Source organism: Roseovarius sp. (assembly GCF_048262375.1).
Classification (GTDB): Bacteria; Pseudomonadota; Alphaproteobacteria; order Rhodobacterales; family Rhodobacteraceae; genus Roseovarius.
Genome location: NZ_JBLXFE010000003.1, coordinates 229,120 through 286,790 on the forward strand (window position 1 = coordinate 229,120; position 57,671 = coordinate 286,790).

Below are 57,671 nucleotides of genomic sequence, written 5' to 3' on the forward strand. Positions count from 1 at the left end.
ATCCCGGCTTCATCATGCCGAACTGATCGCGCCGCACCAGTTTGGGGGCCGCCGCACCGGGAATGAGCACGGCACCAATCACCATATCCGCCAACGGCAACAGCTCTTCCAGCAACCCCGCCGAGGAATAGCCGGTTTTGAAGCTACCGCCAAACACATCATCCAGATAGCGCAGGCGCGGCAAAGAGCGATCCAGCACGGTCACATCCGCCCCCATGCCCGCAGCGATCTTGGCCGCATGCGTGCCCACGACGCCACCACCGATCACGATGACCCGCGCCGGGCCCACACCGGGCACGCCGCCCATCAGCACACCGCGCCCGCCATTGGCCTTTTGCAGCGTCCACGCACCCACCTGCGGCGCCAACCGCCCGGCAACCTCGGACATCGGCGCAAGCAGCGGAAGACCACCGGCGCGATCCGTCACCGTCTCATAGGCGATGCAGGTCGCACCCGACGCCAGCAAATCCTTGGTCTGCTCGGGATCGGGGGCCAGATGCAGATAGGTAAACAGCAATTGCCCCTCGCGCAGCATCTTGCGCTCACCGGGCTGCGGCTCTTTGACCTTCACCACCATATCCGCCTGCGCGAAGATCTCGGCAGCTGTGCCAACAATCTTGGCTCCTGCCGCCTCATAGGCCGCATCGTCAAACCCGGCCCCGAGTCCTGCGCCAGCCTGAATCAAGACCTCATGGCCATGACCCACAGCCTCTTGCGCGGCGATAGGCGTGATGCCCACCCGGAATTCCTGTGGCTTGATTTCTGTTGGGCAACCAATTCTCATGTTAAGATTCTCCCTGATTTATTTTGCGCGGATTCTGCACCGGATCACACGCAATGGGATTGAAAAATCGCTCGCCTTTTACGGTATTTTGTGAATATTCTTCGGTATAACTGTGTTTGGTTAGAAAGGTCTTGCGCCAATGTCCCTTGATCCAACAGATCGTCGCCTGCTACATGTGCTTCAACGGCGCGGACGCATTTCCAACGCCGACCTTGCAGAAGAGGTCAATCTTTCGGCCTCCGCCTGCCATCGTCGCGTCCAACGACTCGAATCCGATGGCTATATCAAAGGATATGTCGCCCTCTTGGATGCCCGCAAGATGGGCGTGCCTGCCACAATCTTTGTTGAAATCACCCTGACCACACAGGCCGATGAGGTGCTTGATGCCTTTGAAAAAGCGGTCTCGCGGGTTCCTGACGTGCTCGAATGCCACCTGACAGCCGGCACCGCCGATTACATTCTCAAGGTCGTAGCCGAGGACACCGAGGATTTCGCGCGCATCCATCGCCAATACCTGACCCGCCTGCCCGGCGTCGCCAAAATGCAATCGAGCTTCGCCCTGCGCACCGTGTTCAAAACCACGGCCCTGCCGATCTGATCGCTGGTGTCACAGTAGCGCCACCCGCGCCACCGGCAACCGTGCGCCCACCACGCATCGCGCTTCGCGATAGGTCAGCATCGGTCGCACCGCTTGATAGGGCGGCAATCCCTTTGGCAGGTCGGCACGCAAAAGCTCCGTGGCAACATCCCCGGGAAACAGGCTCTCGCAGGGCGCGCCCCCAGCCACCTCCAACAGCGTATGCCGTTCCAGCAACAGATGCACATAGCTGACCTCCGCACAGGGGTCTGACCGGATCGCACACCCGTCGATCATCGCCTTGGCAGGCACCAGAACCTCATGCGTCCCAAAGAGCAACTCTGCCATCGGCGAGCGGATCATGACCCGATGTTGCGGCGACAAAAACAGCACATAGCGATTGCCGATGCACCCCGGCTCAAATCGCACCGGCGCGTTGATCCCGAACTCCGTGACCCTGCGCCGCCCTATCCAAAGGATCGGCTGCGCGCCATCATCATGGGTCTTGACCATGTCACCGGGGCAGAGCGCATCAACCCTCCGCAGACCCCGTGGCGTTGCAATCAATGTGCCCGCAGCGAAGCAGACAAAGTGATGCGTATAGCCTGAATTCTGATCCGACGTATAAAACCCCGGCGACGTGCCCAGATTGAAATTGCTCCAATACCAAGACTCCAAATCGAAATCCGGCGACCACAGGACCTGCGAAAGATCACCGTTTTCATCAAGCCCCTCGAACAACACGATGCCGCCGCCATTTGGCGCCAGATCGCTGCGCAGGACCACGGCATCCTCCAGAACGCCGCCACCGCCATTGCTGGCCCAACTTACCGTATAGCTCTCACCGATCTCGAACAGGTTGGGATTGGCATCCCCCTCATGCGAGGTGATGCGCAGATCGAACGTGCCATCGGGCGGATAATCAAAGGTCGATGTCCCCGCCCCACTGTTGACATTGCTGCCCGTGGCCACCCCGAACTCGTTATTCAAACCCTCGAAAGTCTTGACCATGCCATACCGCCCCTTTGCGGCACCATCGGTCAAAACTCCGAAACGCGATTTAACGCGCCGTCGCTAAATACAAGCGATTTATCTCAAAATCAGTTCGATCAGCCCTTCACCAATCCATCACCACCTTACCCGAATTGCCCGAAATCATCGCGGCAAATCCCTGTTCGAAATCGTCGATCCCGATCCGGTGGGTGATCAATCCGCTCACATCCAGCCCCGATTGCACAAGTGCGATCATCTTGTACCAGGTCTCATACATTTCGCGGCCATAGATGCCCTTGATATGCAGCATCTTGAAAATCACCGCGTTCCAATCCACCGCGAATTCCGTCGGCGCGATCCCAAGCAGCGCCAGCTTGCCACCATTGTTCATCCGCGCGATCATCTGCTGCATCGCGGGGGCAGCGCCCGACATTTCCAGCCCCACGTCAAAGCCTTCGGTCATGCCAAGCTCTGCCATCACATCGCGCAATTGCTCCTTGCCCACATCCACCACATGCTGCACCCCCATCCGCCGCGCCAGATCCAGACGGTAGGGGTTGATATCGGTGATCACCACCTTGCGCGCGCCGACCTTTTGCGCAACCAGCGCCCCCATGATGCCAATCGGTCCCGCGCCTGTGACCAGCACATCCTCGCCCACCAAATCGAAACTCAGCGCGGTATGCACCGCATTGCCGAAAGGGTCGAAAATCGCCGCAACCTCATCGGGAATATCCTCGGGGATCGGCACCACATTGCTCTCGGGAATACACAGATACTCGGCAAAGGAACCGGGCCGATGCACCCCCACCCCCTTGGTATTGCGGCACAAATGCCCCCGGCCCGCGCGACAATTCCGACAGGTTCCACAGACAATATGTCCCTCGCCACTCACCCGCTGCCCGATCCGGTATTTCACCGCCGCAGACCCGGTATCGACGATCTCGCCGACAAATTCATGCCCCACCACCATCGGTACCGGCACGGTTTTGGCGCTGAACTCGTCCCATTTCCAGATATGCACATCGGTGCCGCAAATCGCCGATTTCCTGACCTTGATCAGCACATCCGATGGCCCCACCTCGGGCACGGGAACGTATTCCATCCAGAGCCCCGGCTCGGGCCTCGCCTTGACCAGCGCCTTCATGCGATTGTCCATCAGATCACTCCTAACTCGCGGCCCACGACCTCAAAGGCCCCGATGGCCCGATCCAGCATCTCAGCGCTCAGCCCCGCACTCATCTGCGTGCGAATCCGGTCCTGCCCTTTGGGCACTACCGGGAAACTGAACGCCGTCACATAAACACCCCGCGCATTCAACCGCGCCGCCATCTCCTGCGCCAGCTTCGGATCGCGCAGCATCACCGGAATGATCGCATGCTCACCGGGCAACAGCTCGAATCCCAGCTCGCCCATCTTCTCGCGGAAATAGGCCGCATTCTCCCACAGCCGCGCGCGCCGCTCCGCGCCGTCCTCCAGCATGTCAAAAACCTTGAGCGACGCCCCCGCAATCACCGGTGCCAGCGTGTTGGAGAAAAGATAGGGGCGCGAGCGTTGCCGCAGCCAATCCACCACCTTGGCACTTGCCGCCGTATACCCGCCCGAGGCACCGCCCAGCGCCTTGCCAAGCGTGCCGGTCAGAATATCGACCCGGTCCATCACTCCGAACAATTCCGGCGTGCCGCGCCCCGTCGCACCGACAAACCCGGTGGCATGACAATCATCTACCATCACCATGGCATCATAGCGTGCCGCCAGATCGCAGATTTCATCCAAGGGCGCGTAAGTCCCATCCATGGAAAACACGCCATCCGTGGCAATCAACCGATGCCGCGCACCCTTCGCTTCTCGCAAACACCGCTCCAGATCGGCCATGTCGCGGTTCGCATAACGATAGCGCTCCGCCTTGCAGAGGCGGATACCGTCAATGATACTCGCATGATTGAGCGCATCACTGATGATCGCGTCCTCTGGTCCCAGAATAGTCTCGAACAACCCCGTATTGGCATCGAACGCCGCCGCATAGAGGATCGCATCCTCCTTTCCGAGAAACTGCGCGATCCGCGCCTCCAGCGCCTTGTGCTCCTCCTGCGTGCCGCAAATGAAACGCACGCTCGCCATGCCAAACCCATAACGATCCAGTGCACCATGCGCCGCCGCGATCACCTCTGGATTATCCGCAAGCCCGAGATAGTTGTTGGCGCAGAGATTGACCACCTCCCGCCCATCCGAGAGCCGAACCGATCCCGCTTGCATCGACGAAATCACCCGCTCGCTCTTATACAAACCTTCGGCGCGCAGGCCCTCCAGCCGCCCCGCCATATCCGCGTCAAACCGATCTGCCGCCGCCATATCACCCTCCCATCATCTGGCCTCAAATACCTCGGGGGAGTCGCCGCTTGCGGCGACGGGGGCAGGGCCCCCACCCCTCAGGCGGCAATCCTTGGCCGCCCGCTCGCCTCTACCACAATTTCCGCCTCCAGAAACACCCGTCGCGCCTCGGCCTGTGCCTCTTTCACCTCGCGCCGCGCGGTCACATGAATGTCAACCGCCCCCGCCGCTTCGGCTTCGGCCTGCGCATCGGCCTTCAGCACCGCCTCCAGCGCTGCCATCGCGTCCTCTGATGCGGCATAATCCTGCGGACCGCTCTCCAGATGCACGCGGTATTTGCCCTCTGCCGGTGATGTGACCGTGCCGCCGCGCCGGATCGTCACCCGTCCCACCACCGCACCGATCGCATTGGCCACCCCGCCATGCGCGGGCAGGATCATCTTGCATCCCAGCCGCGCGCCCACCGCAGGATAGTAGCTTGCGGCAGAGGCGCCCAAACCGATGACCGGCACCGCCAAACCGCTCTCGATGCGCACCAGCCCGCGATGCCCGTCCAGGCCCCGCTGCATCAACACATGCTCTGCCAGTGCCGCAGGTGACAAACCAAACGTTACCTCCTCTTCGGCAAATGCAGTCTCTAACAAGGCCAAGCTCGTCTGATGCGTCAACCGATCCACAATCATTTGCGCCAGTTGCGTGGGGCCCTCAGCCAACCGATTGCCCGACCCTGTCCGCTTGCGCGCCACCAGTTCCAGCGCCATGCGTGCGGCCTCTTGATCCCAGCTGTCCAACCCCCCCAGCACATGGCTCGCATCCGACGGCGTGATACCAGCCACCTGTACCAACCCCCGCCGCACCAAACGCGTCAGCGCCGCAGCATCCATCCGGTTTTTCAAAACCTTGCCAACGGGCCGCACTTCGACCCCAATCCGGCCCAACAATGCCTCTTCGCGCTCTCCCAGCCCCCCGGCTTCGATCCCCGGCACCGCACGCACGAACCGCGCGTCATGCTCGCCGGGCGCGCTTGCCCGCAGCTGTTCTTCCAGCACGTCGCGCACCGCGGCGCCAGACTCCGTGGCCATCAGGCTCACCGGCACCACCCGGCGCGGCCCAAGGGTTACACCGCCCGCCAGCCCCTCGTCGCACACATGCAATTCGCTGTCACCGCCCAGACCATAGGTGCGCATCGCCACCGCCTCGACCATGGTCCGCCATGGCCCCACCCGCGCGCCCTCCGGGTCAATCGCGGGCCGCCCATCGCGCAGCACCGCCACATCGGTCGTCGTCCCGCCGATATCCGACACCAGCGCATAATCCGCCCCGGTCAGCCAGCGCGCGCCCACGATACTGGCCGCCGGTCCGCTCAGGATCGTTTCGATGGGGCGTTCCCGCGCCTGATCGGCGCTGATCAGCGCCCCATCTCCGCGCACCACCATCAAGGGCGCGTTGATCCTCAACTCTCGCAGCTTGCCCTCGGCCCGGTCAATCAGCCGCGCAATCATTCCGATCAGGCGCGCATTCAACAGCGCCGTCAGCGCCCGCTTCGGCCCGTTCAACTTGGCCGACAGATGATGGGAACAACTGACAGGGCGCCCTGTAACAGTGCGGATCATCTCTGCCGCCGCCAATTCGTGCGCCGGATTTCGGGTGGCAAAGAGGGACGCCACGGCATAGGCTTCTGCCCCGGTTCCAGACTCTAACCATGCTAAAAGCGTGTCATGATCCAACGCCAAGGCCTCACCCCCGGCATGATTGTGCCCGCCGCTAAGCATGATCGCCGGATCGCCGCCCAATGCCTCTGCCAGCCCATGCGCCTGCAGGTCCGCCTCACGAAACCCGATATACACCAGCCCCGCACGCCCGCCTTGCCCCTCGACCAACGCATTGGTCGCCAGCGTCGTCGATAACGAGGCGAGCCCGATATCGCCCACATCCGCCCCGCTCTCCCGCAGCACGGCCTCAACCGCCGCCCCGATTCCGACAGCCAGATCATGCCGCGTCGTCAGCGCCTTGGCGCTTGCGATAACGTCCCGTTCATCCCGGATCAGCACAGCATCCGTATAGGTGCCCCCGGTATCCACGCCCAACAACAACGCCATGCGCCTGCCCTCTTGTTATGTCAGGCTAGGGGTGTAACGGGTTTTACAGCCTATTCCAGCCCGTTTGCGTCACGCCGCAGTCGCAGTACCGCCCAGCGTGCCGCATCTGCAACCGCCGCATCCGCATCCTCGCAATGCGCTTGCGCCACATGACAGAGCGCGCCCTCCCCCGAATTGCCAATCGCATAGAGGACGTTGCGCAAAAACCGGTCCCGCCCGATCCGCTTGATCGGGCTACCTGAAAATCGCTCTCGAAACGCCGCATCATCAAGACCTGCCAAATCCGCCAGCTTTGGCACAACCAAATCGGCGCGCGCGTGATACTTCACCTCTCGCGCCGCCACGGCAAACTTGTTCCATGGGCACACCGCCAGACAATCATCACAACCATAAATCCGATTGCCCAGACCGGGGCGCAATTCCTCTGCCACCGGTCCTTTATGCTCGATCGTCAGATAGGATATGCAGCGCCGCGCATCCAGCTGATAGGGTGCCGGAAACGCCTTGGTCGGACAGATATCCAGACAGGCGCGACACGACCCACAATGATCCACTTCCGCCGGATCGGTCTCGATGTCCAGCGTCGTGAACACCGACCCGAGGAAAAACCAGCTGCCCAGTTCCCGGCTCACCAGATTGGTGTGCTTGCCCTGCCACCCCAGCCCCGCCGCCTGTCCCAGCGGCTTTTCGGGCACAGGGGCAGTATCGACGAACACTTTCACCTCGCCGCCCGCCGCATCAATCAACCAACGCGCCAGACGCTTGAGCCGCTTCTTGACCGTATCATGATAGTCTCTGTTGCGCGCATAAACCGAAATATTGCCAGAGGTCTTTTGCTCCAGACCGGCCAAAGGATCGCACTCGGGCGTATAGCTTTCACCCAGCATGATCACGGTGCGCGCCTGCGGCCAGAGCACCTCCGGCGCGCCCCGCCATTGGCTGCGCTCTTCGAGCCAACCCATCTGCCCATGATACCCGCGCGCGAGAAATGCCGCGAGCCGCTCTGGCACGTGCCTCACGTCCCACGGCCTGCACAGCCGACAAGCATCAAACCCCTCGGCGCGCGCCTGCGCAACCAGTCTCTGTTTCAGCCCATCTTTCATTGTTTCCCCGGATTTTGGGGTTCACCACCTGTCTTAGAAATCCAGATCGGCATAATGCGCGGGCGGCGGAAATCCCGGCACCTGATCCGCCAAGATTCCCCGAAACGCCGGGCGTGACTTGATCTTGGCATACCAATCCTTGACCGCCTCGCTGCGCGTCCAGTCCACATCGCTGATGTAATCCAGCGCGCTCAGATGTGCGGCGGCGGCGAAATCCGCCAGCGTCATCACATCCCCCGCCAGCCAGCGTCGATGATCCAGCAACCAAGCCATGTAATCCAGATGATACTTGACCGCCCGCGCCCCGTCCTTGACGTTCCGGCTGTCGGGAAACCCCAGCTTCATCACCTTCTTGTTCACCCGCTCATAGACCAGCTTGCTGGTCACTTCGCGGTGAAACTTGTCGTCAAACCAGCCCACCAGCCGTCGCACCTCATAGCGCGCATCGACGCCCTTGGGCATCAGCGAGGGTTCGGGATATTTCTCTTCCAGATATTCGCAAATCGCGGCGCTTTCCGACATGGTCTTGCCATCAATCTTGAGCACAGGCACCTTACCTGCCGGATTGCGCCGGAGGAAATCCGGGTCCTGCTCCCAATATCGCTCTTCCACCAACTCACACTCGATCCGCTTCTCAGCCAGACTCAACCGCACCTTGCGGCAATAGGGCGACAGAGGAACATGATAGAGCTTAGCCATGAAAAATTACACCTTGGGTCTTGGGGGTTGTCTCTCAATGCCCCCTTTGGCCATGATTTTCAATCCTCGAAACAGGCGGCTCGCCCGTCTCGGTCAATCGTCGCCGCCCCGTCCAGAATACTGGCCGCTCGCTTGCGCAAGGCGTTGGATGGTTTTGCTGCCGAACGCCCTTTGGGATCGGGCAATACCGCTGCCAGCCGCGCCGCTTGCACCGCGTTCAGATCAGCAGCACGCACACCGAAATAATGTCGCGCCGCCGCCTCGACCCCGAAAACGCCTTCGTCGAACTCCGCCATATTGAGATAAACTTCAAGGATTCGGCGCTTGGACCAAAATGTCTCCACCACCGGCGTCAGGCTCGCCTCCAGCGCCTTACGCAACCAATTGCGCCCATGCCAGAGATAGACATTCTTGACCACTTGCTGACTGAGCGTTGAGGCACCCCGCCCCGACCCTTCGGCAATTGCGGTACGAATGGCAGCCATATCAAAGCCCCAATGCTGGCAGAAATTGGCATCCTCCGCCGCCACGAGGGACCGGGCCATCACAGGCGCGATCCGCGCCATTGGCACCCAGTCGCGGTCGATCTTGCCCAATCGCCGCTCTTCCTGCCCCATGTAATAGGTGCGCGGCGGCTCAATGCTACGATGCGCTAGGATCACGCCCAAAACAATCAGCACGGCAATCATAATCAGCCGCCAAACCCACCGCGACAGCCATGCTGCCGGGTTCCATCGGGGTTCCCCTCTCGAAGACTTGGATTTGCGCGCTCGTGTCATGGCCCAGCTATACCGTCAAGATTGGGCGCACAAAACACCTTTGGCGCACCGAGCCTTCTTCTTGGCGGAAATACTCCGGGGGTCCGGGGGCACAGCCCCCGGATTCTGTCTCTATTCCGCCGGAATAGCCTCTGGTGTCATACCCAGAGGATGGCTCAGCCTGTTGAGCATCTCCTTGGGGCAAAGCTGGATGAAATGCGCCCGCTCCCGGTCCCAGTATTGCAGGATTTCCTGCCCTTTCTGGCTTCCGGTCTCGGCCACATGCCGCTTGATCAAGCTCTCCAACTCGGCTTCCCAATGCGGCTCTGTTACGGCGCAACTGACCAGAGTTTCGCCATTGACCAAGGCAGGCGCGCGACCGTCAGGATCATAGATATAGGCCATGCCACCGGTCATGCCCGCACCGAAATTGGCACCGATATCCCCGAGGATCACCGCAATCCCGCCGGTCATATACTCACACCCGTTGCTGCCGCAGCCCTCGATCACCACCTTGGCCCCGGAATTGCGGACGGCAAACCGCTCGCCTGCGCGTCCAGCGGCAAAGAGATAGCCGTCAGTTGCACCATAGAGCACGGTATTGCCGATGATCGTGTTTTGCGATGCCACCAGCGGGCTTGCCATCGGCGGGCGCACCACAATCGTTCCCCCCGACAGGCCCTTGCCGACGTAATCATTGGCATCGCCCGAAACTTCGATCTTAAGGCCCGGTGCCGCGAAGGCACCCAGAGATTGCCCGGCGCTGCCGGTCAACTTTACCGTCAGGTGATCGGGTTGCAGGCTGTTGCGCATGCCGAACTTGCGCACGATATGAGAGGAAACCCGCGTGCCCACCGTCCGATGCGTGTTCTGCACGGCATAATGCAATTGCATCTTCTCGCCATCGTTCAGGAACCGTTGCGCATCGCGCACGATCTCAGCATCCAGCGTATCGGGCACCTCGTTGCGGGGACGGTTGCGGTCATAGCGGATGTTCTTGGCCCCATCGACGGTGATCAGCATCGGGTTCAGATCGAGATCATCAAGATGAGCCGAGCCGCGGCTGACCTGCGTCAACAAATCCGCCCGCCCGATCACCTCATCCAGACTGCGTGCGCCAATGCTGGCCAGCAGTTCGCGCACTTCCTGCGCATAGAAGGTGATGAGGTTCACAACCTTCTCGGCATTGCCTGTGAACTTGTCGCGCAGCACTTCATCCTGCGTGCAAACCCCGACCGGACAGGTATTGCTCTGGCACTGACGCACCATGATACAGCCCATGGCAATCAACGCGGCAGTGCCGATGCCGTATTCCTCGGCCCCCATCATCGCCGCCATGACGATGTCACGACCCGTGCGCAGGCCACCATCGGTGCGCAGCGTGATCCGCTCACGCAGATTGTTCATGCTCAGCACCTGATGCGCCTCAGTCAGGCCCATTTCCCACGGCAGACCAGCGTATTTGATACTGGTCGCGGGGCTTGCCCCGGTGCCGCCATTATGGCCCGAAATCAGGATCACATCCGCCTTGGCCTTGGCCACCCCGGCGGCAATCGTGCCCACGCCCGATTGCGCCACCAGCTTGACACAGACCTTGACCGTCGGATTGATCTGCTTGAGGTCATAAATCAGCTGCGCCAGATCCTCGATACTATAAATATCGTGATGCGGCGGCGGGCTGATCAGCGTGACACCTTCGGTCGAATGCCGCAGCCGTGCAATCAGCTTGGTCACCTTCATGCCCGGCAATTGCCCACCCTCACCGGGCTTGGCGCCTTGCGCAACCTTGATCTCAAGCTCTTCACAATGGTTCAGATATTCCGCCGTCACGCCAAACCGGCCAGACGCCACCTGCTTGATTTTCGCAGAGGGGTTGTCGCCATTGGCCTCTGGTGTGAAATGTGCCGGATCTTCACCCCCCTCACCACTGTCCGAGCGCGCACCGATCCGGTTCATCGCCACATTCAGGGTCTTGTGCGCCTCAGGGCTGAGCGCGCCAAGGCTCATGCCCGGCGTCACAAACCGCTTGCGGATCGCGGTCACACTCTCGACCTCTTCGATCGGGATCGCTTTGCCCAATGGCTTGATCGCCATCAGATCGCGCAGATGAATCGGCGGATTGGCCTGCATCGCGGCGCTATACCGCTTCCATAGCTCATAGCTCGCCTTGTTGCAGGCGGTTTGCAGGATATGCATCGTCTGCGCACCCCAAGCGTGGGTCTCGCCGGATTTCCGCGCCTTGTAGAACCCGCCAATCGGCAGAATATCCTGCGCGCCAGCATAGGCGCGACCATGCACCTGTTCCAGCTTGGCCTGAATCCCCGACACACCGATGCCGCTGATCCGGCTGGTCAGTCCCGGGAAATATTCCGCGCACATCGCGCGGCTCAGACCCACCGCCTCGAAATTCAGACCGCCGCGATAAGAGGAGATCACCGAGATCCCCATCTTCGACATGATCTTGAGCAGGCCCTGATCAATCGCCGCGCGATACCGCGCCACCGCCTCGGTCAGGCTGCCCTCGATCAGACCGCGCGCAATCCGGTCGGCAATGCTGTCCTCGGCCAGATAGGCATTGACCACGGTCGCCCCGGCGCCGATCAGAACCGCGAAATAATGCGGGTCTATACATTCGGCAGAGCGCACATTCAGGCTCGAGAAGGTCCGCAATCCCTTGCGCGTCAGATGGCTGTGCACCGCACTAGTCGCCAGAATCATCGGCATGCCAACCCGGGTCTCGCCTTGGTTCTGATCCGTCAGGATCAGATGCCCGGTGCCTGAACGGATCGCATCTTCGGCCTCGGCCCGAATTCGCTCCAGCCCATCTTGCAGCGCGGTCTTGCCCGGCGCAAAGGTGCAGTCGATCTCGGTCACATCGGCGTTGAACTGCTTGATCATCTCTGCCCATTGGGCATTGCCCACGAACGGGCTTTCCAGCACCAGAATCTCGGTCTGCGCACTCGATTCATCGAGCACGTTCTTGAGATTGCCGAACCGCGTCTTGAGGCTCATCACCCGGTATTCGCGCAAGCTGTCGATCGGCGGGTTCGTCACCTGGCTGAAATTCTGCCGAAAGAAATGGCTCAACGGGCGATACTGCTTGGACAGAACGGCGCTCGGCGTGTCGTCGCCCATGCTGGCAATCGCCTCTTTGCCATCCTCGGCCATCGGCGCAAGGATCTGCTCCAGCTCTTCGATGCTGTACCCGGCAGCAATCTGCCGCTTGCGCAGCTCCGCCCCGGTATAGAGCGGTGCCTCACTCACCACCGCCAGCGCATCGTCCAGTTCGTTGATCTTGCCGACCCATTCGCCAAAGGGCTGTGCATCCGCCAGCCGGTTCTTGATCTCTGAATCGTGATAGAGCTTGCCTTCGGTCATATCCACGGCCAGCATCTGCCCCGGCCCCAGCGCGCCCTTTTCCTTGACCGTGCGCTCGTCGATCGGCACCATTCCCGCCTCGGACCCGGCAATCACCAGCCCGTCACCCGTCACCACATAGCGCATCGGACGCAAACCATTACGGTCAAGCCCGGCACAAACCCAGCGGCCATCGGTCATCGCCAGCGCGGCGGGACCATCCCAAGGCTCCATCACCGAGTTGCAATAGGAATACATATCGCGCCACGACTGCGGCAGTTCCTCGGCCTGCTTGGACCACGATTCAGGCACCAGCATGGTCTTGGCCATCGGCGCGGACCGCCCGGCGCGCACCAAGACCTCGAACACCGCATCAAGGGCAGCACTGTCCGACGATCCCTGCGGGATGATCGGCTTGATATCTTCAGCCAGATCGCCAAAGGCACCGCTCGCCATGCGAATCTCATGGCTCTTCATCCAGTTGGTATTGCCCTTGAGCGTATTGATCTCGCCATTATGCGCCAGCATGCGGAACGGCTGCGCCAACCACCATTGCGGGAATGTATTGGTCGAATAGCGCTGATGATAAATGGCAAAGGCGCTCTTGAACCGCTCGTCCAGCAGATCAGGGTAAAACACCGCCACCTGCTCGGCCAGCATCATACCCTTATAGATGATGCTGCGGCAGCTCAGGCTTGCCATGTAGAATCCCATGATCCCGGCCGCCTGCACCGCCTTTTCGATCCGGCGACGGATAACATACAGTTCGCGCTCGAATGATTCCTCATCCAGCCCCTTTGCGTCGGAAATCAGGATCTGTTCGATCTCGGGCCGGGTTGCGTTGGCCTTTTCCCCCAGACAGGAAATATCCACCGGCACATGCCGCCACCCATAGATCGTGTGGCCCATCCGCAGCACTTCGGTTTCCACGATGGTCCGGCACTGTTCCTGCGCGCCAAAATTGGTCCGCGGCAGAAACACCTGTCCAACCGCGACAAGGTTGCCCTCGCGCGGTTCATGCCCGGTGCGGCGGATCTGATCATAAAAGAACGGCACCGGGATCTGCACATGAATGCCCGCACCGTCGCCGGTCTTGCCATCGGCATCGACCGCGCCCCGATGCCAGATCGCCTTGAGGGCGTTGATCCCGGCCTCTACCACCGTGCGGCTTGGTTTGCCGTCAATCGACACCACAAGACCGACGCCGCAAGAAGAATGTTCCTCTTCCTCGGCATACATCCCGTTCTCGGCCAGCCACTCGCGCTTGGCCTGTTGTTCTTCTGCCCAGTTAAGATCAAATGTCGTCATCGGTCTTTACCCTTCCTTTACCCGGTGGGTCAGGTCTGTTGCCCTGTCGCGCGGAAATCTGCGCTGTTATGTTGTCTCGCCTCATCACAGAGGTGAACCGTACGTTCCAACCGCACAAACGTACGGTTGGCGCCCTTACTCACTCGGCAGCAACGGCCTGCGCTGCATTGAGATAGTCAAGAATGGCCTTGGCCGAATCCCGCCCATCCCGGATTGCCCAAACCACGAGAGATGCACCGCGCACGATATCGCCCACGGCAAAAACACCCTCCATCGCGGTTTGCCCGGTGGTGAACTCAGCCTTGACCGTTCCCCAGCGGGTGACTTCCAGTTCCTTTTGATTCCAAAGGCTTGGCAGGTCCTCAGGTTCAAACCCAAGCGCCTTGATCACCAGATCGGCAGGGGCATCCTCAATCGCACCCTCGATCGGTTCCGGGCTCTGACGCCCCGTGGCATCCGGTGCCCCAAGCCGCATTTTCTGCACCTTGACGGCTGTTACCGGGTCACCCACGAACCCGACCGGCGCACTAAGCCATTCAAACTTAACGCCTTCTTCCTCGGCATTGGCCACTTCGCGCTGACTGCCGGGCATGTTGTCACGATCCCGACGATAGAGACAGGCAACAGAGGTCGCGCCCTGCCGAATCGCTGTGCGGACACAATCCATAGCGGTATCACCACCACCAACCACAACAATTCGCTTGCCCGCCGCGTTCAACTCGCCGCTTTCATACTCCGGTACCACATCGCCAAAGCAGACACGATTGCTCGCCGTCAGATAATCAATCGCCCGCACGATGCCTTTGGCCCCCGCGCCGGGCCCCTCCAGATCGCGGCTCTTGTAGACCCCGGTCGCAATCAGCAACGCATTGTGTTTGCTGCGAATTTCGTCAAAGCTAAGGTCGCTTCCCACATTACAGTTAAGCACGAACTTGACGCCGCCCTGTTCCAGCTGCGCGACGCGGCGCATCACCACGTCTTTCTCCAGCTTGAAACCGGGAATGCCATAGGTCATCAACCCGCCGCCCCGGTCATAGCGGTCATAAACCGTGACCTGCACCCCCGCCCGACGCAGTACGTCAGCAGCCGCAAGACCACCCGGCCCCGCGCCGATAATACCAACGGATTCAATGCGTTCCGCCGCAGGCTTGATCACCTCAACCCAGCCTTCTTCCCAGGCTGTGTCGGTAATATACTTTTCCACCGCGCCAATCGTGACCGTCCCGTGACCCGACTGCTCGATCACGCAATTGCCCTCGCACAGCCGATCCTGCGGGCAGATACGACCGCAGATCTCGGGAAACGTATTGGTCAACTGGCTGATTTCATAGGCTTCTTTCAGCCGCCCCTCAGCTGTCAGACGCAGCCAGTCGGGGATATTGTTGTGCAACGGACAATGGCTCTGGCAATAGGGCACGCCACATTGGCTGCATCGCCCCGCCTGCTCTTTGGCCTTGGCATCGGCAAACTCGGCATAGATTTCATGGAAATCCTGCCGCCGATCCTCGGCGCCGCGTTTCTCGGGCATGTCCCGACCCACGGTCACGAATTTCAGCATGGGTTGCTTCGCCACGGCTTATCCTCTCGAGTCATCTGCTGTCGCGCAGGTTTACAGCACTCCCTTTGAAATTAAAAGTCATAAACTATGACCTATTATGAATTAATTACAAACCGCCCGTACGCTCCTGTCGAAAATCCTTCACAAATTAACACCGATTCGGACCTACAATCAACTTTGCCTTTGAAACACAATGCTTTATAGGAGTTTAAAAACAGGCTCAGGACAGGCTCAATGGCGCTTTTTCACATTTTACTCGTCGCCATCGTGCAGGGAATAACCGAGTTTCTGCCGATTTCCTCGTCAGGTCACCTGATCCTCTTGCCGAATCTCCTGCATATTCAGGATCAGGGTCAGGTCATCGACGTGGCGGTGCATGTGGGCACGCTCTTTGCCGTCATCCTCTATTTTTGGTCTGATCTGAGCAGCGCGATCCTTGGCCTGCCACGCCTGCTCACAGGGCGCGCCGACACGCCCGGCGCGCGGCTTGCCCTGCTCTTGATCATCTCGGCCGTCCCGGTCATGGCAGCGGGCCTGCTGCTCAAACTGACAGGGCTCAATGACGCACTGCGCTCGGTTGCCGTAATCGGGTGGGCCACGCTCATCTTCGGCGCGCTGCTCTATTGGGCGGATCAGGCTGGCACGACAGAACGCTCTGGCGAAGATTGGACGATGCGCGACGCCATTCTGCTGGGTCTGTGGCAGGTCATCGCGCTTATCCCCGGCACGTCCCGATCGGGTATCACCATCACCGGGGCACGGCTCATGGGCTATGCGCGCGCCGATGCCGCGCGATTGTCGATGCTGATGTCGGTGCCCACGATCATCGCCAGTGGCGTTTTGCTCGGTGCGGATGCGGCAATGCAAGCCAATGTTGCCCTGCTGCGTGACGGGGCCATCGCGGCGGCCTTCGCCTTTGTCGCAGCGCTCTTGGCGCTTAGCCTGATGATGCGGTTGCTGCGCAGCGTCAGCTTTACGCCCTATGTCGTCTACCGCCTGATTCTGGGTGTGGCCCTGCTGGCCATCGCCTATAGCTGAGGGTCAGCGCGCGCGCAGGTTCTTGGCCGATTCCTTGATCGCCGCATATTGCCCCGCCGGACGGAACCGCCAGAGGTAATCTGGCAGCACGGCGCCCACAGCAACCGGCACAATACCAAGCGCGTCAAAGCCTTTGGCCCCCTCGGCCACAACATTATCACGCCGCAGGCTACGCACCTGATCCCGCGTGATCTGCGCCGGAACGACACCCAGCGTCACGGTCTGGACCAATTCCATCACGCTCGCCATCAACCCGGCCACGCCAAAGGGAATGTTCACGATCAAACGCCGCCGTCGGATCACCTGCAACATCTGCTGCATCAAGGCACGAAAGCTCGCCACTTCTGGACCGCCAAGCTCGTATACACCCGGCGCGGCACGGCCCATGGCCCCCAACACGGCGGCTTGCGCCACGTCATCCACATAGACCGGTTGAAACCGTGTATCAGCCCCCACAACGGGCAAAACAGGGCCAAACCGCGTCATTCCCGCGAACCGGTTAAAGAACTGATCCTCGGGCCCAAAGATCACTGAGGGGCGCAGGATCACGGCCTCCGGAAAATACTTGAGAATGCCCGCCTCACCCGCAGCCTTAGACCGGGCGTATTCGCTATCAGAGGCCGCATCCGCACCAATCGCGGACACATGCACCAAATGCGCCACGCCTTCCTCTGCCGCAATCCGCGCGATCCGAGTGGCGCCCTTGGCCTGAACCGCCTCAAAGCTGTTCTTGCCCTTGCGCTCAAACGTGCCCACGCAGTTCACCACCGCATCGGCTCCCTGCATGACCGCCCGCACGCTGGCATCGTCGCGGATATTGCAGAAAACCGGTTCCACCTGACCGACAACACCATAAGGTTTGACATGCATCGCCTCATTCGGACGGCGTACCGCCACGCGGACCCGCCAGCCGGCCTGCGCCATGCGCCGTGCGATATAGCGGCCCACGAATCCTGATCCGCCGTAGATGGTGACAAGCTTTGACATTTAGGACTCCGGGGCTATGAGCTTTCGCTCTCTTTCCTACCGTCCTCGCGCGGTTTGGACAAGATGATATGGCAATTGTAAGGAACCAGTAAAATCGCCGTTGACACTATGATAGCCGAGCGATAAACGCCTGCTTCACGACACCTGCCCAGGTGGCGGAATGGTAGACGCGCTGGCTTCAGGTGCCAGTGGCCGCAAGGCCGTGGAGGTTCGAGTCCTCTCCTGGGCACCAATAAAAATCATTTTATATATAGAATTCAAAATCTCAATGAATTGGCTTGTCGTTCAGCCCACCTTCAAGACCACTTTTCGCGCGGTGATACCCGGTGTATCTCACAGCAAAATTAGAATCTTAAAAGCTGTTTCTTTACTATGTTGCCAAGCGTCTTTGATTTCATCGCCATGCTGTCAGGATAACCCCGTGAGCGCGACAGACGCGCATCGCATGCGAACTACCGGCTGCCTGCTCTAAACTACGTCCAAAATTGCTCACGCAACTGCAATTGCAGCAAATCACTCCAATCCGTCGACGACGGTCGTGCGCCTCACTGCCGAGACCCAAAACCAACCGACGAATCTTCCATCTGCCTTGTGCGTAAGTCATGCCGATAGTTGGGATGGGCTGAACAGCGCCCTATCCACCCTCACGCTGCCTACACCTCAAACGCATTTTCCAGCAGTCGTCTGAGCGTGCCATCCGCGATGGCTGGAAGTGCCACATGATGTGTATCGACACCTTGCATGACGTGGACTTGCGCGTTGTCGAGACCATCCAGAGCCTGCGCGCGTGCGACGTCCGGCGCGTAGGCACCGCCAATAACCTGGATCAGGCGGGTTTTAGGTTGGGCAGCCAATGCCGCGCACAGGTCAAAGGTGTCAAGATCAGTCTCAAATAGTTCCTCCATCCCCCGCTGACTGTGGATCGGTTCACCCTGACCCACTGGGCCGGGCGTTACAAAGCCAGCGAGCGAGATAACTTTGTCCGCGCCAATCGCCAATCCCGACCGCAAGGCAGCATAACCTGCAGCAGAACCACCCATCGTGATGAGTCTGCCGCCGCCAAGCTCTGCAACAAGACGCAACAGCGCCGACTGCATCTGGTGCTCGTCTGAACCAAGGTCTGGGATTCCGTTCAGATAGACCCTTGCGTAAGGATCGCGAAGGTAAACAATATTCGCGGGGAGTTTAGCCAAAAGTGCGTCGAGGTACCGATCGTTTACATGGCTTAGCCCGCCAAGGAACCCGCCGAACACTATAAGCGTACCACGAGCGTCAGCTTTCTCCACAACGCGGACATGAGCGTCGGCGATCACCGGCGCGCGAGGAGCAGCGGCGCCAAGAGCATCGAGCGCGGCCAGAAGGCTGCGCGCCGTGGGCCCCGTTGCATCATCGCCTGCAAGGCCTTCGAGCGCAGCTCTGCCAAAGTCTTCCTGCCCTGCGCGCAAGGCGAAAAGAGCAAACTGCAAGCGCCAGTTCGCGCCGGGTTTTTGCGTTGCATCCAGCACTGCAAGCTGCTGAAAAATCGCAGCATCCTCTGCATGGCTGAGAAACACTCGGTTCAACCGGTAAATTGAACGCCATTCCAGAGGATACAGTTCGAGTGTCCGGCGCAGCGCATTTTCAGTTACGTCGAAACGTCCGGCTGCAGCCGCGAACCGGCAGAGGCGGCATAGAATTTCAACATTCTCCACCCCCGCTTTCCAATTCGAAAGCAAGTGGTCGGTCGCCGCGTCCATTGTACCCGCGAACGGCAAGAGCTGGCTTTTTACACGGGCGGCGTATGCGGGCAGCGGTCCCGCCTGTTCCGCCCGATCGAGCATATCAATCGCGAGGCCGCGATCCCCACTGGCATACGCACGCATCGCAAGCCGAAGCTGGACCACTGTGCTCTCAGGTCGTTGCGCATGAACAGACTTCAGAAACGATACCTGCTGCTTTGGCGGCACGGAGGTGAGTAGATCGTTGAGAGCCGTGATCATCAACGATTCGTCAAATTCCAGCCGGTTCAGACCATCAAGAAACAAAGTGATTGCCTCTTGATGCCGAGCACCCGCCAACAGGCTTTGCAGGTTGGCAAGCCAGACCCAAGAGTTCTCTGGCCTCTTGCTGGACAGGTCTGCAGCAAGCTCTATCGCACGGGCCGCGTCGCCTTGTGCAAGCGTTGCGCGCACCTCTGCCAGACGTGCAGGCAAAAAATCGGGAACCTGGCCGAGCATGATGGCGATCTGCTCTGCGGCGGCGTCTAGGTTGCCCTCCGAGATCATTCGGTCGATGACTGCACTATCCCATTTCATCTGAGTGTTTTCAGTCACGAGATTTCCTTTCCGAATGTGACGGGCGTGCAGCGGGTCTGGCATCGACGCCGTGCCCCGTGGTCGCGCTGCTCTTGCATGGCGTATAGCAATTTCAAGCGAAGCGTCCAGATCAGAACCCGGAAAGACATCCGCACGGCGTGGATGTTTGCGCCCTGCGGTCAAAAGCCTCGTTACGTCATTCCAATGGGCATCAAGTTTCTCCGAGACATCTTGGGGCAAGGGCTGTGACGACTGCGTCAGTACCTTGGTCAATGCCTCTAGCGCTTCAGCCCAGCTGCAGACAACATCACCCATGCGGTTCATCTGCGTCGCCTGTCCCATGAACTTGTAGAGCGCGGGGACGGCTACGAGCCGAGATGCCACCCCATAGGCCGCAGCAGTTATATGCCCATGCAGTGATGCACCAAGATAGGCATTTGCGCCTGCAATCGCGGCAGCGATGTCAGCTAAGGCGGTCGATTCATCTAATGAAAAAGTACAGTCGGGCGCGAGGTGATGGATCGATTGCGCAACCCTGTGATCTCCGTGGCATCGCCCGATCGCAAGGAGTATCGCAACCGCCCCGTTGTCTCGGAGCGCTGCCGAAAGTGACTTTGTAAAAGCAGTGAGGTCGAGTCCATTCAGGCTGCGCTCTTTGACGTGCAGAGCAACGACTCGCACGTCGTCAGGTATATTGAGGTTCGCTCGGATCCGGCGAAACCTGTCCTTCATCATCCCGGACGGCCAGAGTCGCGCGAGATCCAATGCTGTATCGGGCATTAATGCGGGTCGCCGACCTGACCACTTCGCCAAAGCCTCTGCACTGTCGCTGTCGCGGACGACGAACCGATCTGCTGCAGCTACCGTTCGCCGCAACCAGTCGGGCGAGGTCTCGTCCTCGCCTGATAGCAAGACACCCGGACTGTTCCAAATGACGGGCAACCCGTGTCGCACGGCGTGGGCAGTCGCCCCGACCCAAAGAGCAGGATAGGCAGTTGCCGTATAATTCGGCAACGCGAATTCGTTGGTATGGATGATATTACCACCGCCAATCAAGACACCGTCAAACCTGTCTGCATTCCGGGCAAACTCGGTCTGAGAGATAGGTGAAAGCGCGTCATTGTATCGTGTCGCGTTGGCAGTGGGTGATACTGCAACCACCTCGATTCCCGCGGCAGAAAGACGTTGCTGCGCTATCAGAGGGAATAACAGGTCGCCATAGTTTTCCACATCAAAAGTGCCAAATATGGCAAGACGGCGAGGGAGCGCTCTTGGCATCTTCTCACTCCAGATGGCTCAACCGGCCTGTGCTTTGGGCCGGACTTTTCGACCGCAGCGGGATAATCGACTTGCCATTCTTTTGGCGGATCACCAGTGTAATGGCAATAGGAGGACCAGGCCACGCGCGCATCAGGGTCTCCGGCAAAGCCCGCCCATTCGATAGGAGTCCAGGTTGCGATGACGAGACCCGTGCCATGTGTGGGAGGCGATCCTCAATCCCCCCCACGGCTTGAGACGCTGGTCCTAGAGGCGGATGAACTTTACCAAGCACAACGCTATGCAGAGGCGGTTGAACTGTACGAAGCTGCAATGCAGCACCATCCGCCACACCGCACCGTTCTGATCCGCCTTGCGGGCATAGCGCTCCGGATGGGACATTTGGATCAAGCGCAGGACTATCTGCAGCATCTTCGGCGTACCTTTCCTGAATTTCAGTGGACCCCGATGGTCGAGGGCGACTTGGCCATGGCGCGGCTTGAGTTTGGCCGTGCTATCGAACTCTTCCGTGAGGCTCAGACCCGGATGCCGGATCAGAAATCGGTGAAAATCCGTCTGGACCAAGCGAAGGCCGAATACGCGCTCGAACGCGATTGGACTGCTCCGGTCGAGCTCGAGGTATGGCCAGCGACAGAGCCTTCGCGATTCATGGATGCTGCACCCAAAGACAGGGTTCTCGTTGTATCTTGGGACATTGCTCACAACGTTGCCGGGCGCGGCATCACACTCGCCGAAACAATATGCGACGCAGTACCAACCGCCATGGCTGGACCAATGTTTCCCGTCCACGGCGACACTCTTTGGCCGCCACTGGCCGAGGGCGATCGCCGCGTGCCCATCCTCGGTTGGCGTGCTCCTTACTTTCGTCACCTGATAGAAGGCGCGCTCCGGTTGGTGCGGGATTGGCCTGCAGGAACAGTATGGGTATCGAAACCGCGTTTCCCAGGGCTGCTGATTGGCCTCCTCTATCGGGAAATTCTGGGCGCTCGAATTATATGCGATCTGGATGACGATGAACTGGCGTTCGTCAAAGGCGAGGCGCCGCGGGATTTGGACAGCTTTCTCGAAGCATTCACTCCACACGACTGGGATCGCCCGCAAGGCCGGTTCTGGACGGAACTTGGATTGGGGATTCTGCCATTCGTCGACGGGGTTACGGCCTGCAACCCAGTTTTGGCATCTCATCACGACGCCACACTGATTCGCCACGGTCGCTGCCAGAGTGACGCCGAAAGGGCGATAAACCGGCGCGATGCCACGCGCAATGAACTGGGCTTTGCGTCTTCGGACCAAGTGGTCTTGTTCTTGGGCACACCCCGACGGCACAAAGGGCTAATTGAGCTTGCACATGCTGTGGCCGCCCTGAAGCGTCCCGAAGTGGTGCTATGTATTGTCGGGTCTGTGGCGGACCCGGAGATGGAACGCGAACTTGCCACGCTTCCGGGTCTGCGTCTGCGACGGATCGGTGTTCAACCATTTTCGCGTGTTCTGGATCTGAATGCGGTGGCGGATGTCGTGGTATTGCTGCAGGATTGCGACAGCCCGATTTCGCAAACCCAGACCCCTGCCAAGCTGACCGATGCGGTGGCGGTGGGAACCCCGGTTCTCATCACCGATACAGGGCCGGTGGCGGATGTGATAGCCGCCGGCGCCGCGATGTCGATAAGTAAGACCGACAATCTGACTGCCCGTCTCTCTGCGGCTATCGCCGCCGACCGCCAGCCAGGGGGCGCACACCCATTCTTCGCCTCCGAAATGTCCTATGAGGCAAATCGGCCACGCGCGCTTCAGGCCATCACGACGGCTCGAGCAGCTTCACCACGAAATTACCCTGACATGTCGAGGTTATTGTCTTTTCTGCGCCGTGAAATGCCCGGGGTTCTGCCACCCGAGGTGGCGGAGATTTGCACTCCGTTTTTGGCGCGATCCAGTACAGTTGCCCAGCATATTGACCCGGACCGTCCGATCAACGTGGCTTTCTTTTGGAAACAAAACGATTCCGGGCTCTACGGCCGTCGGCAGGACATGTTACTGCGCGAGTTGTCACTACGGCCAGAGATCGGGCGCATTCTACATATCGACGCACCGTTTAAGGTGACTGATCTCAGGTTCAACACAAACCCCATGCGTTCCCCAAGTGAATCCGAGCGGCAAATGGTATCGGCGGCCGCGCTGGCACGGATGAGCGGCCTTGCAGACGAAGGCAATATTCACCGCCGAAGCTTTCTCGTTGGAGAAAATAATCACACCCTACTGGGGCGGCCGGTCCACGGTCCTGAAAGTTTCCCCAACGCGGTTGAGGCATGGCTGGATGATCTGGACATGCGTGACAATTGCATGGCTTGGGTCTGTCCGGTGGTCCACGGGTTCGAACATGTTCAGCGGCGTCTTCGCTTTCCCTTCATCATCGGGGATTATATCGACGATCAGCGCTGCTGGCCCCTGTCCGAAAAAAAGCGCCGGTACGTAGAGACGAACTATCGTTACATGGCTGAAACGGTGGACGTGGCGATCGCCAACTGCGCCCCCATGGCCAAAAGCCTGGAGCAAGACTTGCTCTCACCCCTGCTGGTGCCCAACGGCATAGACACCCGTACCGGACTGCCTATGGCAGCAAGAGAAATCACCCGTCTGGGTGGCCCGGTCATTGGCTACTGCGGCAATATGGACGACCGCTTCGACTTTGACTTGGTAGAAGCGCTGGCGCGGGCGAGGCCGCTGTGGCAAATCGTTCTGATTGGTAAACTGTCCCGTCCCTTGCAACTCAAACGGATGCAGGCGCTGTCAAACGTGCACCTGCTGGGCATCCGACCCTACGAACAGGCGCGGGCCTGTATCGCAGCCTTCGATGTGGCGATTGTTCCGCACGAGCGCACGGACCTGTCGGACCGGATGAACCCGCTCAAGGTCTATGTCTACCGCACATTTGGCGTGCCAGTCGTATCGACTGACATTGCCAACTTGGACGATCTGCGTGGCGACTTGGCCATTGCAAAGGATGCGGAGGAATTCGTGGCAGCAATCGAGGCCGCTCTTGACAGGCTGGAACATCACGGGCGCCAATTCTTGCCTGCGGCCCTGTGCGCGTCGCTGTCATGGCAAAGCCGCTTGGATACAATCTGGGCGGAAGTGGACCGGCGTCTTCGGGCAAAGTTCCCTGCATAGCGCATTTGCGCATCACAACTCGGATATGTGCAACCGACACATGGCATAGCCCCGTGCGATCGACCATTTGGTAGGTCGCCGGTCAGGCAGCGAGCCGAGCGCCGGCAATGACACACGTGCGGTGTCCAACACCGCATCCAGAAGCTTGCCCAAGAACTGCCGACTAAGCTGACCTCCGACACAGGCCAGCGGACCGAAGGAAAATGTTGCAGTCGGTTGGCGTGGTCGGTCTAGCAGGCATAGATCAGGATCATCCCATAGCGCAGGATCACGGTTCGCAGCAGCAAAATCCAGCACAACGAGGCTGCGAGGCGGTAGCCATGCGTCACCAAGATCCAACCCCGCCGGGCCGATTTGCCGCGTCCCATATCGGAATGCGTTCATCAGACGCTCTACCTCTCGTAGATAACCCGGGCGCAGCTCGGGACGAACCCGCAGCTTTTCTTGCAGATCCGGGATCTCTGCCAAATGGGCGAGCATCGATACGCCAGTATAGGCAACAGGCAAAATCGCCAAGAAAGCAGGCGACACCCAATGCGTAATCGGCATGTCGCGGGCTTTGCACCTTTTCGCGTCCAACTCGGCAAGATCGCGTGTCACAGCATTCGCCAGCGGCTCTACAAGAGCAAGGTTCGCAAGCCCATGCTGTTCGATTGCGACGATCACCTGCAGAAGCCCATCCTCGACCCTCTGACCGAGATCCGCATCAATCCCTAACGCCGCCGCGCGCCATGTAGACAGAATCGGCCGCAGCACCGCGTCCATAGTATCAGCCGTTGTCCCCTTAGAAGAGGCCAGCCCGGCAAGTGTGGCGTTCAGATCTAGCCCCGGCAGTGCGCAATGCAAAAGCTTTGTCACAGTGATGGCATCAAGCCTTTCTGCATCATTCGGGCGCCGGTGAGCGCGCCCAAAGACCTGCATGATCGCCAACGTTTTTTCTGGCATGATCCCTTGTTGCGCGATGATCCGGGCTATCGCCTTGGGTGTGAGCAAGTCCACGGTCGTGGCAGGATCGGATAACACAGCCCGCACGTCACGCATCCGCGATACCGACCACTGGCCATAACCCCTTTGCCTGGGCAATCCGACCACCAGCGGATCTTCATTTGGGTTCAGCGCGGGCGGAGCAGCCAGTCTTTGGGTATCTTGTGTTGGGGCGGCTGGTGAGGGCATGAAGGGCTCGGAACAGGATGATGCGGAGGACACAGTTCAGATTATGGTCAAAGTTTGCCCGATGAAAGCGGCAGATGCGTTCGCACCCGACATTTCCATCGCCATTACCTGCTGGCGGATGGACCGGGAACTGCCACGCACCCTATGGTCGCTGTCCCGCACATTTCAGCAAGGGGCGGAAGATTTGACATGGGAGATCATCGTCGTAGACAACGGGTCTGACAATCTGCCCATCCCGCCCATAATGGAACCCGTCCCCCGCATCTTGGCAGCACGCCATCCTGCACCCTCACCTGTTGGCGCAATAAATGAAGCGTTGGCGATGGCGCGGGGACGCATCGTCGGCGCTTGGATCGACGGGGCCCGACTGGCCTCGCCCTATCTTCTGGCCACTGTGGCGCGCGCGGCCAAGGCCCATCCGGCACCGGTGATTGCAGTGCCCAATCGACAGTTCGGGCTGGAACGGCAAGCCACATCTGCCCGCCGCGGCTACGACCGTGCCACAGAAGATGCGCTGCTGCAGACGGCTGGCTGGCCAGATCCGTCCGCAGATCTGTTCGCTGTGTCTTGGCCCGAGGAGCTTTCACCTACTGCGCCAATGCTGGAAACGAACGCACTGTTCCTGCACCGCGATACATGGGCGGCGTTGGACGGTTATGACCCTGCCTTTACCGAACCCGGGGGGGGTATGTGCAACCCTGACATGCTGAACCGCGCGGTGAACCATCCCGGCACCCAGTTCATCCGCCTATCTGGCGTTGCCACCTTTCATCAAATTCACGGCGGCACCTCGACCTCAGACGAGGCGCAGGCCATTAGGATGGTGAAGGAAGCGACACGCACCTACGCCGCCCTTCGCGGCCATCCCCCGCGAAAGCAACACGCACGCGGCTGGGTGTTCGACGCCGCAACCGGAGTGATAGACCGCAGCTAGCGCGAACCAGCATCCAGCGAGGCGGCCTCGCGCATGACAAGCCCGGCAGAATGCCGCAAGATGTCCCGATGCCGCCGAAGCGCTACTGGCTCCAGATCGTTCTCGGGTCTCGACTCCAGCAGATAGGTATTGTGATCTCGGCCGCAAACCAGCGTGGCGTACCCCTTGTCGGCGCCGCGTTGCGCAACATCCCCCGCGATATAGCGGATAGCAAAGCCGATTCTACGCCCCGAGGCCGCACGGTTCGGGGCCGAGCCGTGAACCAGCATCACATGATGCAGCGACATTTCACCGGGCTTTAGCTGGCAGTCCACAGCCTTGGACACGTCCACCTCCTCTGCCACCTCCTCGCCCAATGGCAACATAGAGGATGCGGCATTCTTGACCGCATGTGGAACCGCAGTTCGGTGGCTTCCAGGTATTACACGCAGGCACCCGGTTTCGGGCGTGCTGGGCGTCAGCGCCAGCCAAGCAGTCAATCCTTTGGGCGCATTCAGCCCCCAGCAGGTGCCGTCCTGATGCCATGGCACCACGTCGGCCGATCCGGCATCCTTGGAAAAGAAACTGGATCCCCAACACAGGACATCCGGGCCAAGGATCGCCGCCACTTGGTCGACGATCCGCGCGTCTTGAACGACATCCCAAAGAAACGGAAACAAGAGGTGGCCCTTGACATTGAGCAGCTTGAACACCTGCGGGCCAAGCCGCTGTTCTGCCTGTTCAATCCTAGCGAAAAGCTCTGCCGCCTCTTCTTCGGACATCACCCGGATCGGCGCGGCATAACCATCCTGCGTGTATGTCTGTGTCAGATCGTGATTCATGTCTCCGTCTCCGGTCGTTGGGCTGCTGCGGCAAGATGAGCCTCTTTCGCGCGTCGGATTACCCCGCCCGCGCAGCGGATGATGTCAGCATGACGGGACAGGGCGGCAGGGCCCATCTCGTCTTCAGGAGCGACTTCCAATGGCATGTCCGACAAGTTGCGGCCTCGCACCAGTGTAACCGTTGCACCTTCCTGTCTGATGCAGGCTGGGACATATCGGATCACGAAACCTAGCCGGCGATCAGCGGCAACGTTCCGTCCCGATCCGTGCAGGATAAGCGGGTGGTGCAAAGACATCTGCCCGGGCTGCAGCACCAGTACGCGTGCGCTGGATCGGTCAATCTCCTGCCGCACGGCCTCGCGCGCACCCAACATGTTGCGCGCGTCTCCTGTATCCAGATGCTCCATTTGCAGCGTGTGGGTTCCCGGAATCGCTTCCATGCAGCCCGATTCAGAATTGGCCGCGCTTAGCGCCAGCCAAGCGGTTGCGCCCTCTGCAGCGCTCAGACCCCAGAACGTCGCGTCTTGATGCCATGCGACATAGCTATCCGAACCCGCCGGTTTGTCGATAATACTCGAACCGATGCAATAAATGTCAGGCCCCAGCAGGCTTGTAACCGGGTCCACGATCCGCGGATCATGAACGACATCCCATAGAAAAGGCATCAGTAAATGCGGTTTTACACGGGCCAGACCCGATAGCCGACCGTGTGATCGTGCCTCCAACACCTCAATACGGGCGCGGACCGTCGACGCCTCATCCTCGGGCATGACGTCGATCGGGCACAGCACACCATCCCGCTTGAAGTCTGAGCAGGTGATCGGGTCAAGCCCGTAAGGTAGCGACATGGGGACATCGGTCGAAGTCATAGGCTAGAAAGGCTCCGTCTCGCGCACGTCATCACCTGCAAGCGCAGCCGACCGGTCCTGCGCCGTTGTAAAGGGTGTCATCGCCCAATTTGGCCCGTCTTGCCTTAGACCTGCGCTAAAGGCGAGTGCTGCAAACTCCAGCCTCGCATGGCGCTTTGGTTTCGACCCCGCCATGAATGTCTTGGCAATCATATCCCAATGACGCTCCAGTCGGACAGAAATATCAAGCGGCAATGGGCGAGGCGGTGTTACAACCGCGGCCCGCAACGCTAAAAGTGCCTCAGGCCACCCCTTCATCAAGTCATCCTTGCGCCCCAGATGATTAATCAGCCCGTCGAACTTGCGATAAGCCGGGCGCGCAACCAGAAGGCCCGGCACACCGTAAGCCGCAGCCGTGATATAACCGTGCAGTGAGGATCCGGCATAAGCCCGCGCATAGGCAATTAGCGCTGCGATATCTCTCAGGCCCCGAGGCCGGTCCAGCGCCGCAGCCACCACACCCCGCGCCCCAAGCGCGGTCGCCAGTTCACGCGCAATACGATCATCGGCATGTGCGGTACCCAGCCCGATCAGCACCGGAGTCAGTTCTAACGTCAGACATACCGATGCCAAACCGTCAGCCAATTCTCCAACGGTCGCAGCCCCCAACGACCGGCGTCGAACATGTACGGCGAGCACCCTGTCTCTCTGCGTGACCCCCAGCGTGGTGCAGACCCGCGAAAAGTCTGCGGCCAGTCCCGATCGCGACCAAACGCGCTCCAGACCAAGAATGGTGTCGGGTATTTCTTCAACCTGCGGATGCTCAAACAGGCATGCCATGCGGATCGAGCCGGCGTCCCGCAGTGAGAGGTAATCCGCAGCGGCAAAGGCCGCCGCCGCAAGGGGGCGCACCCCGGGTCGAATCGGATGCGGCACGCCGGGCGCGTTCCAAGCGACCGGAACATCGCGTAACGCCGCCGCCAGCGTTGCCCCAAGCCAGGTTGCGGGACCAACTGCGGCACCTATTCCACCCTCGCGATACTCCTTAAGTGGATCCATGCGGTGGGTATGCACGATGTATCCGCCACCAATCAGGACACCATCGCAAGGGGTGCTTGGATCAAAGGCTGTCCAGATGGCACGCGACGGCAGCGCATCGCGCAACCCGGTCTCTGCCCCGGTCGGCGACAACGGATGCAGATGAAACCCGCGCCGACCCAGTTCGTGCGCCGCGACCACAGGGAACATGAGGTCCCCAAAGTTTGGCATATCGAACATTCCGGTGATAATAATATCGCGCGGCTTTTCTCCGCCGGACGAGTTCATGTTTACGTTGCAGCGCTGCTCTCGCCAACACGGTGGGCGAGATAGACTGAAAGTTCGCTAACACTGGGATGATCGAATACCTCGTTCGGATTCACCTCAATCTTAAACTGCTCCTCCATCATACCGCACATGATTGTGATTTCGATCGAATCGAGCCCGTATAAATCGAACCGGTCGTTCACTGGAAATGGGTCCTGCTGCACCTCAATCACTGAGGTGATGTAAGCCACCATCCAGTCGCGTATTGCACCCGCATCGGCAGGTTTTTTCAGGGGCGCTTCAACAGTCATAGATCACCTTCCGGGTCTGATGTAAGAGATGGATTATGCGTCGGACAGTATTCCTGAAACATCAAGCGCATGCAATCGGAGGACTTACTTTCCCAACGATGCAGACGGCCCCTGTCAATCGATCCTTCCTTGTCCCAAGCGGACGTTTTTGAGATTATCTCCGTCTTGGGCCGGGCACGTCATCGTACCAATAGCGTTGTCGGAAAAATGGATACCCGGGCAGATCAGGTGCCAACGGATTTCCAGAAATCATCACCTGAGGCAGGATCGTTGCCCCCGCTTTGTGCAGCGCCAACACCACCTCGGGGACAGTCCAAGTACCATGCTCAAACTCTCGGCGCAAAGGGGCTGCATTCGAAGTGTCCGCATCAGTCGCCGAAACGAGATCCGGGCAGACGCGGCAAAGCAGCGTCATATCAGAGAGTGATAACCCCTCCGGTGGTTCAAGCATGACCTTGCCCACCAATCGCACTGCGGTTTGAGGCGGGTCCGTCATGATCCGCTTTGCCGCCGCTTGCGCCTCGGTCACATCGGACGCAAGGAACCCCGCGCGCAAGCTCATCCCAGCCCACCTGCGGGAAACCGCTGCCGCCAATCGGCTCATATCGACCTCTGGTTCCTGAAGTGCCGCAGCAAGCTGTTCTGCCCGCGCGCTCAGCGCCTGCGGTGTCGCCGCAGATAAAAGGAACATCCACGGCGCCGGCTCGCGTTCCAGAATGGGTTCTGTACCATCCGGACCGCCTACAATCACATGCGCGTTGAGCCCGCTCATCCCAAAAGCACTGACACCAACTATTCGCTTCGGTCCTAGCCAATCCCGCGTGACCTGAGGCACAGCGAAAGGCAACTCAGCCCACTCAATTCGCGGTGACGGTACGGCAAAGGCTGGCTGCATGGGTACGAACCCGTCTCTCACCATAAGAACCGCCTTGAGAAGGCCTGCAATACCTCCCGCTGCCTCAAGATGCCCCAAGTTTGCTTTGATCGACCCCAGTGCGCCGACCGGACCAGCACGCTCCGCAAACACCTCGGCCAGCGCAGAAGTCTCTATTGTGTCAGAAAGGACAGCACCCGACCCATGGGCCTCAATTGCACCGATGTCATCTGGAGTTATTCCTGCCGACCGCAGCGCCGCTGAAATCACCCGTGCCTGCCCCTGACGAGATGGCGCACTTAACCCGTTGCTACGCCCGTCCTGCCCTGTTGCCCATCCGAGCAGTACGGCGTGAATTCGATCGCCCTGCGCTGTCGCGTCGCTAAGGCGCTTTAACACGAGCATGCCGCACCCTTCGGACCTCACAAACCCGTCTGCCGCCGCATCAAAAGACCGAGTCTCGCCACTTGTCGATAACAGACTGGTTGTTGCGAGTGCCTCAAAGGTTTCGCCCGCCAGAAGCGCGTTCACCCCGCCCGCCAACGCTAGATCGCATTGGTTTAATCGCAAGGCATCGCTTGCTGACGCTACTGCCGCCAAAGCAGAGGAACATGCCGTGTCAATCGTCAAGGATGGCCCAGTGAGTCCCAGGCAATAACTCACTCGTCCTGAGATCGCGCCATTTTGTGCTGCATTGGGCAGGTGTGGATTACTCTTAGCCGCTATCGCAGCTTTCGCCATGCGTATGGCATAGTCAGATGATCCAGCCCCTACGAATACTCCCGCAGGGACACCGTCCAGACAGGCAGGCGAAAGCCCAGCATCTTCCAGAGCATGCCACGCCATTTCCAACACAAGCCGTTGCTGAGGGTCTATCAGAGGCGCCTCTGTGGCCGAAATACGAAACGGGATCCTATCGAAGTGATCAATGGCCTCCAGGAGTCCTGCTGCTGCCGGACTTCTCTCACCCAACTCCCAAAGGGCACGGCGATCGGTTGAGACCGGCCCAATTTCGCATCTTCCTGAGCGCAGGAGATTAGCCAACTCTGTTGGAGAGGATACACCCGGAAAACGACAGGCAATACCTACCACCGCGATCGGATCGTAGGTCGTCATCGGCATTCACCCGCAAGCGCGGTGGCGAGGGATCTGGGGTCAGGTAGATCAAACAGACGTTCGACTGCGATCCCGCGCCCCATAGCCAACTCTAGATCCAATACCAATTCAGTCATCATCAGCGAATCCAACCCTTGATCCGCCCAAGGCATATCCGGGTCTACATGCGTGGATTGGATCGCTGTAGCCGCAGCGATCCAATCGACAAAGAAACGCAGGATCACAGTAGCGGTGACGTCCCCTCTTTCACGCGCTAGCGCCAGTTCACGTGCGGCCTGTGCCTGTGCCCGACGTGATTCTGCATTGTCCGGCTGCCAATCCAAGAGCACCAGCTTCGGTTCTGCCAGTAGCCGCGCGTGGGTCGATCGACGCCGTAGTTTACCACTGGTTGTCCACATGATCGAACCCGGTCGCACAAGCAACACCTGTGCGGCCTCGACGCCCGATTGGCTCAGAAGCCGTCGCCACAGACGTTCAGCAACATCCGTCGGCGAGTCCGCAGTGTCGGCCGCCTTGATCCGGGAAGGCGCAATTTCCGCTATCAGAGCAATCGCCCCGTCCTCAAGTTGATGCACCGCGATGCGCCCGGCGCGCACCTGCGGCTGCGTGCCGTCAAGAGTCCGCTCCAGATCGGATGGGTGCAATGTGCGCCCGTGCGACAGTATGATGTCTTTGATCCGCCCCGTGACATAAAGCTCGTTCTCCCAGAGGAACCCGGTGTCGCCACTACGCAGCCATGGACCGCCGCCCTCTGCCGTTCTCACACCGAAGGTCGCGTGGCTGTCTTCCGGTCTGTTGAGGTAACCGCTACCCAAGCTGTCGCCTGCAATCCAGATTTCGCCGATGCGGTTTTCGTTGCAGGGTACGCCGGTGTCATGTTCAACAATTCTTACTCCACCAGTCGTGCGCACCAATCCCGAAGATGCAAGTCGCCGTCCCTGTCCCGGTCGGGAGGGCACGACGTCCCCTCGTTCCAGCGCACTGGCATCAAACCATGCTGACGCAGCGCCTTCGCCCCTTTCGGCACCCGAAACGAGCAGAGTTGCCTCTGCGAGCCCGTAGCACGGCATGAAAGCACGCGCGTCGAACCCTGCCTGTTCAAACGCTTCAGAAAACCGCTCCATGGTCTCTGAACGAACCGGCTCCGCTCCATTGAGCGCCACGCGCCACGACGACAGATCTAGCGCGGCCCGTCGCTCTTGCGGGATTGCGCGCGTGCACAAATCATACGCAAAGTTTGGTGCAACAGAGACCGTACCACGCCAGCGGCTGATCGCCTCCAGCCACAGAATCGGGCGCCGGATGAAGCTGGTAGGCGACAGCACGATGGTCGTGCCGCCGCGCCAGAGGTTAGTCAGAAGCCCGCCCATCAGCCCCATGTCATGCTCCGGGGGCAACCAAGTCACAACGAGGTCCTCACGCTGTGGCTGTACCGCACGCTCAATCGCCTGCCGCTGAGCAGCAAGGGCGCCGTGGGTCACAATCACCCCTCGCGGCGTCCCAGTGGAACCCGAACTGTATTGAATGATCGCCACGTCTTCTGGGTATGTCGTCACGAATGCAGGTTCAGTTGCCGGGATCTGATCACCGACCTTCACCACGATTCTTCCTGAAATGATCTTGCTATATTCTGCGCTTGGCAGAGCGTCGAGCCTCGTATCCGCTACGACCGCCACGCATTCCGCTTCGTTCAGGATCATAGCCGCACGCGCACGGGCCGCCGGCGTGCTTGGTAGCGCCAAGGGTACCGCTGCGCAGCCAGCAAGAAAAGCGCCCAAAAGCCCGGTAACAAAATCTGGGCCGTGCCCGCAGAGTAGAGCCACATGAGACCCCGGTGCGCAGTCAGCCGCGATCAACGCCCTCGCCACTGCCCTAGCGCCAACAACCAGCGTCCCATAACTCAGTTCCGTCGACATGTCGGAACTCAGCACGAATCGATAGGCTGTGACCTCAGGTGCAGCGGCGGCATATGCCAGCACCTGTTCTGGCAGCAATTCGAGGCCCCTCATTCCATTTTCATCCGTGCAGCACCCAAGACTGCCGCTGAGCCTCGACCTCGAGTCCGTGGTCGCGAGCGAACTCTTTGATTGCATCCTGCATGACAAAGCGTCCCGTTTCGTCAGGCCATAGCCAGTCGTCACCGCATAATATTGCGTCGGGATAAAGCGAGTAGGCCGCGTCCAGATCTGTCCGATGTTTGAAGGCATCAATATAGATCATTTCTACCGGAATATTGCGGCGACTCAGATAGTGCAGCGCTTCGGGCGAGAAGCGGCGCACAGGATAGAACCGGTCTTTGAAAGCCCGCAAATTGTTCAGTGCTACCGCAAAGTTACCGTGATCTGACAAGAGTTGGGCGATGCGCGCCACCTCAGCGTCCGGCAGATGTTCTACATGGCGCGACATGGATGGATGGTGCGCCATTCCTGCAACGTAATCCGACCAATTGCCGTCCCATGGATCGACGCCAATCACTTTCAGGTCAGACTTCGCGCTCAGCCATTGCAGTACAGACCCTCCCAAAAAGCAACCGACCTCGACCATCAGTTTCACGTCATTGTCTGCAATCTCTCGCAAGATAATCTCGCGTCCACCTTCACCATTTGCATCCAGCGCCAACATGAATGGCGCGTGATCGTCCCACGGAAAATTTGGCCAAGGGTTATCACGGCGCAACGCCTCCAACCCCAACATGACTGGCGATCCCGGCGGTGCATCTTCAGCAGGATAGATGGCTTCCGCATTTTGACATGCGGCACGAACAGTGGCCGAGGCGCCGGGCGCGACGGGTTGCTCAGACTTCTGAGCATCGGCACTCAGCGGTGACGCCAATTCCTCCGCAGGCGGACACCCACCTTTGCGATAGTGGAAAACGCTGTGCCCCGACGCACCTTGACGCGCTACGGTTGGAATCCCCGCCCGGCGCAGATCATCCCGATCGAATAAACGTATCGGCTCTATGAGATGCCGGCCTTGCCCCCAAACCTCGGTCAGCAAGTCCTGCAAATCGGTCGAGCCGAAGATACGCATGTGGTCCTTTTCACCGAAACGCGTCAGACGCTCGGCACCCGTCAGATCAGGCGACAGATCTTCAGCCGTCCGTTCTCCTCGGATAGGAACTGACATGAAATGCAAGCCCCCCGGCGCCAGTATTCGGTCCAACTGGCGCAAAACACCTGTTACGTCGCATGGAACGTGTTCAAGGACATGATTATGCAGGATAAGATCGTAACTCGCATCAGGGATCGACGCGAGGTCTGTGCATAAGTTCAACTGGCGAACCTCTGGGAGACGGCTCTTGTAGCGGTCCGCCGCCATATCAGCGCAGTGGTAGGCATCACCGGACAATTCCTTGAACTTGCGCGCAAGATCCAATTCCGGTGCCAAATGAAGTATCCGTTTTCCCGGTTCAAATCCGCCCAACCGCTCCAACATCATCCACATAAGCCGGTTGCGTTCCACCGCTCTGCACGAGGAGCAACGTGCGTTGTGGCGGCCGTTGAAATCCTCGAACGCGGTTCCTTTGCAGATCGGACACTCCAGCCCTGTTGAGCGTCCTGCGGTCTGCAGTTTCGCCGCACTGCGGGAGGGCGGGAAAGATTGCGGAGCGACTTTGCGCATCACGAATGTTGCATTCGTATAGCATGGGTCCTGCATGATGCTGCGCCGGACCACTGACAGCCGCCCGCCCAAAGCTTGGATCATATCAGACAAGTCGCTTCCATAATCCGTGTACACAAGGCATTTAGTGCCGTCGCCTGCGTTGTGATAGCGCTCAGGTTTCAGATGGATGAACTGCCCATTCTCGATCCGCACGCGCGGCTCCGTCCGATCAGGCAACGGGTAATCATTAGGGATTGAAAAGACATGAATTCCGCCTGGACGCAGGACGCGTAGCGTTTCGGCAAAGGCTTTCTCTACATCCGGAAGATGCTCCATAACGTCGCTGGTGATAATCAGGTCAAAGCTGTTCTCATCGAAGGTCAGCTGCGTCAAATTCTCATTGCGCAGCCCTTCTGACGAAACTTCTCCCAGAGGTTCGTCAGGACGAAAATATGAACGGATATAGTTTGGCAACCCTTTCAACCGGGTAACAAATGGTCCGCGCATCGCGGGCTCATAAATAGCCACATCCTCCAGCAGGCCACCTTGCACAAGCTGCTCGATCGACAAGGCCTGTCCGCGACCAAATTCATCAACGATTACACCTGCCTGATCGCGCCAGCGCAGCGTAAACCGGCAGTTGGCACAAGCGTAGGACTCGCGCAACGAGCGGTGATCACCACGACGAAACATCCCAACGTGGCCACAGATCGTGCAGAGGCCGTGGAGATCGAGCTGTTGCAAGGTATTCCCTCCGAATGACCGACCGCTTGACGCGAAATTTCACTCGGCCTTAACCACGCGATGAATGTCCTGCGCCGACCTGTCAATGTCAACTGTGGACGAAGGACAAGTATATTGCCGCCACCGAAAAACTGTGTGGGCGAGGTATTTCAAATCAATTGGCTTGCTCGCTGAAAATTGGCGGATTCTCACGTCCGGAATTTTGCGTAAGGTTAGCAGTCACCCGCCTTAGAGTTACAGCCTGATCCGCGCACCCAAACCAAAAAAACAGAACAAAGACCAAGCGCGCACCCGAAACATCATGGTTTCCGATTACTGCACACCAATACGCTGTTTACCTCAAATTACTTGCAAGATATTGGTAGTCTGCACGAAGTAGGACAGTCTTTGAATGAACAAGAAGTTGTTTTCAAATCTTTTTCTTAGCATCGGTGCGATGAAGGCGGGCACGACATGGTTATATGCTGTGCTGGAACGCCATCCAGAATTGCACTTCACGCCTGAAAAAGAGCTGCATTATTTCTATCACCGTTACGTAAATTCCCATCATTTGAGCGAGCAGCGACGCCTTCAAGAAGCAAAGGATCGGTATCTTTTTCGGTTTGATCCAGCAAAGGCCAATATTGATCGCATTCGCGCCAATTTGCACTGGGTGTCGAACTACTTGAACAACCCCGTAGACGATTTCTGGTATCGAAATCTCTTTCAGATGCGCGATCATCAAGTTTGGGCCTGCGACTTCTCTAATCTGCACGCCTTCGTGCCCGACAAGGCTTGGCCACGGATTTCCGCAGACTGCGAGCGACTGCGTGTGCTCTATACAATGCGCCACCCGCTCAAACGGCTCTGGAGTCATACGAAATTCCACCTTCAGTTGACCGGGTCGCTGCATCATCTGGAGGAATGGGGGCCTGACGACTATGAATTATTCGTTCGGACGCCGCATATCTGGGACAATGCCGAATACGGAGCCGTCCTCCGACGGATGAAAGCCGGGCTTAGAGAGACGGAACGCAAGGTCATCTTCTACGAAGAGCTCCACGCCAATCAGCGCGCCACCTTGCGCGAAATTGAAGAGTTCCTTGACGTAAAGCCTTTTCATTATCCGCAACAATTGCTTGATCGACGCTTCACCGAAAGCGCCTCACGCCCTATGCCGGATTTCTTTCCAAAGCTGTTTGCAGAAGACATTGATCGCATCATACGCGAAGTGGAATCCGAGGGTTTTGTAGTGCCAAAGGAATGGCAGTAAGCAAAATCTCAAGTGGAAATGAATCATGCTTTCAAGAACAATAGCTAGATTGCACAAGGATTACGTGACTTATCGGAATGACGGAGTTCCCTTCCCGCTGGAATCCGTCATCGCTTGGTATGTGCTGCTGGCGCTACAAGAGCAGCGTACTATCAGGGGCAACATTATGGAAATGGGTGTCGAACATGGCGGCACCGCATTTTTGGGCACTGTAGCTCTGCGGGAAGACGAGCACATCGACTTAATTGACCTGAAGAAGTCGCCACGGTTCGCGAAGGTAGCCGAACGCCTTCCGACCGCACTTGCCTCGCGCGTACATTTTCATGAATGTTCGACACGCGCGCCCGAACTGGCAGAAATCGCCAAACAACTCTTTCGTTTCGTGCATATCGACGCAGGTCATTCCAAACAGGACGTGCTTGATGATATCGGACGCTTTGCCGGTTGTGTCGCGCCAGATGGCATTCTGTGTCTTGACGACGTGTTCGAAATTCGTTGGCCGGGTGTGACTGAGGCCATTTTCGAAGCAATTCCATCTACTGGATTAGTTCCGTTTCTGCTGGTGAACCGCAAACTTTATCTGGCACATAAAGACATGGCCGGTGTCTACCGGGACATGCTCGTCGCTGCTCTTCCCGAGATCGAGGTCTTCGGTAACATGCGGCATTGGACCGAAGAGATGTTGGGTGGTGTCACACTCATCTGGAAACAAGCGCTGAGAACCACCGATCTTAACTTGCTGTTGCCGTCGACTGCCTGACTATCCGGACCAGAGTGTCAACGATACTATCTATTGTTCGGTCCGCATCACGAAAGCTGTAATCTCTGTTGCGCTCATTGTCCCGAGGCATACCCTGAACTGCATGATCCTCTATTAACGCTGGATCAACCCCTTGGGGCGGAATGGCACCTTCCATCATTGAGGCAGTCCAGCGCAGGCTACCGGGCGTGATGCTGGCTTGGTTCCCGTGCAGGATACCCGGCAGCGGGTAAAACCATCCTGCCTTGTGCTGCAATGTTCCGGCGTGGGTTACATAAGCATGGCAACCTGCGATTTCTTTTAGGGCGTCCTTTAGAGTGACGCCGGTAATATCTTGTAGGCGCGTGCGTTGCGTCTCAGGCAATGACTCGGAAAATGCAGCTATAATGCGCCTTGCGCCAGCAATGCGTGTTTCAAAGCTCGGTCGCAACCGATCGTAGAGCGGGCGATCGAAATCCAAGGGTAGTGAGAAGCCATCCAAAATTACAGTAGCATCGGGCATGGCATCCAAGAGCCGCTTAACCAACTCCGCCAGAATCGCCGCCTGATTCTTCAATGTGCGACCGGTCTCGCGAATGCTCAAATATATCCGCGGTTCTAATCCGGCTTGATGGTCTGCTGGCAGCCCCATCGACACGAGGATGTCGTGTTTCACAGCAGCGGTGCAATAGACCGATCCAGGTATGACAATTGGTCTTGCCTGCCAGCCACGTACGCTCTCAATGTCATCAATATGACAGCAGATCAGGTTCCGGGCCGCGCAGAATGGCTCAGCCAATTGCAGCGGATCATAGAGCACCTGAACATCGAACAATGCGCCCGTTGCCGCCAAGTAACAAAGACCGGGAAATTCGTTCCACGCGAAATGCGCAAAATTCGGATGCCCCAGACAGGCCAGCGGTCGCGCTTTGGGATCTATGCAACGCTCAGGTTGGCCGTTTCCCTTTAGCAAGAGACGCGCGCGTTCGATCAGCGGCGATCCCTCAGAGCTTGCAACAGGATAAACGTTATGCGCCGTAACAAGTGCAAGGACTGGGCAACCAAGCCGCAGAGAATCCGCTACGACGCAAAAGGGTTCCTCAGCATCGAACCAATACAGACAACCATGCGGGGGGTCATAGAAATGTGCCTTCGGACGGCATGGCACACCCGTCGCGGCAGCGCGGACCTGAAACCCCCCGGTCAAGGCGAGATCCTGCTGGAACCGATAAAGTGCCTGCGGACCGCACCATTCGTTGGCTGTCCGCAGATCGTTCAGAGTTTGGTCGATGAATGGATCACGCAACACCGACATGCTATTATCTAAATCCTTTTGTTCCCGAAGTGAACGTGGCAGCGCCGGTTGTCGATTGGGCGTAATTGCCAAGCAACGCGAGATCGTCCGCGTTATACCTTCTCAATAGCGCCTCAAGCTCCTCTTCTAACTCCAGTCTATGACCCGAGGTCGACCGGTTGCTGTGTATCTCAGCTCCCCTGAAATCAGGGAAAGCGTCGGCGATGGCCACTGTCAGCCTTTCAAGCGCATGTGTGAAATCTGACACAAAGCCCACTACGGTCAGGCCCTCTAGCCCCCGCTTTGCCCGCTCCAATTCCGGGTCCGCCCCCGGAACAAGAGAGGCCAACCGATAGGTCTGGAAATTACGGCATTGTCGGTCATGCGGCAGCGACAACCGTACTTTCACATAGCCTTCGAAATCGGTGTGCTTGGCCAATACCGCCCCAAATGTTTCTGATTCTTGCTTTTGCTCAAAGCGGTAGGCGGACTTGATACGCTCAATGGGATCACGCAGCAGCATGATCGAAATCACACGGACGCCTTCGATCCGCGGCAACGGCCCCATCATTGTGTGCGAGGAGAACGCCACGGCATCGGGATTGTTCTGAATCCATGCTTCAACGTCCAGGGTATTTCCGTCCGGGCGGCCAGAACTTGAAAACTCACGTGTGACCCAAGCCTTGCCAAAATTATCCTTGAGGATTTGATCAAGCGACGTGCCCGCATTCTTGAAGAGGTGATAGTGTAAGATAACGGTACGCATATCCCTAAACGTTCTCTTCCATTGGTTGTTCCACAAAAACCTTCAGACTCTGCGCGCCCGCATCACGCCCCTGTTCACTCTTTGAACCCCCCCGGCAGAAACATGTCCGCCGCCTCAAAAGCTTCGCGCATCGCCTGACGTCCATGTGCAAAGGAATATTGCTCCGCAACAAAGGAACGCGCCGCATCTGATATGCGCCGCCACAGCGCGTCATCCTCGTTCAAGCGCGAGATCGCGGAAATCCAGTCGTCGGGCGAACGCGCGATAAAACACTCATGACCACTACGTAGTCCAATCCCCTCAGCAGCAATCGGCGAGAGAACACAGGGAATGCCATGTGCAAGCGCATCAAGAACCTTCCCCTTGATACCAGCACCAGACAGAAGCGGCGCAAGGAATACGCGATGCGGGTTATAGGCTTCGGCGACCTCATCGACGAAGCCTACAGGGTTCACGCACTCACTCTCAAGCGCCATAATTTCTTTGGACATGCGTGAACCATAGATCGACAGAACGAGACCTTTTTGACGCGAAATAAGTTGCGGAAGGACCTCGCGAACGAACCATTGAACCCCCTCGGCATTTGGATGGTGACCGAAGCTGCCGAGGAAGGACATTCCGCGACGTTCCGCCAGAGGTGGTACGTCTGAGGGGATATCGACGACCCAAGGGGTGCGCACCACCTTAGCCTGACCTTCACTATATGCCTCGATCACCGCATGCTCCAACTCATTGTAGCTCAAAACCACATCGACTTGGTTGATGACCGCCAACTCTTCGTCACGGGTTCGGCGCGCAACTTCTAACCTCTTCTCGTCATTCTCAACGCGCGCTGCGCGAATTTCGCGCAGAAAGTGAAGGTCGGCGTTGTTGAAGAGAACCTTGGCGTCCGGAGCGTGAGCGCGAATCTGACTCAATACATCGCGGGCGACGTAAAACCGTGTGATATAAAACGCGTCAAATTCTGCCGCATGTCGGGCCAGATATTCCTGTGTCGTCAGATAAAACGGCGCATAGACCACCTCGACCCCCAGTTTCTGCAGGTCTTCTGTATACTTTCCGAGATGCGCCAAGTTTGAGGGAAGAAAGGTAACTTTGTACCCCAAGGATTGCACCAACCTGATCTCTTGCAAAGCAGCATAGGAACCTGCGTCCTGATCCGGACGCGGCGTGGTGTAGTCGACGAAGAGCACACGGCCTTTGATGCCACGATCCTTTTCTAGGTCGGGCATCTGTCCTTCGCGGCCGAATTGAGAATAGGCCTCTATCCAGCGGCGCTTGAATTTGGGCCGGTTGACCTCTTGATAACGCTTGAAGCCTTTGGTGGCATCGGTCCCAGAGGTCATGCCCTCGTAATGGTAGACGACCGAAGAGGGAATGTACCATGTCGTGTAACCCGCCGCACGAACCTTGAACGCAAAATCAGTGTCTTCAAAGTACATCGGTTCGAGGTAGGACGACAGTCCGCCCACTTCCTTCCAGACGGATTTAGGCACCATCATCGCCGCTCCAGAGAGATAATCAGCCTGACGCGCATAGCAAAATCGTGGCTCTTCGGGATTCTGACTGTTGCCATAGTTCCAAGGATTACCCGATCCCCAGACGATGCCGCCACCGTCCTGCAAGCGGCCGTCCGGATAGAGCAACTTGGCGCCCACAAGGCCGACGTTGTCAAATCTCTCAAAGCCAGCGAGCAGTTCATCAAGCCAACCTGCGGTCACCTCAACATCGTTGTTGAGCAATACGATGTAGTCCCCTCGAGCGTCCTCTGCTCCGGCATTGCAGGACCGTATGAACCGTTGAGCCTCGGTATTGTGAATCACCTTGATTCCAGAGACGATGGCCTCAAGCTTTGCTGTGTCGTCGGTGGACGCATCGTCGACCACGATAACCTCAAAGCTCGCTCTGTTGGGCGCAACAAGCAGCGAGCAAAGCGCAAGATAGGTAACTTCGACCTTGTTATGTGCCGGGATCACGATGGAAATTTTAGGGTCGTCGATCTCGGGAAAGGTCAAGGGACGCAGGCGAACATTGTCATAGCCTGCCTCAACTGTATCAAGCGCATAGGATATCTGGGCTAGATCCGTTTCGGGCCCGACTGTTGCAAAAATCTTGCGAAGCGCATCGAAACGGCGGAACGTTTGGGTAAAAACAGATGAGGGAAAAGGTGCGCGGCTCTCCCGTTGCATGACATCCGCAGGTGTCAAAATTGCGGGAACAAGGCTCAACGTCTCACATAGGCGAACCGTGCCAGACAGGTCGCGTATACTGATATGATGAGCGGCACCATCAAAATGCTTGTCAGACAAGCGCAACGATGTTTGCCCGGGCTGAACGGAGATTTGCCCTTCCGGCTTACCATCCACATAAAAGCTCAGAACCGCAGCGCCCGAGCTTTCAATAACGAGAATATGGCCCTGCTGGTCATGGATTGTGATTTTCGGGCTGTTTGGAATGGTACGGCTCTCGCTTTTTTGACCAAACCGGAAATGAACAGTTTCGTTGGGCGTTAAGTACGTTGGGAGATCCGCCATAAGCCATGTGCCATCAACCGGAATGTTCGACCCCACCAGATTCAAGGGGCTAAGCACCGAATTCTCTGTTTTGTGACGACTGCCGACATGCACGTCAGCCAGAAATACAAAGGGTTCAATGCCGGTGCCGTCATCAACGAACTCTTCGTAATCAACTCTCAAACGGACCTCCGTTGCCCCGGCGCTGTTCGGCAGCGGCAAAGCAACGTGCTGATACCCCTGAGAATGACGTCCGCCAAGGTGACGGGCATCAAACGCCACTTTTCGGGTCGTGGTCTCATTTGACGCTACATCACGAAATTCAACATGAAGCGTTGCTTTTATGCGGTGCGCAGCAAGGTGCGCTTGAAAAAACAAACCTGATTTAATCTCGTCAACGATGATCGGTTGATCAATTTCGATCCGGCAAGAACCGCGTCGATTCACGAACATAATCTGCATTGTCTGGCTACCCGAGAGGGCCCAGTCATCAAGTTTGTTAACCCAGAAAGCATATGTGTCACCGGGTACTTGCTCTGACGGCTCTGAATGTATCCGATTTTGAATATTATATGTGTTAAAACTGTGCACATGAACGAGGCTGTACGGTTTTAATGCGTCGGATGAGCAGGGATGAAATTCGGCTCGGGCTGAGCCGATTACGACCTCAACAGACTCCCGTGGTGCCGTTGCGAAATTCGCAAAAACACGGCCATCCACCATAAGTAGTGCCCTCAAATCGACAACATCGCTTCTGTTGTGCTTAATCGCCTTGCCTAGCTTGTCGATCATCCTACGGCCCTTTTGTTTGATACTATGCAATCACTGATCATCCATGGTCCAGATAAACGTAGCACATGATCGGACCCAAAATGCGGCTTGCCCACCCGTTCACGATAGACGCTTCTGCACCACTGCCGCGGTGGTAATGAATACAGATTCAAACTTCCATGCGAATGATCACCCTCAAACCCATCTTCGCGCTTTCCGCCTGAGTTGCAGGCAGCCTGCCAAGCTTGCTCAAAAATGGTCGCACAAGCATTATCGCCAAAGCCCCCAGAGGTGAGGCATGCATTTGATCGACTAACGACAGACAAGAGCTATGTTCCACGCCTAAGGTAAATCGCGCACCTCGGCATTTCCGACATGGTGTTGATCTGCTTTTGCAAAAGGCGGTTGCGCGTGTCTTAGCCCCCTCAAACTGTGCCATTATTTGACTGGCGGGCAGCCTTGACTACCGAAACCACCCAAGGACCGCCGCCCACCGCGTAAGCCCTTCACAACATTGGGCGTTCAACCGCTGCTTAACAATAGCAAAAGATCAAGGCAGATGTCAGGAGAAAAGGCTGCACGCCAGACGTGGATTGTGCAGAATGCCGTCTCTACAGCGACAGTTGGTCATGCAGGTTCGCGCCAGAGCGGCGCCACCTGACGTCACCGACGGCATTCAAAAGTTGACTGGAAATGATTGCGCTGTTGGGGCAAATTTTCCTTTATCCGCTGCCCGAAATTTATGGACACCTCGCGTAATCAACCAACACGCAGCACACGGCAGATAAAACGGCATGACGACCCAGACACTGAAGGCATTAATCCTTTGAATTCAGCTTGAGGTCCGGACTCCTTGAACGGTTTGCCTCTCCCCAAATCCAAGGATAGAAACGCCCTTTAGGCAATTGACACGTCAACCTGTGAAGCATAGGCGAAATGGATATGACAAAGGTCTGGCGGATTTTTAGGCACCAGATTGGACATACCTTAGATCAGGCTCGCGTGGTTGGTCTAATGAATCACATAGAACGCGTCGGCCACATCTTTTGGTTGATTCCATTCAGTCAATGGCCATGGTGGGTTAGACAGTGGATCTAGACAAATGTAGCGGATAACCGGAATCAAAATGGCGGCTTGCTCATCTATTCGCGATAAATTCTCCTGCAACTCTGCAGTGGTGACACCCCGGATTTTCGAACCATTCATGACTGTTCAGAACAACGAATATCCCGAATGGTTCGGGTGGCACCCAAAGTGAATGAATGCAATTCACGATAATGAACGATTAGTGAATTTTCATTTATTAGCTGAGACTTAAAGGAGGGTTCTCGAAATGTCGCGTTTTTTCCGATGGTCTCTCGTGCGTCGCTTTTTCTCGGTCATGCGCCAGGACGGGCTTGCCAAAGCGTTGCATAAATTACGCTATTACACCGTTTTGCATTTGCGCGGCTCTGCACCGTCTTTGTTTGGCAACAATATCCCCGCTCAGCATGAGCCCCAAGATCAACTGTTGAACACGTGGTCAGAACTTGCCCGCGGAGGCGGATTTTATGTCAGACGCAACCAGAAAGAGAAACCGCGTATCGCGCTCATCGGTGATCTGAATCTTGCGCAGTGTAAAAAATACCGGGTAGAGCAATTGTCCGCCTTCTGGCAGGCTCAGGGCGTACAGTGCGACTATTCCCATTACAAGGACGTCCCACGGGCTATTCATCTCCTGCAGAGAGCGACACATCTTTGCGAATACAGGCTCGAGGATTCGCCCCTAACACAAATGTATCGATACGAGGCGCGGCGGCTTGGAATGCCAATCTTGTTCGATATCGACGACCCGTTGTTTTCAGTTACGGCATATGAGACCTACCAGAACATGGCTGTTCTTGATCCCATGCTGAAGACGCATTTTTTATCCGTCGCACCGCGCTATGCCGCGATGATGAATGGTGCCGACATTGTCACTGTCTCGACCCCGGGTCTGGCGGAACTGGCAAGACTGTATACGCCTCGCCCCGTTCACGTGAGGAGAAACTTTGCCGATTCAGAAACACTGACCGCAGGGGCCGCCGCGATTGCAGCCCGCGGATCAGGTGACGGACTTTTTCGCGTTGTGTTCGCCAGCGGCTCACACGGGCATGAAGCGGATTTTGATCTGATCAAGGATGAACTAACCGCATTCATCAGCGCCAGCCCCGACCGGCGATTAACCATTTTGGGTCATTTCCAAACCGAAAAGCTGTCGGCCACGCTCTTGAAACAGACTGAACATCATCCATTCCTGCCCTACAGGGCCTATCTTGCCATATTGGCGGAGGCGAATGCCGCCGTAATGCCGCTCCAAGACGATCTCTTTAACCGATGCAAAAGCGGTGTGCGCGTCATTGATGCGGCGGCCGTAGGCCTCGTATCAATCGTGAGCCCTGTTGGCGATCTCCCAACGATGATCGAAGATGGTCGCACAGGATTTGTCGCCAAAACCGCCGGAGACTGGACCCGTGCATTAGATACGCTGGCGACAGACACCGCGCGCGCAAAATCCATGACCCGGGCAGCCAGAGAAACGCTAGAAAGCCGCTGGTGCGCCCTGCCTCAAGACCACATTGTAGCACCCGAAATACGTGACTGGGTCATCACGTGACACATCTCCCTCACATCCTCCTCGTCAATGTGTTCTTTGCTCCATTCTCATACGGCGGCGCGACCATCGTTGCCGAGCAGGTCGCGCGTGCGCTCTTGGAAAAAGGGATAGCTCGAACCACTGCCGTATCGCTCATCAGCCGCCCCGAATTATCGCCCTACTCGGTGATCCGCTCACAGGTGTCCGGCATCGACAATTATCTGATCAACGTGCCAGCGGCACGCTCTTATGAACACTTCTATGACAATCCCCATATGGGCAGCGTTATCGACAGTTTGATATCAGACCTTTCACCTGACTTGATGCATATGCATTGCATTCAGGAAATGGGTGCAGAGATCCTTCGCTCAGCCAAACGCGCGCGCCTGCCTGTCATATTATCCGTGCATGACTATTGGTGGATCTGCGAACGCCAGTTCATGGTAAGGCCTGATCAGGTGTTCTGCGCCCAGAATCCGGTTCTCATTGACGCATGCAAGTCCTGTGTGGGTAATTTTGCTGCGGCAAAATCCCGGTTTGAGACATTGCAAAACGCCGCATCACTGGCTGACGTCGTGACCTATCCCAGTCATTTTGCCCGCAACCTCTGCGAAGCCTCGGGTCTGGCGCCGGGATTGGGTGTAGTCTGGGAGAACGGTGCGAATTTACCCCGTTCCGATTTCAGAGCGAAACGCTCAGCACGGCGCAAAGCTGATCCACGACTCGTTTTTGGCTATGTCGGGGGGCCCTCATCAATTAAGGGCTGGCCGCAGATAAGAGAGGCCTTTCGAGGCCTCGCACGATCTGATTTCAGTGTGCACGTTGTCGACGGCAGCCTGGACAGCACTTGGTGGGCAGGCCACGACTTTTCAAAGCTCTCGGGTGATTGGACCGTCGTGCCGCGCTATCAACAATCCAACATGGACGATTTCTATGCCGGGATCGACGTCCTGCTATTCATGTCGCAATGGAAAGAAACTTTCGGTCTTACCATCAGAGAGGCAATGGCGCGCGGCATTAAAGTTATTCAGACTGACAGTGGTGGCACAATTGAGCATGAAGCCGTTGATCATGCGCATCTGATTTCCATCGGTGCCAGCCCAGAAGTTCTCCGCCGACAGATCATAGAGGTTCTTGATAACCATAAACCTGCCGTGGACCAACCGCAGGTTCACGTCACCAGCTTTGCCGAACAGGCACTGGCCTTCCAAAGCATAATGGAACAGGTGCTTCGTCAAAACCGGAAACACGGCGGCACACATGACCAGCGTACGCAATTGCCTGAAACAACTTAGCACAATTGCTGCGAACCCTCCCTGTAGAGGCAACCGACAATCATAGAAGGCCCCCCGTGATCGCCCTCAACGACGCGGCACACTTGGGCTATACCCCACCGGGCCTGTCCGTGTCGCTGAACGTCAATGCGCCTCTGCCCAATTCACGCCTTGGCCTGCATCCACCACCAAAGGCACGTCGAGATGCACCGCCGGGTCTGCTGCGCCCTGCATGATGTCGCGGGCCGTGTCGATGAGACGGTCAACCGCGTCCTCGGCCACTTCAAAGATCAGTTCGTCGTGGACCTGCAGCAGCATCTTTGCGGGCAGGCCTTGTATCGCGCCCGGCATGCGGATCATCGCGCGGCGGATGATATCGGCAGCGGTGCCTTGTATCGGTGCGTTGATCGCAGCACGCCGGGCAAATCCGGCGCGCGGGCCCTTGGCGGCAATCTCGGGTGTGTGGATTTTCCGCCCGAACAGGGTTTGAACATAGCCATGTTCCTTGGCGAAACCGGTGGTGTCATCCATATAGGCGCGGATTCCAGGGAACCGTTCGAAATAACGATCAATGAAGCCCTGCGCCTCGCCGCGCGGAATGCGCAGATTCCGCGCAAGACCAAAGCCAGAAATCCCATAGATCACCCCGAAATTGATCGCCTTGGCCTGACGACGGATGTCGGGCGTCATTTGGTCCATGGGGACGTTGAACATTTCTGAAGCGGTCATGGCATGAATGTCGAGACCATCCCGAAACGCCTGTTTGAGTGTCTCGATTCCAGCAATATGGGCAAGGATTCGCAGCTCAATCTGGCTATAATCGAGACTGACAAGGCGGTTGCCCGGTGCAGCGATAAATGCCTCACGGATACGGCGGCCTTCCTCGCTGCGTACAGGAATGTTTTGCAGGTTTGGATCAGAAGATGAAAACCGTCCCGTGCTGGCCCCGGTTTGCAGATAAGACGTGTGCACACGGCCTGTATCAGGGTCAATATGATCCTGAAGCGCATCAGTATAGGTCGATTTGAGCTTGGAGAGTTGCCGCCAATCGAGCACACGGGCTGGCAATTCATGCTCTGTTGCCAGATCTTCCAGAACGTCCGCACCCGTGGCATAGGCCCCGGTCTTGCCCTTCTCCCCGCCGGGTAGGCCCATCTCGTCAAACAGAATCTCGCCCAGTTGCTTGGGCGAACCGACGTTAAAACTGCGCCCCGCCAGTTCATGTATTTCTGACTCTAACGCCGCCATTTTCTGGGCAAACTTGCCGGACATGGCACGCAGCGTATCACGATCGACCTTGACGCCGTACCGCTCCATCTGCGCAAGAACCGGCACAAGCGGGCGCTCCAGCGTTTCATAGACCGTGGTGACCCGGACACGGTGCAGTTGCGGCTTGAAGCTGAGCCAGAGACGCAGGGTAATATCGGCATCTTCGGCGGCGTATTTCACCGCTTCATCCACCGGAACGCGGTCAAAAGTAACCGCCGATTTGCCAGTACCAAGGAGGGATTTGATCGGAATCGGGCTATGGGCCAGATAGCGCTCGGACAGCGTATCCATGCCGTGTCCATGCAATCCCGCGTGCAGCGCATAGGACATGAGCATCGTATCGTCGATGGGCGCAACCGCTATGCCATAGCCGGCAAAAATTTTGGCGTCATACTTCATATTCTGGCCAATTTTGAGAATGGACTCATCCTCAAGCAACGGTTTGATCGCGGCCAGCACGTCCAAGAGCGGCATCTGCCCCTCGGCCAGGGTGTCAGAGCCAAACAGATCATCCGCCGCGCCGTCCATATGCCCAAGGGGGATATAACAGGCCCGGCCCGGCGCGGTGGCAAGCGAAATACCCACCAGATCTGCCTGCATTTCATTGAGCGAGGTGGTTTCGGTGTCAATGGCCACATAGCCCTGCGCCCGGATCGCGGCGATCCATGTGTCGAGAGATGCGAAATTCGAAACACGCTCGTAGGATTCAGGCTCAATTGCGGGCCAATCGGGTGCCGCCTGCCCCTCATCCCCGCCTTGCTGCGGGCCGGGTTCGGGAATGGTCGGGGCCTCTTTACCCAACGCATCGGCAATACGTTTCGACAGGGTGCGGAACTCCATCTCCGCCAAAAAGCCGAGCAAAAGCTCGGGATTCGGATCACGAACTTCTAGGTCGTCCAGCGTAAAGCCAAGCGGCGTATTGCAATCGAGCTGCACAAGGCGTTTGGACATCTCGATCTGCGCGCGCTTCTCAATCAGGGTCTCGCGGCGCTTGGGCTGCTTGATTTCGCCTGCGCGATCCAAGAGTTCCTCCAAAGAACCGAATTCGTTGATCAAGAGCGCCGCCGTCTTGATCCCGATGCCCGGCGCGCCGGGCACGTTATCGACACTATCCCCCGCCAAAGCCTGCACATCGACCACACGGTCGGGAGCCACGCCAAATTTTTCGCGCACCCCATCTACGTCGATCAGGCGGTTCTTCATCGCGTCCAGCATCTCGACCCCATCGCCGACCAGCTGCATCAGGTCTTTGTCCGATGAGATGATGGTAACCCGCCCGCCCAGATCGCGCGCCTGACAGGCGAGCGTGGCGATGATATCATCAGCCTCGAACCCCTCGATTTCCTCGCAGGCAATGTTAAAGGCGCGGGTCGCCTCGCGGGTCAGCGGAATCTGCGGACGCAGATCCTCGGGCATCGCCTCGCGGTTAGCCTTGTAGTCAGGGTAGAGATCGTTGCGGAACGTATGGCTGCCCTTGTCAAAGATCACTGCCACATGGGTAGGCGCATCCGACCCGTTGTTGCCCTCAACATAGCGTTGCAACATATTGCAAAAGCCCGCGACCGCCCCAATCGGCAACCCGTCAGATTTGCGCGTCAGCGGCGGCAATGCATGATAGGCTCTGAAAATAAAGGAAGAGCCGTCAATCAGATGCAGGTGACAGCCTTTTCCGAATTGCATGGTCATGCGCGCCCCACTCATGTTTGTGAATTACGTCTGACGGTGTGCCACGAAGTGCCCGCTACTTCCAGACGGTTCATGCCCCGCCAAGATTTCGCCACATTTTCTCCGAATTGGCGACACAGTTTTTCCATGTGCCCCGTAGATCGAAACATGCAGATTTGAGACACTGGGCTTGCGGAGGGCGGCCTGCCCAAATTCTTTTAGCGGTTTTTGAGTTGTCGTTTCAGGCCATGTGCCTCCGCACGAACCTAAACCCGCAGCGCCGGTCAGGCGCAGTTTGGCCGGTAGCCGCAGATCAGCGGAGACGCAAGATGGCGAAAACTGCCCCAAAACCCAGAGAACCCACCCCAGCATCCGGTAAACCAATTTCAACACCGAAATTGATCTTCAAAGATTTTGCATCAATCTGACGCCGTGGTTCCCCAACATGGGACAGGTTCTGATTCAGCCCGCTCCAAGACCAGAATACGGTGCAACTGACGTTTTGTCAGGTTTCCCAGAATGACAGTCCGGCCAATCACCAGACCCGGCGTGCCATAAAAGCCAAGCTGCCGGGCCAGCCTCGCCGATTGATCCAGCCTCTGTGCCACTTGGGTCGCGTTCATGTCCTGCAAAAGACGGTTTCCGTCTATACCCTGATCCACGGCCAGTTGCCTGAGATAGGCGTCAGTGGGCAGAAACGGAGTACCCATCAGACGGGCATGAAAGGCGGCATAGGCCCCCTGTAGCCCAGCGGCAACAGACGCGCGCGCCGCAACCCGAGAGACCGCTCCAAGCAGCGGCAACTCGTGCCACGTCACGTCTGCGCCGCCCTCTGCCTCGATCTCCTTGAGGATTGGCGACAGCATGCGGCAAAAAATGCAGCGCGCATCCGAGAAATACGCCAAGGGAACGGCATCTTCTGAGGGCTCTGAACCAAAAAGCGCGACACAGTCGAGAGCGGGGCCCGGCATTCCGGCGGACTCATCGCTCACGTCCAAAAGCGCCAGAGACCGTCCTGCGGACACCTCGCGGGTCACCAGACGCCGAAAGCCGGGCAGGCCGGGCATCGCCTCAAAGGTCAGGCGCGGCTCAATCGCACGTCGGACCAGAGTGCCACCGCCATAGACACCTGCCACCGCCACGCCGGACACAAGCAATCCGCGCCGCGTCAGCATGATACCGGCCTTAACCTCAGGCCTTTCCCTCGGAATCTTTGTGGACCAGCTTGGCGTCGCAATAGGGGCATTCGACAAAACCTGTCTCGTGCGGGATCTGCAACCAGACGCGGGGATGACCCAGCGCGCCCTCGCCCCCGTCGCAGGCGACACGGTAGTTGTCCACAATGCGGGTTTCCGGGGCCTGCGTTACCATCGGGGCGTTTCCTTTTGCCGTACTTTACACTAGGTGCGAATATGAGTGAACACGAGCCAAGGGGCAAGAGCAGCATGGCGGCAAATGCCATTGAAATCCGTGGGCTTACAAAAACCTACGGCGGCGGGCGTCACAGCCCGGAAAAACAGGCGCTCAAGGGGGTTGATCTCGATATTCCCCAAGGATCGGTCTTTGGGCTGTTGGGGCCGAATGGGGCCGGGAAATCGACGCTGATCAACATTCTGGCGGGATTGGTGATCAAAACGTCTGGTCGCGTCACGATCTGGGGTTTTGATCAGGACCGAAATCCACGCCAGAGCCGCGCTTCCATTGGGGTCATGCCACAGGAATTGAACCTTGATCCGTTCTTTACACCGCGTGGCGCATTAGAGGTTCAGGCCGGGCTCTATGGCGTGCCACGCCGAGAGCGGCGCAGTGATGAAATCCTGCGTTTGATCGGGCTGGAGGACAAGGCAGAGGCCTATGCACGCACCCTCTCTGGGGGGATGCGCCGCAGGCTCCTGCTGGGCAAGGCATTGGTGCACCATCCGCATATCCTCGTTCTGGACGAGCCGACGGCAGGGGTGGATATCGAACTGCGTCAGATGCTGTGGGAAAATGTCCGACAGTTAAACGCGCAGGGAATGACGATCATTCTAACCACCCACTATCTCGAAGAAGCCGAGGAAATGTGTGACGAAATCGCCATCATCAATTTGGGCGAAGTGGTGGCTCGTGACAGCACCGCCAATCTCTTGGGCCGACTGGATGCCAAGACCATGATCATTCAGCCTGACAAGCCGGTGGTGACATTGCCCGCGGGTGAGGGTCTGACTGTCGTGCAGCGCAGTGATGGCGCGTTGGTGATCACCTATAAATCCGCAGCCACCACTGCAGAAGCCGTGTTGGCCGCCGTCCATGCCGCTGGGATTACCATTCGTGACGTAAAGACCGAGCAGGCGGATTTGCAGGATGTGTTTTTGGATCTGACGCGAAGCCGCTAGTCGTCCTTGCCCCAACCTTCGGATTGCATTTCGCGCATCCGACTGGCTGTGCGCTCGAACTCAAACGACCCTTCACCCTCGATATAAAGGTATTCCGGCACCGCCGCCGCCGAACAGATCAACTGCACACGCGCCTCATAAAGCGCGTCGATCAAGGTGACAAACCGCTTGGCCTCGTTGAAATTGCTGCGGCCCATCTGCGGGATGTTTTCTAGGATCAGTACCCGCGCCGCCTCGGCCAGCGCCAGATAATCCGCCGGGCCCAGCGGATTGCCGCAAAGATCATAAAAGGTCGCCCGCGCCACGCCATTGTGAAAGGCCGGAATTTCCACCGCACGCTTGTTCACGATGATGGTATGTGGCCCGCCGCGCCCCTTGGTCAGATCCTGCCAGATCGTCTCTATTTCGGCCCGACTCTCTGAATTGATCGGAGAGAAATAGCTTGGACTGCCGATTAGACGATCTTGGCGGTAGTCGGTCGGACTGACCATTTCATGAATGATCATCCGCTCTTTCAAGAGGTCGATGAACGGCAGGAAAAGCTGACGATTCAGGCCGTTTTTATAGAGCTCATCAGGCAGACGATTAGAGGTCGTGACCACCACGACACCCGCCGCAAACAACGCCTCGAACAGACGCCCCACGATCATCGCATCCGTGATGTCAGTGATCTGCATTTCATCAAACGCCAAAAGGCGCAAGGATTTGGCAACCTCAGCCGCCACCGGAGCCAACGCATCCGTCTCATTCCGAGCGCGCGCGGCATGCAGACCAGCATGAATTTCCTGCATGAAGGCGTGAAAATGCACACGCCTGCTGGGCACCTCAAGTGTCTCGACAAAGAGATCCATCAGCATGGATTTACCGCGTCCGACCCCTCCCCAGATATACAGCCCCTTTGGCGGCTCTGGCGCCCGTCGAAACCAGCCCTTGCGCGGGGCCTCGTCCAAGGCCATGCGGATCCGCTCAAATTCAGGCAAGAGCGCCTCCTGAGCGGGATCATGTGATAATTTGCCGTCCGCCACAAGGCGGGCATAGAGATCGGGCAGCGTTTCCATATGCCTCACTTAGCGCGATGCAGGGTACGGGAAAAGCAGCAAAGCTCAGACCGTGCGGGCCAGTTTCTGCATCACGCCCACGAGTTCGGCACTGATCCCCGGCTCTGACAGCGCATGGCCTGCAACCGGAATCATATGCAGGTCTGCTTCGGGCCAAAGCTCGGCCAGCCGATGCGCCGTAACAGGCGGGCAAATCATGTCATACCGGCCTTGCACGATAGAGCCGGGAATATGCGCGATCTTGCCCATCTGATCGAGGATCTGCCCATCGTAATCAAGAAACCCGCGATGCATGAAATAGTGATTCTCCAGCCGGGCAAAGGCGCGGGCGTAATCGGCGGGGCTATCGCCACCCACCCCGGTGGAATGCACCGTCGCCAGCGCGTTTTCCCACGACGACCATGCTTTGGCGTGGCTCACTTCCTCGCTCAGATTGCCTGAGAACAGACGCCGGTGATAGGCGGTGATCAGGTCGCCGCGCTCATCCTCTGGAATCAGCTCCAGAAACCGCGCCCATGTTTCCGGCCAGAACGCTCCGGCCCCACCGCCATAGAACCACTGCAATTCCGCCTCGGTCATGGTAAAGACGCCGCGCAGCACCAAATGCCGGACAGGCTCCGGATGCGCCTGCGCATAGATCAGAGCCAGTGTCGCGCCCCAACTGCCACCAAACACGATCCAGCGGTCGATACCCAATGTCCTCCGAATCAGCTCGATATCAGCCACCAGATGCCATGTGGTATTCGCCTCGACGCTGGCATGCGGGCGCGAGCGGCCACAGCCGCGCTGATCGAACAAAATGATCCGATAGATCGCAGGGTCGAAATAGCGCCGCATCGCCGGACTGCTCCCGCCACCCGGTCCGCCATGCAGCACGATCACTGGCACCCCATCAGGACGGCCCGATTGCTCCATATAGACGCTGTGCCCGTCGCCCACATCCAGCATTTGCCGGTCGAAGGGTTCGACCGGAGGATGAAGATACTGCACTGCGCTCTTTTGGCCTGAGAATTTGTCCATGAATGTCCTATATAAGCCGCGAGACCAAAAGAGCATATGGAGAGCAGAATGCAAGCCGCTCAGAGCACGATTGACCCCACAGAAGTTGCCAAGTTCGAGGCGATGGCCGCCGAATGGTGGGATCCGAACGGGAAATTCAAACCGCTGCACATGCTCAACCCCTGCCGACTGGATTATATCACAAGCCAGATCGCAGCAGAATTTGATCGGAACCTGAAAAGCAATACGCCTTTCACCGGGCTTCGGATCCTCGATATCGGCTGCGGTGGCGGCCTCTTGAGCGAGCCGATGGCGCGTCTGGGCGCGACCGTGGTCGGAGCAGACGCCGCCCCCCGAAACATCCCCGTGGCACAGGTGCATGCGGCCCAATCCGGGCTCGACATCGACTATCGCAACACCACCGCCGAGGATCTGGCAGCAGCGGGCGAACAGTTTGACGTGGTGCTCAACATGGAAGTGGTCGAGCATGTGGCCGATCCGCTGACCTATCTCACCGCCTGCCAACAGCTATTGAAACCGGGCGGGCTGCATGTCTGCTCGACCCTCAACCGCAACCCCAAGAGCTATGCCATGGCCATCGTGGGCGCAGAATATGTCATGCGTTGGCTGCCTAAGGGCACGCATGACTGGTCCAAGTTTATCACGCCCGATGAGCTGTATGAACTGCTGCGCAACGCCAGGCTGGTGCCGGTAGACCGCAAGGGATTCGTGTTCAACCCGATCACCTGGGGCTGGCGCCTGTCCGACAGGGATCTCAGCGTGAATTACGTGACCACGAGCCTGAAACCGCGCTAGATCAAGTGCCCGGCTCCAGCCGGGCGCGCAATTCGCGCAGCACCGGCAGGCTGGCGCGAACCCGGTCCTCGCCCAAGTCCCGAATCAGGTCCGAGACCATCGGCGTAATCGCGGCGATGGCGGCATCGCGCGCCTGACGGCCCGAGGGGCTGATTGCCACCATTTTGCGCCGCGCATCGTCCCAATCCGGGCGAATATGCACATATCCCGCCCATTCAAGCTTGCTCAGCGTATTGGTCATCGCCCCGCGCGTGACGTGAAAGCTTTTGGCCAATTGCGCCGGGCTGCGCTCGTCCCCGATCCGCGCAAGGTGATTGAGCACCGAGAAATGCGAAATCTCCATGCCCTTTGGCAAAACCTTGGTCAGTCGATTACGAATCAACTGCTCATTCGTGAGGATCTCGCTAAAGAGCGCCACGGCAAGGGAATTGCTGGTCGTATCGGTCATTCAGGGCCCGTCAAACGCTCGATCGTGGCGCAGCGAAGGCACGCGCCTGCGCGCTTGTGCCACCGCATCGGGGTCAAGATCAACCATCACGATGCCCGGCTCGACGCCGCCATCGGCCAAAACCTCGCCCCAAGGGGCCACAACCATGCTGTGGCCATGGGTCTGACGGGTGCGTCCGGTTGTGGCGGCATGGGTGCCGGTTTGGGCCGGAGCCAGAACAAAACAGCCGGTTTCAATAGCCCGAGCACGCAGCAGCACCTCCCAATGCGCCGCGCCCGTAACATGCGAAAACGCAGCTGGCACAGCAAGAACGCTCGCCCCCGCCTGCGCCAAACAGCGGTGCAGATGTGGAAAGCGAATGTCGTAACAAATCGTCAACCCCAGCTTGCCCAGCGGCATATCGGCCAGCACGGCGCGGCTGCCCGGACGAAACCCGTCCGACTCGCGATAGGTTTCCTCAGGCGTGACATCGACGTCGAACATATGGATCTTGTCATAGCGCGCGACGATGCCACCATCCGGCCCAATCAAAAACGAACGGTTGGCAAAACGCCCGTCTGGGTCCTCGGTCTTGAGCGCGAGCGATCCGATCAACAGCCAGACACCCGCCTCAGCCGCACGGGCACGCAGCGCGGCGAGTGTCGGATCGTTGTCTTCGGACTGCAGCACCGTTTTTTGATGTGTACGACTGCCTGAAACGCAATTGGTGACCTCAGGCGTCAGGATGAACTCGGCGCCTTGGGTCAAGGCGTCATCCATCATCGCCAGAACAACCGCCAGATTGGCCTCTGGATCATCGCTGCTGTTCAGCTGAAGAAGAGCCGTGCGCATACCCATCACCCGCGCAGGAGTGAATCAAGTTTGCCCGCCTGCTCTAGCGCATAGAGATCGTCACAACCGCCAACATGGGTATCGCCCACAAAAATCTGCGGTACGGTGTGACGCCCATTCGCCCGCTTTAACATCTCGGATTTGCGCGCAGGCTGCGCAAGTACGTTAATTTCAGAGAAATTGACGCCCTTCTTTTGCAATAGTCGCTTGGCTGAGTGACAAAAGCCACACAGCGGTGAAGTATAGATTTCAACTGGTTTCATGGTTGGGTTTCCCGGTTCGCTTTCGCGCGAACTTAGGCATCCTTGGCGGCGCGCGCCAGTGTCAGAATACTCACATCCCCGGCACCAGCTGAAAAACAGGCCTGAGCGGCGACCGAAAGCGTCGCACCAGAGGTCATCACATCATCAACCATCAGGATCGACCGGTCTTTGAGGCGCGCGGCATGCCGGGGGTTCAGCCGGATTGCATCGGCCAGCATCGCATGGCGCGCCTCAACGCCCATTCCCTTTAGCGTTTGCGTGCGCTTGGGGCGAATCAGGAGGTCTGGGCAACAGGGCAGCCCGGTCTCGCGCCCGAGCGCCTGCGCTAAAAGTGCAGACTGATTGAATCGGCGCGACAGCATCCGCATCCAATGAAGCGGGACAGGCACGATCAAGGTATCTGGACGCAAGAGCGGTTGCGCCGCGCGCGCCATCCATTTTCCGGCAGGGCGCACCACATCATGCCGGTCACCATGTTTCAGCAGCAGCACCAGTTTTCGGCCATTCTCGTGATAACGCATCGCCGCGCGCCCCTGTGACCAAGGCCGCGCCAAGCGCAGACAGTCATCGCAATGCTCTGGCATTTCATGAGCTTCACCGGGCAAGGGCACACCGCAAGTGTCGCAGACCAGACCAGAGATAAACGGCGTATCACGCCAGCAGGGA

42 protein-coding genes and 1 tRNA gene (2 of these 43 only partly in view) are annotated in these 57,671 nt (G+C 58.2%); 11 read left to right on the top strand and 32 right to left on the bottom strand.

Annotated elements, in window-relative coordinates:
* Positions 1–784 carry the 5' portion of an alanine dehydrogenase gene (gene ald, locus ACN0SW_RS05310; RefSeq protein ID WP_417726869.1) on the bottom strand. Its footprint begins 329 nt before the window's first position, so only the first 784 of its 1,113 coding nucleotides appear in the window; it begins with the start codon at positions 782–784; its stop codon lies off the left edge, out of view.
* A 139-nt stretch (positions 785–923) separates the two neighbouring features.
* On the opposite strand from ald, the gene ACN0SW_RS05315 reads away from it, so the two are divergent.
* Complete coding sequence (locus ACN0SW_RS05315) at positions 924–1,382, top strand: Lrp/AsnC family transcriptional regulator (RefSeq protein WP_417726870.1); 459 nt, start codon at positions 924–926, stop codon at positions 1,380–1,382.
* Positions 1,383–1,391: 9 nt separating this feature from the next.
* Here the strand turns inward: ACN0SW_RS05315 and ACN0SW_RS05320 are convergent, their stop codons facing one another.
* The 9 genes from ACN0SW_RS05320 to ACN0SW_RS05360 all read right to left on the bottom strand — a co-directional run bounded on the left by ACN0SW_RS05320 (position 1,392) and on the right by ACN0SW_RS05360 (position 15,582).
* Positions 1,392–2,372, bottom strand: a complete 981-nt coding sequence (locus ACN0SW_RS05320) for a Hint domain-containing protein (protein WP_417726871.1) — start codon at positions 2,370–2,372, stop codon at positions 1,392–1,394.
* Between the two features lie 106 nt (positions 2,373–2,478).
* Positions 2,479–3,501 carry an L-threonine 3-dehydrogenase gene (gene tdh, locus ACN0SW_RS05325; protein WP_417726924.1) on the bottom strand — a complete coding sequence of 341 codons (1,023 nt, stop codon included), beginning with the start codon at positions 3,499–3,501 and terminating at the stop codon, positions 2,479–2,481.
* 11 nt (positions 3,502–3,512) lie between these two features.
* On the bottom strand, positions 3,513–4,706 hold the full coding sequence (locus ACN0SW_RS05330) for a glycine C-acetyltransferase (protein WP_417726872.1): 1,194 nt from the start codon (positions 4,704–4,706) through the stop codon (positions 3,513–3,515).
* A 77-nt stretch (positions 4,707–4,783) separates the two neighbouring features.
* A complete protein-coding gene (locus ACN0SW_RS05335; protein ID WP_417726873.1) occupies positions 4,784–6,784 on the bottom strand; it encodes a hydantoinase/oxoprolinase N-terminal domain-containing protein in 2,001 nt (666 codons plus the stop codon).
* Positions 6,785–6,834: 50 nt separating this feature from the next.
* Positions 6,835–7,887, bottom strand: a complete 1,053-nt coding sequence (queG, locus tag ACN0SW_RS05340) for a tRNA epoxyqueuosine(34) reductase QueG (RefSeq protein WP_417726874.1) — start codon at positions 7,885–7,887, stop codon at positions 6,835–6,837.
* A 33-nt stretch (positions 7,888–7,920) separates the two neighbouring features.
* Positions 7,921–8,586: a glutathione S-transferase family protein gene (locus ACN0SW_RS05345; protein ID WP_417726875.1), complete on the bottom strand. Its 666-nt coding sequence runs from the start codon at positions 8,584–8,586 to the stop codon at positions 7,921–7,923.
* A gap of 59 nt (positions 8,587–8,645) precedes the next feature.
* Positions 8,646–9,365 (bottom strand): monofunctional biosynthetic peptidoglycan transglycosylase, encoded by a 720-nt coding sequence (mtgA, locus tag ACN0SW_RS05350; protein WP_417726876.1) that lies wholly within the window; start codon positions 9,363–9,365, stop codon positions 8,646–8,648.
* Positions 9,366–9,476: 111 nt separating this feature from the next.
* Positions 9,477–14,009, bottom strand: a complete 4,533-nt coding sequence (gene gltB / locus ACN0SW_RS05355) for a glutamate synthase large subunit (protein ID WP_417726877.1) — start codon at positions 14,007–14,009, stop codon at positions 9,477–9,479.
* A 139-nt stretch (positions 14,010–14,148) separates the two neighbouring features.
* A complete protein-coding gene (locus ACN0SW_RS05360) occupies positions 14,149–15,582 on the bottom strand; it encodes an NAD(P)-dependent oxidoreductase (RefSeq protein ID WP_417726878.1) in 1,434 nt (477 codons plus the stop codon).
* 219 nt (positions 15,583–15,801) lie between these two features.
* Here ACN0SW_RS05360 and ACN0SW_RS05365 point away from each other — a divergent pair, with 219 nt between their 5' ends.
* Complete coding sequence (locus tag ACN0SW_RS05365; protein ID WP_417726879.1) at positions 15,802–16,605, top strand: undecaprenyl-diphosphate phosphatase; 804 nt, start codon at positions 15,802–15,804, stop codon at positions 16,603–16,605.
* Positions 16,606–16,608: 3 nt separating this feature from the next.
* Here the strand turns inward: ACN0SW_RS05365 and ACN0SW_RS05370 are convergent, their stop codons facing one another.
* Positions 16,609–17,592: a complex I NDUFA9 subunit family protein gene (locus ACN0SW_RS05370; protein ID WP_417726880.1), complete on the bottom strand. Its 984-nt coding sequence runs from the start codon at positions 17,590–17,592 to the stop codon at positions 16,609–16,611.
* 146 nt (positions 17,593–17,738) lie between these two features.
* Here ACN0SW_RS05370 and ACN0SW_RS05375 point away from each other — a divergent pair.
* Positions 17,739–17,824: transfer RNA gene (locus ACN0SW_RS05375), tRNA-Leu, on the top strand.
* 421 nt (positions 17,825–18,245) lie between these two features.
* Here the strand turns inward: ACN0SW_RS05375 and ACN0SW_RS05380 are convergent.
* Complete coding sequence (locus tag ACN0SW_RS05380) at positions 18,246–21,164, bottom strand: polysaccharide pyruvyl transferase family protein (RefSeq protein WP_417726881.1); 2,919 nt, start codon at positions 21,162–21,164, stop codon at positions 18,246–18,248.
* Positions 21,165–21,344: 180 nt separating this feature from the next.
* On the opposite strand from ACN0SW_RS05380, the gene ACN0SW_RS05385 reads away from it, so the two are divergent.
* Entirely contained in the window at positions 21,345–24,329 is a 2,985-nt protein-coding gene (locus ACN0SW_RS05385; protein WP_417726882.1) for a glycosyltransferase, read from the top strand.
* Between the two features lie 12 nt (positions 24,330–24,341).
* Here the strand turns inward: ACN0SW_RS05385 and ACN0SW_RS05390 are convergent, their stop codons facing one another.
* Positions 24,342–25,370: a hypothetical protein gene (locus tag ACN0SW_RS05390; protein WP_417726883.1), complete on the bottom strand. Its 1,029-nt coding sequence runs from the start codon at positions 25,368–25,370 to the stop codon at positions 24,342–24,344.
* A gap of 130 nt (positions 25,371–25,500) precedes the next feature.
* Here ACN0SW_RS05390 and ACN0SW_RS05395 point away from each other — a divergent pair, with 130 nt between their 5' ends.
* Positions 25,501–26,436, top strand: coding sequence for a glycosyltransferase family 2 protein (locus tag ACN0SW_RS05395; RefSeq protein WP_417726884.1), 936 nt, complete (start codon positions 25,501–25,503; stop codon positions 26,434–26,436).
* Here the strand turns inward: ACN0SW_RS05395 and ACN0SW_RS05400 are convergent.
* The 7 genes from ACN0SW_RS05400 to ACN0SW_RS05430 form a co-directional block, all read right to left on the bottom strand.
* Entirely contained in the window at positions 26,433–27,257 is an 825-nt protein-coding gene (locus tag ACN0SW_RS05400) for a phytanoyl-CoA dioxygenase family protein (protein ID WP_417726885.1), read from the bottom strand. The genes ACN0SW_RS05395 and ACN0SW_RS05400 overlap by 4 nt on opposite strands.
* A complete protein-coding gene (locus tag ACN0SW_RS05405; RefSeq protein WP_417726886.1) occupies positions 27,254–28,105 on the bottom strand; it encodes a phytanoyl-CoA dioxygenase family protein in 852 nt (283 codons plus the stop codon). The genes ACN0SW_RS05400 and ACN0SW_RS05405 overlap by 4 nt, the downstream gene beginning before the upstream one ends.
* Before the next feature lie 24 nt (positions 28,106–28,129).
* On the bottom strand, positions 28,130–29,431 hold the full coding sequence (locus ACN0SW_RS05410; RefSeq protein WP_417726887.1) for a polysaccharide pyruvyl transferase family protein: 1,302 nt from the start codon (positions 29,429–29,431) through the stop codon (positions 28,130–28,132).
* 2 nt (positions 29,432–29,433) lie between these two features.
* On the bottom strand, positions 29,434–29,721 hold the full coding sequence (locus tag ACN0SW_RS05415) for an acyl carrier protein (RefSeq protein WP_417726888.1): 288 nt from the start codon (positions 29,719–29,721) through the stop codon (positions 29,434–29,436).
* A 154-nt stretch (positions 29,722–29,875) separates the two neighbouring features.
* Complete coding sequence (locus ACN0SW_RS05420; protein WP_417726889.1) at positions 29,876–31,717, bottom strand: polyketide synthase; 1,842 nt, start codon at positions 31,715–31,717, stop codon at positions 29,876–29,878.
* Complete coding sequence (locus ACN0SW_RS05425) at positions 31,708–33,720, bottom strand: AMP-binding protein (protein ID WP_417726890.1); 2,013 nt, start codon at positions 33,718–33,720, stop codon at positions 31,708–31,710. Before ACN0SW_RS05425 ends, ACN0SW_RS05420 begins: the two co-directional genes overlap by 10 nt.
* Before the next feature lie 7 nt (positions 33,721–33,727).
* Positions 33,728–36,058: a class I SAM-dependent methyltransferase gene (locus ACN0SW_RS05430; protein WP_417726891.1), complete on the bottom strand. Its 2,331-nt coding sequence runs from the start codon at positions 36,056–36,058 to the stop codon at positions 33,728–33,730.
* A gap of 391 nt (positions 36,059–36,449) precedes the next feature.
* Between ACN0SW_RS05430 and ACN0SW_RS05435 the strand changes: the two genes are divergently transcribed.
* Together ACN0SW_RS05435 and ACN0SW_RS05440 are read left to right on the top strand one after the other, a co-directional pair.
* The gene (locus ACN0SW_RS05435; protein WP_417726892.1) at positions 36,450–37,310 is read left to right on the top strand and encodes a sulfotransferase; all 861 of its coding nucleotides are present in this window, start codon (positions 36,450–36,452) and stop codon (positions 37,308–37,310) included.
* A 25-nt stretch (positions 37,311–37,335) separates the two neighbouring features.
* Positions 37,336–38,070: a class I SAM-dependent methyltransferase gene (locus tag ACN0SW_RS05440; RefSeq protein WP_417726893.1), complete on the top strand. Its 735-nt coding sequence runs from the start codon at positions 37,336–37,338 to the stop codon at positions 38,068–38,070.
* On the opposite strand, the gene ACN0SW_RS05445 is transcribed toward ACN0SW_RS05440, so the two are convergent.
* The 3 genes from ACN0SW_RS05445 to ACN0SW_RS05455 form a co-directional block, all read right to left on the bottom strand.
* On the bottom strand, positions 38,042–39,364 hold the full coding sequence (locus ACN0SW_RS05445) for a hypothetical protein (RefSeq protein ID WP_417726894.1): 1,323 nt from the start codon (positions 39,362–39,364) through the stop codon (positions 38,042–38,044). The two genes, ACN0SW_RS05440 and ACN0SW_RS05445, sit on opposite strands and share 29 nt — an antisense overlap.
* 4 nt (positions 39,365–39,368) lie before the next feature.
* Entirely contained in the window at positions 39,369–40,109 is a 741-nt protein-coding gene (locus tag ACN0SW_RS05450; protein ID WP_417726895.1) for a sulfotransferase family 2 domain-containing protein, read from the bottom strand.
* A gap of 74 nt (positions 40,110–40,183) precedes the next feature.
* The gene (locus tag ACN0SW_RS05455) at positions 40,184–43,414 is read right to left on the bottom strand and encodes a glycosyltransferase (protein WP_417726896.1); all 3,231 of its coding nucleotides are present in this window, start codon (positions 43,412–43,414) and stop codon (positions 40,184–40,186) included.
* Positions 43,415–44,726: 1,312 nt separating this feature from the next.
* On the opposite strand from ACN0SW_RS05455, the gene ACN0SW_RS05460 reads away from it, so the two are divergent.
* Together ACN0SW_RS05460 and ACN0SW_RS05465 are read left to right on the top strand one after the other, a co-directional pair.
* A complete protein-coding gene (locus tag ACN0SW_RS05460) occupies positions 44,727–46,028 on the top strand; it encodes a glycosyltransferase (RefSeq protein WP_417726897.1) in 1,302 nt (433 codons plus the stop codon).
* Positions 46,025–47,302 carry a glycosyltransferase gene (locus ACN0SW_RS05465; protein WP_417726898.1) on the top strand — a complete coding sequence of 426 codons (1,278 nt, stop codon included), beginning with the start codon at positions 46,025–46,027 and terminating at the stop codon, positions 47,300–47,302. Before ACN0SW_RS05460 ends, ACN0SW_RS05465 begins: the two co-directional genes overlap by 4 nt.
* A gap of 123 nt (positions 47,303–47,425) precedes the next feature.
* Here the strand turns inward: ACN0SW_RS05465 and polA are convergent, their stop codons facing one another.
* The 3 genes from polA to ACN0SW_RS05480 all read right to left on the bottom strand — a co-directional run bounded on the left by polA (position 47,426) and on the right by ACN0SW_RS05480 (position 51,586).
* On the bottom strand, positions 47,426–50,236 hold the full coding sequence (polA, locus tag ACN0SW_RS05470; protein WP_417726899.1) for a DNA polymerase I: 2,811 nt from the start codon (positions 50,234–50,236) through the stop codon (positions 47,426–47,428).
* Positions 50,237–50,634: 398 nt separating this feature from the next.
* A complete protein-coding gene (locus tag ACN0SW_RS05475; protein ID WP_417726900.1) occupies positions 50,635–51,390 on the bottom strand; it encodes a DsbA family protein in 756 nt (251 codons plus the stop codon).
* A gap of 16 nt (positions 51,391–51,406) precedes the next feature.
* Entirely contained in the window at positions 51,407–51,586 is a 180-nt protein-coding gene (locus ACN0SW_RS05480) for a zinc-finger domain-containing protein (protein WP_417726901.1), read from the bottom strand.
* A 74-nt stretch (positions 51,587–51,660) separates the two neighbouring features.
* Here ACN0SW_RS05480 and ACN0SW_RS05485 point away from each other — a divergent pair, with 74 nt between their 5' ends.
* Positions 51,661–52,590 carry an ABC transporter ATP-binding protein gene (locus ACN0SW_RS05485; RefSeq protein WP_417726925.1) on the top strand — a complete coding sequence of 310 codons (930 nt, stop codon included), beginning with the start codon at positions 51,661–51,663 and terminating at the stop codon, positions 52,588–52,590.
* On the opposite strand, the gene zapE is transcribed toward ACN0SW_RS05485, so the two are convergent.
* Together zapE and pip are read right to left on the bottom strand one after the other, a co-directional pair.
* Positions 52,587–53,648: a cell division protein ZapE gene (zapE, locus tag ACN0SW_RS05490; RefSeq protein WP_417726902.1), complete on the bottom strand. Its 1,062-nt coding sequence runs from the start codon at positions 53,646–53,648 to the stop codon at positions 52,587–52,589. The two genes, ACN0SW_RS05485 and zapE, sit on opposite strands and share 4 nt — an antisense overlap.
* Before the next feature lie 45 nt (positions 53,649–53,693).
* Positions 53,694–54,668, bottom strand: coding sequence for a prolyl aminopeptidase (gene pip, locus ACN0SW_RS05495; protein WP_417726903.1), 975 nt, complete (start codon positions 54,666–54,668; stop codon positions 53,694–53,696).
* A 48-nt stretch (positions 54,669–54,716) separates the two neighbouring features.
* Here pip and ubiG point away from each other — a divergent pair, with 48 nt between their 5' ends.
* On the top strand, positions 54,717–55,463 hold the full coding sequence (gene ubiG / locus ACN0SW_RS05500; RefSeq protein ID WP_417726904.1) for a bifunctional 2-polyprenyl-6-hydroxyphenol methylase/3-demethylubiquinol 3-O-methyltransferase UbiG: 747 nt from the start codon (positions 54,717–54,719) through the stop codon (positions 55,461–55,463).
* Between the two features lies 1 nt (position 55,464).
* Here the strand turns inward: ubiG and ACN0SW_RS05505 are convergent, their stop codons facing one another.
* The 4 genes in view from ACN0SW_RS05505 to ACN0SW_RS05520 are tightly spaced (at most 32 nt apart) and all read right to left on the bottom strand, a layout consistent with a single transcriptional unit that may run on beyond the window.
* Positions 55,465–55,911 (bottom strand): MarR family winged helix-turn-helix transcriptional regulator, encoded by a 447-nt coding sequence (locus ACN0SW_RS05505; RefSeq protein WP_417726905.1) that lies wholly within the window; start codon positions 55,909–55,911, stop codon positions 55,465–55,467.
* A complete protein-coding gene (locus ACN0SW_RS05510) occupies positions 55,912–56,742 on the bottom strand; it encodes a carbon-nitrogen hydrolase family protein (RefSeq protein ID WP_417726906.1) in 831 nt (276 codons plus the stop codon).
* Between the two features lie 5 nt (positions 56,743–56,747).
* A complete protein-coding gene (gene grxC, locus ACN0SW_RS05515) occupies positions 56,748–57,005 on the bottom strand; it encodes a glutaredoxin 3 (RefSeq protein WP_417726907.1) in 258 nt (85 codons plus the stop codon).
* A 32-nt stretch (positions 57,006–57,037) separates the two neighbouring features.
* Positions 57,038–57,671: the 3' portion of a double zinc ribbon domain-containing protein gene (locus ACN0SW_RS05520; RefSeq protein WP_417726908.1), read on the bottom strand. The gene runs 65 nt beyond the window's last position; the window shows 634 of its 699 coding nt (coding positions 66–699); its start codon lies beyond the right edge, outside the window — the gene reads right to left on this strand; it ends in the stop codon at positions 57,038–57,040.

What these genes read in the sequence shown, in the direction of transcription:
- ACN0SW_RS05445 (WP_417726894.1), bottom strand. Translation starts at nt 39,364, where the DNA reads ATGTCGGTGTTGCGTGATCCATTCATCGACCAAACTCTGAACGATCTG.
- ACN0SW_RS05505 (WP_417726905.1), bottom strand. Translation starts at nt 55,911, where the DNA reads ATGACCGATACGACCAGCAATTCCCTTGCCGTGGCGCTCTTTAGCGAG.
- ACN0SW_RS05480 (WP_417726901.1), bottom strand. Translation starts at nt 51,586, where the DNA reads ATGGTAACGCAGGCCCCGGAAACCCGCATTGTGGACAACTACCGTGTC.
- queG (WP_417726874.1), bottom strand. Translation starts at nt 7,887, where the DNA reads ATGAAAGATGGGCTGAAACAGAGACTGGTTGCGCAGGCGCGCGCCGAG.
- gltB (WP_417726877.1), bottom strand. Translation starts at nt 14,009, where the DNA reads ATGACGACATTTGATCTTAACTGGGCAGAAGAACAACAGGCCAAGCGC.
- tdh (WP_417726924.1), bottom strand. Translation starts at nt 3,501, where the DNA reads ATGAAGGCGCTGGTCAAGGCGAGGCCCGAGCCGGGGCTCTGGATGGAA.
- ACN0SW_RS05485 (WP_417726925.1), top strand. Translation starts at nt 51,661, where the DNA reads ATGGCGGCAAATGCCATTGAAATCCGTGGGCTTACAAAAACCTACGGC.
- ACN0SW_RS05420 (WP_417726889.1), bottom strand. Translation starts at nt 31,717, where the DNA reads ATGCCGATGACGACCTACGATCCGATCGCGGTGGTAGGTATTGCCTGT.
- ACN0SW_RS05385 (WP_417726882.1), top strand. Translation starts at nt 21,345, where the DNA reads ATGACGAGACCCGTGCCATGTGTGGGAGGCGATCCTCAATCCCCCCCA.
- ACN0SW_RS05365 (WP_417726879.1), top strand. Translation starts at nt 15,802, where the DNA reads ATGGCGCTTTTTCACATTTTACTCGTCGCCATCGTGCAGGGAATAACC.
- ACN0SW_RS05440 (WP_417726893.1), top strand. Translation starts at nt 37,336, where the DNA reads ATGCTTTCAAGAACAATAGCTAGATTGCACAAGGATTACGTGACTTAT.
- ACN0SW_RS05410 (WP_417726887.1), bottom strand. Translation starts at nt 29,431, where the DNA reads ATGAACTCGTCCGGCGGAGAAAAGCCGCGCGATATTATTATCACCGGA.
- ACN0SW_RS05435 (WP_417726892.1), top strand. Translation starts at nt 36,450, where the DNA reads ATGAACAAGAAGTTGTTTTCAAATCTTTTTCTTAGCATCGGTGCGATG.
- ACN0SW_RS05345 (WP_417726875.1), bottom strand. Translation starts at nt 8,586, where the DNA reads ATGGCTAAGCTCTATCATGTTCCTCTGTCGCCCTATTGCCGCAAGGTG.
- ACN0SW_RS05405 (WP_417726886.1), bottom strand. Translation starts at nt 28,105, where the DNA reads ATGTCGCTACCTTACGGGCTTGACCCGATCACCTGCTCAGACTTCAAG.
- ACN0SW_RS05510 (WP_417726906.1), bottom strand. Translation starts at nt 56,742, where the DNA reads ATGCGCACGGCTCTTCTTCAGCTGAACAGCAGCGATGATCCAGAGGCC.
- ACN0SW_RS05380 (WP_417726881.1), bottom strand. Translation starts at nt 21,164, where the DNA reads ATGCCAAGAGCGCTCCCTCGCCGTCTTGCCATATTTGGCACTTTTGAT.
- ACN0SW_RS05370 (WP_417726880.1), bottom strand. Translation starts at nt 17,592, where the DNA reads ATGTCAAAGCTTGTCACCATCTACGGCGGATCAGGATTCGTGGGCCGC.
- ACN0SW_RS05315 (WP_417726870.1), top strand. Translation starts at nt 924, where the DNA reads ATGTCCCTTGATCCAACAGATCGTCGCCTGCTACATGTGCTTCAACGG.
- ACN0SW_RS05400 (WP_417726885.1), bottom strand. Translation starts at nt 27,257, where the DNA reads ATGAATCACGATCTGACACAGACATACACGCAGGATGGTTATGCCGCG.
- ACN0SW_RS05475 (WP_417726900.1), bottom strand. Translation starts at nt 51,390, where the DNA reads ATGCTGACGCGGCGCGGATTGCTTGTGTCCGGCGTGGCGGTGGCAGGT.
- ACN0SW_RS05320 (WP_417726871.1), bottom strand. Translation starts at nt 2,372, where the DNA reads ATGGTCAAGACTTTCGAGGGTTTGAATAACGAGTTCGGGGTGGCCACG.
- pip (WP_417726903.1), bottom strand. Translation starts at nt 54,668, where the DNA reads ATGGACAAATTCTCAGGCCAAAAGAGCGCAGTGCAGTATCTTCATCCT.
- ACN0SW_RS05330 (WP_417726872.1), bottom strand. Translation starts at nt 4,706, where the DNA reads ATGGCGGCGGCAGATCGGTTTGACGCGGATATGGCGGGGCGGCTGGAG.
- ACN0SW_RS05460 (WP_417726897.1), top strand. Translation starts at nt 44,727, where the DNA reads ATGTCGCGTTTTTTCCGATGGTCTCTCGTGCGTCGCTTTTTCTCGGTC.
- grxC (WP_417726907.1), bottom strand. Translation starts at nt 57,005, where the DNA reads ATGAAACCAGTTGAAATCTATACTTCACCGCTGTGTGGCTTTTGTCAC.
- ACN0SW_RS05395 (WP_417726884.1), top strand. Translation starts at nt 25,501, where the DNA reads ATGAAGGGCTCGGAACAGGATGATGCGGAGGACACAGTTCAGATTATG.
- zapE (WP_417726902.1), bottom strand. Translation starts at nt 53,648, where the DNA reads ATGGAAACGCTGCCCGATCTCTATGCCCGCCTTGTGGCGGACGGCAAA.
- mtgA (WP_417726876.1), bottom strand. Translation starts at nt 9,365, where the DNA reads ATGACACGAGCGCGCAAATCCAAGTCTTCGAGAGGGGAACCCCGATGG.
- ubiG (WP_417726904.1), top strand. Translation starts at nt 54,717, where the DNA reads ATGCAAGCCGCTCAGAGCACGATTGACCCCACAGAAGTTGCCAAGTTC.
- polA (WP_417726899.1), bottom strand. Translation starts at nt 50,236, where the DNA reads ATGACCATGCAATTCGGAAAAGGCTGTCACCTGCATCTGATTGACGGC.
- ACN0SW_RS05455 (WP_417726896.1), bottom strand. Translation starts at nt 43,414, where the DNA reads ATGATCGACAAGCTAGGCAAGGCGATTAAGCACAACAGAAGCGATGTT.
- ACN0SW_RS05425 (WP_417726890.1), bottom strand. Translation starts at nt 33,720, where the DNA reads ATGAGGGGCCTCGAATTGCTGCCAGAACAGGTGCTGGCATATGCCGCC.
- ACN0SW_RS05450 (WP_417726895.1), bottom strand. Translation starts at nt 40,109, where the DNA reads ATGCGTACCGTTATCTTACACTATCACCTCTTCAAGAATGCGGGCACG.
- ACN0SW_RS05390 (WP_417726883.1), bottom strand. Translation starts at nt 25,370, where the DNA reads ATGCGTGACGTGCGGGCTGTGTTATCCGATCCTGCCACGACCGTGGAC.
- ACN0SW_RS05335 (WP_417726873.1), bottom strand. Translation starts at nt 6,784, where the DNA reads ATGGCGTTGTTGTTGGGCGTGGATACCGGGGGCACCTATACGGATGCT.
- ACN0SW_RS05415 (WP_417726888.1), bottom strand. Translation starts at nt 29,721, where the DNA reads ATGACTGTTGAAGCGCCCCTGAAAAAACCTGCCGATGCGGGTGCAATA.